Here is a 56,320-nt window from a genome sequence, read left to right as displayed (position 1 = left end):
TCCACTAGATCCACAAGAACAAAAACCATATTCATCAATTCTAACATCACAAACTGCACATTTTTCACCATAATCTACTTCCCATGGTTCCTTTCCAAAAAGCTTAAAATGATCATCAATTTCTATTGGGATCTCCCTTTTCTTTTCCAATGATTTGTATAGTCATTTCAACTATACATACATTATCTGAGAATAATTATGAAAATTGAATGTGGGTGTCATTGTATAAAGTGCAAAAGTACAGATCTGGAATCAATCAGAATTGGAAAAATTGAGAAAGATGGATATTTTGACATGCATCATACGTGTAAACAATGCAATACACATTTTGATCATTTAGATGGTGAGATTTTTTCAAAGTGTGAAAAATGTAATTATCTCTCTAGTTAGTAACTAATGCATCTTGAACAAAATAGTGAGTCCGACTTTCTTCAGAGTTTTTCATTATTTCTTTGTTTGAAGCCATTTTAGCTAAAGCTTTTGAAACATCTAATGGGCTAGTTGCCCATCCATATTCTCTAAGTTGTTGTACAGTTTCAGTAACTGTTCGAGGTGAATCAAAAAAATTGCTTGTTTCTAAAATTCTTAATTTTGATTTAATTTCATGCGAAGCAATATACTTTGGTTCATTAAATTCAGGCTCATATGCTTCAGCATCATCTAGATATTCCAAACCGAACTGAGCTGGCTGCTCTACCTCAATAGGTGATGTAGTTTCTGTTTCATATACAATTTTAGCTTGATTTTCAGGTAAATGCTGAGAAATATTATCAATAATTTCACCTAATGTTTGATTATCAACATAGAAATCTCTAGAGTCGACTTCAATTTCGTTTTCTCCTAGTTTGAGTTTGATTCTAGCCACTATGACTACATCGTTTATTTTTCATTTATTCTGGTAGCTCTAAGGAGCTTTAAGATTAGATCAAAACTTTTACACAATTTATTGGGATTTTTTTCCTTTCAGGTTAAATGTAAATTTTCAAAAACTAGTCATGAAATCTTCTAAAAAAGCAGGCATAGTTGTTCTGTTTGTATTAGGCATGAGTATTTTTGGATACTCACAATATGCATCTGCTTTACAAATTGGAGTAAGCATAAGTCAGAGTGAATTATTAAATGAGAATGAAAAAGGCTCAAACTATAATGTTGAATTGCGGTTTGAGAATCCTTCATTATTGGTATTAACTGCAGGAGAGACAGAATTTTTTGTAATTTCAAATGATGAAATTATTGGAAAAGGTAACCTTCAATCATTTACTTTACAACCATTAGATAGCAGTTTTGTAAAGGGTACTTTTCATACAGATGCTAACTCAGGCGAATCACATTCAGTAAAGATTTCAGGTGTAACAAAATATGATTTGCTTGTTACATCAATAGATGTTCCTTTTGTATACTATCCTACAGAAGAACAAGCAAGGGAATTTATACATCAAAATTAATTTTCTATTAAATGCTTACTGTTTTTGGATCGACAGCATTAGATACAATTAGAACTCCAAAAAAAACATTAAAGAATGTTTTAGGAGGAGCAGCTACGTTTGCAGCAATCTCTGCAAGTAATTTTGTTGATACAGGTCTAATTGCAGTAGTCGGAAAAGATTTTCCTGAAACATATCATAAAATTTTATCAAAATATCTTGATTTGCAGGGATTGACTATTGAAAATGGAAAAACATTTCGTTATGATGGAAAATATGATAGTACACTTAGTACAAGATCAACATTAAAAACTGAATTGAATGTACTTGGAGATTTTAAAGCAACTGTACCTGAAGCATATAAAAAATCTCAATTTGTATATCTTGCAAATAATGATCCAGAACAAAATACTAATCTTATCAAAGAATTTGACAAAGTAAAATTTTCTATGTGTGATACCATAGACTTTTGGATTTCTACAAAACGTGATGCAGTAATTAAAATGATCAAAGCAGTAGATGCTGTAGTAATTAATGATGAAGAGGCTAAACTTCTAACAAAAGAATTCAATTTGATAAAGTGTGCAAAGAAAATGATGGAATGGGGAGCGAAATATGTCATAATTAAGAAAGGTGAACATGGTTCTTTGATGTTTTATGACGATGTAATTTTTCCAACTGCAGGATTCTCTTTAGAAGATGTTGTAGATCCCACAGGCGCAGGTGATTCATTTGCAGGTGCAATGATAGGATATCTCGCAAGTAAAAATTCTACAAAAATATCAGATATCAAGAAAGCAGTAGTTTATGGAAATGTTTTAGGATCATTTGCTGTTGAAAAATATGGACTGGATGGATTATTAAAAATTAAAAACGGTGATATTACAAAACGCATCAAGACATATGAAAAAATGATTCGTTTCTAAAAAGACTTAAGTTCAATTATTTCTCAAATTAATTTATCATTGTCAGAAGAAAAAGATCGACTAGAGACAATATTCAAACTTCAAAAAGGACTATCAGATATGATGAAATTAGATAGATATCCAAAAGATTCTGAAGGAAGAATTTCTGCTTTATGTACAGCCATAATGCACGAAGCTGTAGAACTGCAAAGGACAACAAACTGGAAATGGTGGAAAACTCCTGTTGAATTTAACGAAGCGGAAGCAAGAGAGGAATTAATTGATATCTGGCATTTTGTGGTACAGGCATCAATAGAACTCAAACTTACACCAGAGGATATTTTAGATGAATATAAAAAGAAAAATGAAATAAATCGTGAAAGACAACTAAATGGTTATTAAAAAATCCTAGATATTGTTAAAAATTAATTCAAATTTAGTTTCGTTAATCAAATCAACAAGTTTTACATTATCTTGAAAATATTTTATTTCTGATTTTGAAACGGTAAGAAATGGATCTGGACTAGTAGAATTAATTATTTTGTTGTTTTGATCAGTTCCATTTTTGTGTAGTTGAAATAAAGAATGGCCAGATTTATGTCCCCAAACTTCTTTTCCACAAACTATTATTGTATCAATTTGATGATTTTTGTTTACATATTTAATTACTGAATCAATTCCTTTATTTTCAGAAAGTAGTCGTCCCACAATAGATATTTTGCTTAAAATTTCAGAATTTGCAATATTTTTGAGTAAATCTATACTTGAAAGAGTGCAAATTGCTATTTTAGAATCAGAATTTCCAAGGTAAAATTCTTCGTTAATCGGTAAAATGACTTTACAAAGTTCACCAATAGCCTCGCCTATCACATTCACAATATTTCACGCATTGTTTTAGCAATAAATTCAATATTTTTTTGAGTTACATTTGGATGAATTGGTAAAGACAGTACATGTGAAGCTGCCCAATCAGTAACAGGAAGTTTCATTTTGAGTTTGTAAAATGGAGTTTTATGAACAGGTGTAGGATAATAAGATGCAGCACCGATTCCTTTATCGTTTAATTTTTTCAAAATATTATTACGTTTATCAGTTGAAATTGTATAAAGATACCAATTTACATTTTCATTTTTTCTTTCCGTAGGAAGTATAATTTTAAGATCAGACATTAATTTTGATAAATATTGAGCATTATTTTTTCTAGATTTTAAAAATTTAGGAAGTTTTTTCATTTGTACAGTTGCTATTGCTGCATTGATTTCAGGTAACCGTAAATTCAAACCAAATATTCTAGTATCATATCCATGAACCATTCCATGATTTCTAATCATTAACAGTTTATCTCTGAGATTTTTATCATTGGTTACAATAAAACCTCCTTCACCAGCAGTCATTACTTTTGCAGGATACATGCTATAACATCCCATTTCAAAGAAAGTTCCAGTGTGTTTTCCTTTGTAAGTAGAGCCTAAAGATTGTGCAGAATCTTCGATGATAGGAATATTATATTTTTTAGATATTTCAGAAAGTCTTTCAATGATTGCAACATTTCCATAAAGATGAACTGGGATTATTGCTCGAGTTTTTTTAGTAATTTTTTTTTCTAAATCATCAGGATCTATTGTATAATTTTCTTTTAAAATATCAACAAAAACAGGTTTTGCTCCAGTTGCAATAACAGCATTGGCAGTTGCTACAAATGTAAATGAAGGAAGTAAAACTTCATCTCCTTTTTTAATATATAATGCATAAAGTGCTGCCTGTAATGCAGCAGTACCAGAATTTACTGCAATAGCATATTTTGATTGCACAAAAGATGCAGCGGATTTTTCAAATTCCTGAACATGTTTTCCACCTAAATTAGCAGCAGATGTTAAGGCTCCATTTTTCAAAATTGATGTGACTACAGCAATCTCTTCTTTACCAATAATAGGAACATTGATTGCAATTTTCATCATAATTTCTGATTATAACTAGTCTATAAATCTCAGTAGAAAAACATGAATTTTTATATTTCAAAATTAGGCAAACGGCATCATGGAGCCACGTTATCTTGAAAAATCAGATTCAGGCTACAAAGTCTATCTGTATGTTTTCTATATTTGTGGATTCATTATGGCATCATCATTAATTTTTGGAGTATATGTTACCATGATAGAATGGATGGAAAATGGAACATATGTTATGGGAGAGGCAATTCACAATACAACTATTCCATTTGAAAATTTTGCTAGAGTGACTACTTGGATATTTTTTTCTACAATAATTGGATGGTATTGTGTTACAAGAATTGGATGGAGAAGAACTGCAGGTGATAAAATTGTTGGCACAAAAATGGCATTACTTCAATTGATGTTGCTTGGATTTTCAATTATTTCTCTCTATGAAGTATTATACAATTTTACAGTGTTAAATGCGCAAATAACTGCAGGCGTTATCAATGGAATGGTTCCAGACATTGATAAATTATCAGTTGCCTATCCAGATCCTGATAGACCTTGGAATTTAGTCTTTGCAACCAAAGTATTTCTTGCATCATTTATCATCAGTACTCATGGATTTTATCTTAGTATAAAACCTAGAAAAAGCTTAGACGAATCAAAAATTGAATAGATTTTTTGTAAGGAAAAATTAGTAAAAAAACTATTTCTACTATGAAGGACAAATTTGTACATGGGATTATTTGGTTCTAACAAAAATGAATTAAAATGTAAAAAATGTGGAACAGTTCTTCCTGATTCTGATAAATTAAAGAAACATCAAGAAAAAGCTCATAATAAGAAAAAAGAAAAATGCAGGGTGTGTGGAACTGAATTTGATACTTCAGATGATTTAAGAAAACACAAGAAGAACTGCAAATAGAATTTATTCTGATAATCCAGATTCATATTTTGGTTGTCTTTTTAGAGCTTTTTCTATAGCTTCCAAATTTTTAATTTCATTTTTAGAATTCATTGATAAAGTGTTGATCATTTCTGAGCCTAGTTGAACTGATTGTTCAGGTAATGTTTCAATAAATTTTTCAAGAGCTTTCTTGTAATTTGAAATTAATTCTAAACCTTCTTCAAGAGTCATAAACAGTATGAAAATATCTTCTATTCAAACCTTCTAAATTCAAACTCAATTTTGAATAACTTTATACGTTAACTTCTCAAAAGTTGTTTTGATTTGGATATTACAGAGAAAGTAGATTTGATTCAAAGGCCACCAACTGAAGAAATTGTAACACAAGAAGAATTAATTGAATTATTCAAAACTAATTCATCTCCCAACCATTACATCGGTTTAGAAATTTCAGGTTTCTTGCATCTTGGCAGTCTGATTAGTACAGGTTTCAAAATTAATGATTTTGTAAAAGCTGGTGTAAAATGTAAGATTTTCCTAGCTGATTGGCACACTCTGATTAATGATAAGCTTGGAGGAGATTGGGAAACGATTGAAAAAGTTTCAAAATATTATCAAGATGCTTTCAAGTTAGTTTGTCCAGATGCAGAAATAATTTTGGGATCTAAACTGTATGAAGAAAAAACAGAATATTGGTCAGAGCTCATAAAATTTACAAAACACATGACAATTGCAAGAACAATGAGAACTTTGACTATTATGGGCAGATCAGAAGATGATAAAAAAATTGATGTAGCAAAATTACTTTATCCAGCAATGCAAGCAGTAGATATTCATTCTTTAGATGTAGATATTGCACATGCAGGAATGGATCAAAGAAAAATCCACATGTTAGTAAGAGAAATATTTCCAAAAATGAAATGGAAAGTACCTGTTGCTGTTCATCACAAACTATTACCAGGACTTTCAAAACCTGCAGATTCAAGTAATGACAAAATTTTAGGAAAAATGAGTAAATCAGATCCAAATTCAGGAGTGTTTATTCACAATTCTGACGATGAAATAAGGAAGAAAATAAGCAAAGCATGGTGTGAAGAAGCAAATATTGAAAATAATCCATTATTAGAAATTTCAAGATCTGTAATCTTTCATGAATTCAATGAAATGAGAGTAGAAAGACCTGAAAAATTTGGTGGAAATGTATCATATACTAATTACAACCAACTGGAAAAAGACTTTGCAGAAAAGAAATTACATCCTGGAGATTTGAAACAAACAGTAGGAAATTATTTGGTTAAAGTGGTTTCACCAATTAGAGAAAAATTGAATCTTAGTGAAGAATTGAATGGTGCAATTAAGAAAAGCTTTTAGACTTTAAGATCGGGATTTGTCTGTTCTTCCAAATTATATTTTGATTTGTAACCTCTTGGATTAATCATTAAATCTTTGTAAGTATATGTTGATGAATTTCCAATAATCACAGTAGTAGTCATGCCTAATTGTTCTGAATGATTTGGCAAATTTTCCAAATCTGTCATGACAACAGTTTCAGATTCTCTAAATGCACCTTTGATAATTGCAACTGGTGTTGTAGGTTTTCTATATTTTAAAAGAACTTTTCTTGTATCCTGTAATTGATGAATTCTTTTTTTACTAGCAGGATTATAAATTACAATTACAAAATCACCTTGTGCAGCTGCTTCAACTCTTTTAGAAATAATTTCCCATGGAACCAATAAATCACTCATACTTACTACTGCAAAATCAGTCATTAAAGGTGAACCAACAATTGATGCACATGAATTGAGTGCCGATACACCAGGAACAATTTCTACTTGAAGATCATCTTTTGGATTCCAACCAGATTCAGCAAGTGTTTCATAGATTAATCCTGCCATTCCATAAATTCCAGGATCACCACTTGAAACAAGTGAAACAATTTTTCCAGATTTAGCAAGATCAATGCACTGATGAGCTCTTTCCACTTCTTGCGTCATTGCATAACGATGAACAGTTTTACCTTCAATAAGATCTTGGACCAAATTTACATAAGTTTCATATCCAACAATTGTATCACTTTCACCAATCACTTCTTTTGCTCGAAATGTCATATGGTTATGATGCCCAGGTCCGACACCTACGATGTAGAGTTTGCCAGTCAATTTTAAAAGAAATTTTTTATCAAGTAATTTATCCCTTTAGTGGATTCTATTGAAATGGATCAATGAATGGGCAATTAACTATATGATCACTGTTAATTGGTCTAGCAAGACTTACTGACAGTTTGTTCTCTTCACTAAATGCATCAATATCCGACTTTGTTTCTAGAATTTTTGCAGATTTTGCATCATTCCATTCAACTAGATAAATTCTCCACATAGGACTATAATTTGCATCTCCAGGTGATGCACCAGCAATTCCTGCTTGAAATCCTAATGGGCCAGGACCAGCAATCCCGTTCTTAAATTGGAAGAGATCAACAGCTCCTGAATGAGCAATAAGATTTGCTGAACTTGGAGAAGAAACAACTCCCATTGTTTCAGCCGGTCCTGACGGTGTTGCATCAGTTACAATATAGTAAATAGTTCTTCCATCAGGTCCCCAACCCCTATGAGCAACAAAAGTTACAGTCATTTCTTCCTCATTAATTTCAGTTATTTGACCACCATTGTAAGGCATTTCATCAGAAATTTCTTTATCTGAACGAATTTTCATTTGTCCATCAGGCCAAATGATTTGAGGTGTATTAAGTACAACGCCTGTTTCATTAAATTCAATTCTACCTCCTTCTTCAGCTTTTATTATATCAGTTGCAGATTCAAATTCAATTTCTTTTTGACCAACTTTCCAAGTAACTTCAATTATAGAATTTAACGCACTGTATTTCAATTCTTGTGATGGAGTACTGGAGAATACTTCATCTTGAAATCCATAAATTCCATCACCTTTCACTCCATTTTTAAAAATGTATAATTTTTGCAGTGTTTTTTCTGGAACGTTTGCAAGTACTGAAGCAAGTTCTACATTCCATTTTTGTTTTTCTGATATAATTTTTGTATAATCTTCATCACTCCCATCAGTTATGATGTAACGAATTTGATTTCCTTCATAGATTCCTTTATGCATTGGAATAGTAGCCGGTACATTAGTTCTTGATAGTAATAATGATGGTTCTTCTTTTTCTAATTCAATTTTTTGCATTATTACTTCTGTAGGTTGACCTCGAATCCATCCATCTATACTAACAGTTGTGGTAAATTTTTTAGAATTTGAGGAATGTAATGCAAGAGCAGCCCCTGTAAACTCAAATGAACCTGAGTTTTTCTGTAAATCTATCAATGATAAACCATAGATTGTTTTTCCATCTACTGTCCATGTAGGTTGACCTTTCGATTCTTGTAAGCTAATTTCATGTAAAACTACAATCTGGACAGGCTCACTTGAGGTAAATGTCATCGAACCGTCATAGATTGTTCCCTCATTGGGAGACAAAACAAGTGCTAGTTGATGATTTTCATGTCCTTGACCTGGATCTTGAGATGATGTTATTGTTTCAGTAAAATGAATTTTTTTTCTAGAACCTGCGTCAACTAATTGATCAGTTGATGAAGTTACAAAAATTATACCAACTGCAAAAATTCCAATTATTAACAAAGATTGAATCTTATTCAATAACTATTCTTTGAATTATTCACTTAAATGATTTGTCTTAATTGATTTTATCTAATGCAAATTCATCGTGTAAGGCTTTAACAGCTGCATTTGTATCAGAGTTTTTTACAACAAATGCAAGATTAAGCTCAGATGATCCCTGAGTAATCATGGATACGTTGACTTTGTTTTTCTCAATTGCACCAAAAACTTTTGAAGCGACTCCAACGGTTCCTCGCATTCCTGAACCAATTAACGCAATTATTGCAACATTTGTAGTAATTTCTAATTTTTTGATAATTTTTCCTAATAATTCCATCTCTAATGCACTAACTGCCTTGTCAAGATCTGCATTTTTTACTACAATGGTAATACTTGATTCAGAGGGATTTTGTGAGATCATCATTACATTAATTCCAGCTTTTGCTAATGTTGCAAATATCTTAGCAGCGGTTCCGGGTGTTCCAACCATACTTCCACCCCTAACATCAATCAATCCATTATTTCTGACATTACTTACACATTTTACAGTGTTTTTAACATCTGGGGAAGTATTTGCAGATACTAAAGTCCCTTCATTTTTTGTATTGAAAGAATTTCTAATTTTCATAGGAATTTTCTTAGCTAATAGAGGCTCAAATGTTCGTGGATGTATCTGCTTTGCACCAAACAATGCCATTTCAATTGCTTCTACGTAAGAGACTTCTTTGAGTAGTTTAGCATTCTTTACAATTTTTGGATCTGCAGTCATTAAACCATCTACATCGCTCATTAACCAAATTTCATCTGCTTTAATGCATGAACCAATAATTGTAGCTGAATAATCAGAGCCACCTCTACCAAATGTAGTTACATGTCCATGCTGATCTGCTCCTGCAAATCCCCCAATAACAGGAATTGTTTTCTTTAACAATAATGCATCAATAGTTTTTGAAACTCTTAATCTGGTTGTATCAATCAATGGTTTTGACGCACCAAAATTAGAATCAGTAACAATTCCAGCTTCTTTTCCAGTTAGAGGTATTGATTTAACTCCCGAATCATTAACTGCAGCAGAAACTAATTTTATTGATAATCTTTCACCAAATGAAATCAGATAATCCATTGTTCTTGATGTAACTTCTCCTAACAGCACCATTCCATCAATTAGAGCAAGAAGCTCAGCAAAATCTTCATCAAGTTTTGCAAGTAATTTTTTACGTACGTCAGATTTTTTGATTGTTTCTTTTGCTAATTGTTTATGTCTGTTGGTAATTTTTGATGCAAGTTGCTCAGCTTTAGATTTATTTTCTTTTTTTATAGATTCTGATATTTCTATCAAATCATCAGTAGTTCCACTTATAGCAGAACAAACAACAACAATTTGATTTTTCTTTGATAATTCATTAAGATGAGTAGCTACAGCTTGAATATCTTTTGCAGCAGAAATAGATGTTCCACCATATTTTATTACGAGTCTCAATTCAAAATACCTGAACTAGTTAATCTTTAAATGCTTTAACTTTCTACGCGTGGAGCCAAGTAAAAGTGAATTCTACCAATATTTGCTACTTTAAATTCAATTCTAAGAGGTTTTGCGCTTGAAAATTCACATGTAATTGAGCCTACGTTAGAACCTACTGCTTTTACTACAGGATTTAGGTATTCAAGGCTGTAAGTACCAACGCTATCTTCTTTTGAAGAAATTTCTTCAATTTCTTTATCGTCTTTGTCTAGTTCAATTACAACCTCACCAGAATCGCCTTTTCCAGAAAAGTCTCCTTTTGAGTCAGATGTATGTATTGTAAGATAATCGGATACAACTTGAACATCGCCGAGAATTTTGTCAAACTTTGAAGAAGTCAAAATAATTTTTGAGTCATAAGGAATTTTTGGTAATGGTGTATCAGTTGCAGAACTTTCGATTAAACGCATCTTGTATTTTTTATTTTTTCCAACTGTTACAAGCAACATGTTTTGTTCAGAGATACTAATTTCTATACTATCATTTTTATCTGCTCTTTTGATAAGTTTGGAGAATTCATCAATTCTTACTCCAAATTTAATATCACTATCACACTCATATTTTTCAAATGCGGAGTTAGGCCATGAAATATCAATAAGAGCTACGTGTGATGGATCCATTCCTCTAAAAGTAATTCCTTCTGCTGTTGCAACAAATGTTGCTTCTTCAACAAGTGTTGAAATTGCAGAAATGATAGCCTTTAGATCGTCTGATCCGCTTGTTTTTGCTTCAAAAGTCAAATCAATTTTCTTGTCTTTATGTTCCAGTTAAACCTTATGTGTAATCACGCCAAGTGTGTTTACATTTTTGACAACGATAAAATCTTGTTGTAGGTTCATCCGCACTTCTAGTTTGAAACATCCAGCCAACTGCCTCATTATGTCCACATTTTTCACATATTATTTCGACTGTTGGATTAGATTCTTCCCCTTCATTTCCTTCAAAAGCTAAAAGTGAAAAGTCTGGTTCTTCTTCGGCGGTAATTTTTTTTGTTGTTTTTGTTTCTCCACCTTCACTGTAACCACATTTTGTGCATTGGAGGCCTGAACCGCTATTTTTTAACTTGACCTCACATTTGGGGCAAAACTTCAAATCTAATTTACCTTAATTTGAGAATGGAATAGTTGATTGTATTCTTGAGCCATTTTAGCTGCTGATTCTGTTGCTTTTTTAATTTCACCGAGTGGTTTTGAATTTGAATTAACTCTCATCCAACATTCATTGGTAAGAGGATGCTTTACAATAACACCTGCAAAATCGATATTTGATGCTTTTAGTAGTTCATGTTGAATTATGTATAAAATTCCTATATCAGTTTCAGTGATTGAAAGGCTGATCTCTTTAGGCTCAGAACTGATTACTTCTGCATTCATGTATTCAGAAAAAGCACTTATTGCGGATATAAATCATTATGAGCGGTAACAATGGGAGAAAGCAAGATTTCTGCAATAGAATTAACAAAATCAAAGGATGCATACTCATCTGATGAAAATATCGAGATAAATGTTCAATTTTCAGTCGAAGGAGACATTAGAAATGCCTTCAATGAGGCAAATTGGACTAAAGCCTATAACAATAACGATGTTTCATTCAAAATGAAATATGGCATAAAATTGACTTCAGGCGGATTAAGAAAGAAGGAACTGGGACGTACTATTGATACTTACAGAAAGGCATCAATATTTTGGACTAGAAATCCAAAACTAGTCAATCCAATGAAAGATAGACGAATTTGGGTGCAGGTAGCCAAAAACTTTGAACCATTTATCAGACTGTCAGAGGAAGAAGTCAGACAGGAACTATTTGACTTTAATGAGAAATTTGTATTCAAAGCATCAGATTTAGGAAAAGGTAAACATAAGATTGGAGCAGAATCTTTTGCATCTTGGCAAAAACATGACTTTACAGAAACTGGAAGTATTAAAAACAGCTCCAATGAAATTGAAATTACAATCAATTAGGGATATAAGGAACTTTTTTGGGTAATAATTAATGGCAAAATACGATGGTCTGTTAGGACAACCAATACTTGAAGTTGAAGAACCTGATAAAGAAGATGGAATCACATTTATCTTCAAAGACAACAGGTTTCTATTCATAAAAGCAGTTGATGGTAAAATTGAAACCGTATCAATTCCAGAATAGGTGATATGAATGGAAAAATTTGACCCAATCAAAATGTTAGAACTTGTTAAAGTAGAAGATCCTGATGCAGATGGTGGATTAACTTTAATTTTTCAAGAAAACAAAACTTTGAAAATAAAAGTTGTAGATGGAAAATTAGTTTCAGAATTTGTTTAGACTAATTTCTTACATGTTTTTCATAAAATCCAATAGCTAATTCTTGTACTTCAGATTGAATTGATCCTGGTCTTTGATCTCGAATTTTTTTAATTGCATCATCGGCTGAAAATTTTTTGTATTTTATAAAATAACATGCAAGTATTGTTCCAGCTCTTCCCATTCCAGCTGCACAATGGACCATTACGGCTTGATTATTTTTAATTTGTTCATCTATGAAATCCACTGCTGAATCTATTCTATCCATGTCAGGAGCAGTCAAATCAGGAGTTGGAACATGAAGGTATCCTATATTTTCAACCCACTCGTCTGGTAATGCTTGCTCAGTCATAGTAACAATTGATTTTACACCTTGATCCAAAAGCCAATCAAATTCGTCAAAACTTGTTGGAATACCTGAACCTGCCAATTTTTCTTCAATTAACCAAGAAAAGTTCGTTGGTTTTTTAGTAATTTTACCATGAACCTTTCGCCAAATATTTCCAGGTTTACTCATGTTGAATTTAAGATTGCTCTGTATTTTTAGTATTCCGAAAATACGTAACTATGACGCTACTGCACGAACAGGGGAACCCGTAGCATCCTTTAGCTTTAATGGAAGAATGGTAAAATTAAATTCCAAAGATTGTATTTTATTCATATTTGTCAAATTTTCTACTATCAAAATATTGTTTTTTGATAAAACATGATGTACAGTAAATGATTCATCTTTTCCAAGATCTATACTTGGGGAATCAATACCAACTAAATTGATTTTTTTAGAGGATAGATATTTTGCAGATGATGCATCTAGTCCGGGATTTTCAGTAAAATAATTATTATTTTTCAGATTTTTTTGCCAATCTGTAAAGAAAAAGATTGAAGAATGGTTTGGGATTTTACCATTCTTTTTTTCAAATAATGTGATATCTAATTTTGTAATGGGAGTATTCTTTGGTTTTTTGAGTTTAATTAGAATGGCTTTTCCAAAGAGTCTATCAAGGGGAATTTGATGAATTTTTAAACCATTTTTGACAAAATGGTATGGAGCATCAAGATGTGTTCCTGTATGTGAACTTAGGAACAAAAGTTCAAGATTATACCCGTCATGTTCTATATCAGACCAATCAATGAATTGTGGTGTTGGAGATCCAGGAAAGCTTGGGATTGACTCAGATATTGTAAGTGACAAATCTATTGGTTTCACATCATCAAAATGTATTGCTGATTAATCAATTTTGAACAATGAAAGGTTAAATACGGTCTTATGAAAAACTCACTTGTGCCTACAGCATATGTCCTATTGAATTCTGATTTAGGATCAGACGAATCAATCATCAACGAAGTAAAACAAATTCTTGCAGAAGAGGATGTCCAATTTGAAGTTCAAGGTGTATACGGAGTGTATGATATTGTCTTAAAGTTAACCTCTAATGATGCTGAAAAATTACGTGCAATTATTACCAACAAAGTTAGAAGAATTAGTAAGGTTCAATCTACACTAACAATGATGGTAATAGAAGAACAAGAAAACCTATAATTTTTTTATCGCATCAACTACATTAAAAATCTGAGATTCAGTATTGAAAAAGTGAGGAGACGCTCGTACAATCTTTTTGTCCATTATTTCCCTTACTGCTAAAATTATATTTTGTTTTTCAAGTTTATCAACAACTTGTTGTGAATCAAATCCTTTGATGTTAAAAGAAACAATACTTGTTCTGATATTTGGATCCTCAGGTCCATATAGAATAATATTTGGAATTTTTGATAATTCTTCTCTTAAAATATTAGACAGAGATTTGTTTTTTTCACGGATGTTATTCATTCCAAATTTTAATAAATAATTTGCAGATGACTCTAACCCAACTATTCCTACATAATTTCTAAATCCTGTTTGAAATTTATCTGGTAATTCTTTGTATGCTAACTTTGAATCATCATAAATAATTGCAGATTCACCACCAATGGTTTTAGGTTCTAATAACACACTAGAATTTCTTTTACAATAAAATAATCCCGTGCCCATAGGACCACAAAGCCATTTAGACCCATTAAAGGACATAAAATCACATTTAATTTTTGAGACATCGATATCTCCAATACAACCTATACTTTGTGCACTGTCAATAAAAAATGGAACCTTACCTTCAAGAATTTTTCCTATTTCTTCTACAGGTATGATTGCACCAGTATTATACAACACATGGCTAAGTGCAACTAGTTTTGTATTATTATTAACAAGAGATTCTAAATCATCTAATTTAAAAAAACCATTATCATCAATAGGTAAATTTTGTACAGAGATTTTTTCTTGTAATTTAATCCATGGGTAAAAATTTGCATGATGTTCGTGTGTCATTCCTCGAATTATCATATTCGAATTATCATCAAAAGACAATCCATTTGCTACAAAATTGATTCCATCAGTGGTGCTTTGAGTTAAAACAACTTCATCAGGTTGGCAAGAAATGATTTTTGCCATACTTTTTCGTACATTTTGTAGTTTATCATTAACAAAAGACTCAGACTCTTTTGAATCAGGACCAATGGAATTGTATGTAATTAAAAATTCTTTCATAGCCTCAATACTTTGAGTGGGCATTAAAGAAACAGATGCGTTATTTAGATAGATTTTCTCTGAGGTTGGGAAATCATCTGAAATGTCTTTTGATTCTAAATTCATTATTATATCTGTAGAATGCTAATGTGGTGTTGGATAAAAATCCTGAGCAAATCATAGATAATGATTTAACACAAATTCAAATTAAATTTGAACAAAATAATCCAAATATCATTTTATGTTCAAAGCCATTCCATAAAATGGAATTTCTGAATAGATTAATCAATTCAACAGAGGATCCGATAATTTTCATCGACATGGATTTGCTTTATACTGGATATGTAGAATCAAGAATGATTCAAAAAAAAGAAGATTTAACAATTTTTTGCCCAAATAAAATAAACTGGGAAAAAAAATTATCAGAAATTATCTCCCAAGTATCAAAAGATAGATTTTTGGTAATTATTGACTCGTTTAATGGGATATACAATTTGTTTGATGAATTAGAATCTGCCAGATTCATTAATTCGTGTGTCATGTTACTCTCATCAATAGGTAATCATGCTAAATCATCAGTTGTAATAACTGGAATGGTACGAAAAAAAGAAAATGGAGATTGGGTTCTATCACCAGGAGGAAAACACATCATTAAATCAGAAAAAACAGGCGTATATTTTCTCAAAAAAACAGAAAATGATTTGATTATAGATTCTTTGAATCAAACAAATGGTAACATGAAATGATAAAAGAAGATCTAAAATAGCGATCAGAATTATAACACCGTTGTAAAATATCAAACGCCGTTATAAGACGATGTTTCTAGGCAAATTATATTAATGCCAAATCAAGAAATAATTTTGTTATGCCAGTAGGAATTATTCCAGACATCAGCGAACAAATGTGTATCGGATGCGCACTATGTGTAGAAATCTGTACCACACTTGGACCAGATGTCCTTAGAGTAAAACCAGTTGAAGGCTGGAAGAGAGGTAAAGCATTTGTCTTCTACCCAGAAAGATGTATTTCAGATGGTGCATGCATTGGTGTATGCCCAACAAAAGCAATCTTTTGGATGCGACCAATGGACTTTACTGTTGGACAACCAGTTCCACTCTACAAGAACTCAGTCTTCATCAAAGGTTGGACTGAATTAATCGATTAGATTAGTTCGTCAAATTTTAATTTCTTTTTATTATTTTAAATTTTAACAGCACCTGGCGTTTCATCTTTGATTTTAGGTTTTTTCTTTAACCATAGAAATGCAATAATGAACATCACACCTGGAATAAGAATAATGAACAGCATTAATTCGTAATAGGTTGTTAGTCTTTGAGCTGGTTTTATATGATATGTTTCATGAGATATTTTTTCAGGGTTATCATAAACTGCAGTGGTAAAATCAACAGAACGTTGTTCACTACTTTTGACATCACCAAATACGGTAACACTTTCTTCAGCAAAAACTGAAGGGGAATGAATTCCTTCTATCCTTATTATAACAGATCCAGAATCACTAAAAACAAAATTTCTATAATCGCCTCCAATTTGACTTAGTCCTTCATCTCTAAAGATTTCTTGTCCGTTTTGAAAAATTATAAAATTATATTTCATTTGTGCTAAGTTGGAATTTGTTTGTGGATCATAGAATTGATAAACAAATTGAATTTTTTCATGAGTTTTAATGACTTGAGGATCCCATGATAGATTTACTTCTATGCGTTCATCTGGAGTATATTGTAATAAAGGAAATTCCAATTTTTTACCAGTGGCATCATGTGGATAATCAGGAATTTGTTTTTCAACAATTAAAATTCCTTCCATCCATGGATGAATTGTACAGTAATAAGAAAATGTTCCAGAATCTTCAAATTTGTATGACCATGATTCTCCTGGCATAAATCTACCACTATCAAAAATATTATTTGGTGTTCCAAAGTTATCACTCATCCAGCCAAATCTTCCTGAACCCTCTCCACTTGTAACAGTATGACCTTCTTTGTCATCATTATACCAAGTAACAGTATCACCTACAGTTACAAACATCTGTGGAGGATCATACCAGACTTCTGCAGGAGTATTTAATTCAGGATTATATGCACCAAATGGAATATCAATGATATATTCTTCAGCGTATGCAAAAGAAGTAAAAGCTAAAAGTGTAAAAATCATAGATAATACTAAAAAATTCATATTCTAAGTACGCAATTTAGTCAATTAAATACTTGATGTTATTTTCATCTTTGCAAGTATAGAATCAATTCAAATAATCTGATTTGGGCATAAAATTTAGAATATCTTATAGTAAGAATAGAAATTATCTTCTTCTCTTAACTTCAAAAATACTATAGCCATATTTTTGCTTGATTTCAATAGAACAAAATTGTGTAAATTCGTATTCTTCATAACTTTTTAGGTTTTCATACATGTTGATGCCAACTACTATGCTATTTTTTGGACAAAATGAATTGATCTTAAAACATCGATTAACTGTAGGCCCAAAAATATCTGAAATTTTAGAAGTAGTGCTTTCAGCTACTTTTACAGGCCCATACGTTATACTAATTTTATAATCTAATTCATCTATATTTTCTGCATTAAGTTCCTTTTTCAGTTCGTCATGGGATTCAATCATAGTTAAACAACATTCTAAAACATTTTTTATTGCTGCAGTATCTGTAGAATCAATATTTGCAAATCTAAACATCAAAGCATCGCCAATATTCTTTACAACTTCTCCATTATATTCAAGAATAATTTTCGCCATAAAATTAAGAAAAATTTCATACATTTTACTAACATCATCATCTGATAGTTTAGATGATATTCGAGTAGAATCAGTCATATCAATTACACCGACACAATCATTTTCTTCATGTTGAGAAAATTTTAGTAGCATACCGCCTTCAAGTTGTTTGATAACTTTTTCTTTCTCTTGAATCTCAATTAATGATTCTTGAAGTCTTTGTGCCATTGAATCAAACGCATGAGATAATTCTCCAATTTCATCACCTGTTGTGATGTTTGTTCTTACATCAAACTTACCATTTGCAATTTTGTTTGCAGCATTTTTGAGGGCTTTTAATGGATGTGATATTGATTCTGCAGCAAAGTATGCAACCAATCCCATCAACATTGTAATGACTAAACTTGTCAATAGGATTCTAGTTTGTAAAATTTTTATCGGTTCAACAAGTTCTTTTTCATCCATTTCTGCAAGTAGCACAATTCCAAAATCTGATGCACAGTAAGATGATCCATATATTGGAATTTCTCTATAATCAGGATAAAATCCAGTATAATCCTTCTCTTCATTAAAACATTTTTGTACAGCAATAGTATCTACTCGCTGTTGAAATACTGCATCTTCAAAAAATCTAGATTCAGACAACATTAAAAAATCATCATTTACAATGTAAACCTCCCCTGTTTCACCTAGTCCACTTCGATTAAGCAAAATATTATCAATTGATGCAGTTCTCATTTTTGAAATAATTACTCCAATTGGCTCATCTCCTTTTTTACTGTCATCTGCAAATATTGGAGAAACAACAACTAGTTTTTTGCCCGATTCTGTTGATTCAAATTCAATAAAAGATCCTTCTAATCCTCTTTGAAAAAATTCATGTTTGGTAAAATCTTGATCCACATTGCCACTAAGAGAAAAGAAAACTTTTCCATTACTGCCAATTATTTTTGTGTCTTCAAATCCTATTGAAAATCCAATTAATTCCTGAAATGCTTGAACTTGAATTAAAAAATCTCTACGGTTACTTTCTTGGAATTCTTTTAATTTATCATTTGAAACTTGGTTCATTTGTAAAACTAATGATTGAACCATAGGATCGTTTGCAAGGATATTATTTTGTTCAACTCTTGATTCAAAAGATGATCTCAAAGATTCTCCTCTAATGGAAGATTCTCCGATTAATAATTCCCCTCCTCTTTCTTTTAGAGTTTCAGAAGCATAATCAATGCTCATGTAAGATGTAACTCCTAATGCAGTTATGGTTACAAGCATTACAAGTAAAACAAGTTTTTTTCCAAGATTGAAGGATATTGGCATTTTTATTCTATGTTTTCTTTATTGAATATCAACTCTTCTGAGCATGTTATGCCTGTAGTAATTCTAGTTTTAAGAAGCAAGTGCTGAATGAACAAAATCAATAATTTTCAAATAATCTGCTCTTGGCTCTGTACTAATCATAAACAAATCATTTGAATTAATTGGAATACTAATCATTGTGACTTTTTCATATTCAGTTATTGACGACAGTTCTGAACCAATTTTATATGCTAAATTTGTATAAAGATCTCTTTTTTGTAATGCATAATGAATCGACATCTTAACATTATCACCCTCTAAAATTTTTTCAACATTATCATTATGTCCACCAGCAATCATCTCACCTTTACTATTTGCAACACCTGCAAACCTAACTTTAGTATCTAAATCAAGGACTTGTTTTGATAATTCATCATAACTAACAGTCATTGTTTCTTGCCAGGGTATTTCTTTTTGAACAAGATTTCATTTTTATCCTGTAACTCATCTGTATAATCATCCATATTCAACATAAACTCTTCTTCATCAGAATAAGCAGATTCTGCATGTTCACTAATATCTAAACCAATATCTTCTACTTCAGGTGAAACTCTAATCCCAATTAGATGTTTAATTATTTGTAAAATTATCCAAGTTCCACCAAAACCCATTACACCTGCAACACCAACACCTACAGCCTGAATCCATAATTGATCAGGATTTCCAAAGAGTAATCCGTCAGGTCCTCCTGGATTAATTGCAGTACTTGCAAATATACCAATTGCTAGTGCACCAACAATTCCTGCAACTCCGTGAACAGAGCTAACATCAAGTGCATCGTCAATCTTTAATTTTTCTTTGAACAGTACTACGCCGGAGTATGAGATTACACCTATTGCTATACCGATTACAAAAGCATGCTCAACGCTCACATATCCTGATGCAGGTGTGATTCCTGCAAGACCTGCAATTGCACCGTTAATTGTTGCAACAACGGATGGTTTTCCAGTTCTTATCCAAGAAAGACCAGCCCAAATTAATGCAGAAATTGAAGATGCCATGTGAGTTACAATTACAGTATTTCCTGCAACTCCACCAGAAGCAGAAAGTGCACTTCCTGCATTAAATCCAAACCAACCTAACCACAATAAGGAAGAACCAAGTACAGCCAGTGGAATGCTATGAGGAATCATTATGGCAGGACCGTAATTTCTTCTCTTACCAAGTACTAGTGCTGCAGCTAACGCTGCCATTCCCACACTAGTGTGAATTACAATACCACCAGCAAAGTCAGCTACACCAAGTTGTGCCAACCAACCGCCACCCCAAACCCAGTGGACAAGAGGATAGTAAATTAGCATAGACCATGCTGCAATAAATATAACAAAGGAACTAAACTTCATTCTTTCAGCAATTGTTCCTGTAAGTAATAGAGGAGTAATTGCTGCAAACATTAATTGGAATTTTACAAATAACATACCAGGAATTGTTGGGGCATATTGTTCTAATGGTGCATCAGATGGAATTCCTTTAAGGAAAACCCAATCTAGATTTCCAACTAATCCCATAGTAGAGTCACCAAAAGATAAACTAAATCCAAAGATAAACCACATGACACTCAACATTGCCAAACCAAAGAAAATTTGCATGAAAATTGATGCAGCGTTCTTTTTCCTTAACAAGCCAGATTCAAACAACCCTAATGCAGGAATCATAAGTAATACAAGACTTCCAGCAACAAGCATCCATGCTGTATCTCCAGAATCAAGTACCATTGAAAAAAAAAGTTAATTTAGAATTAATAACAATGTCTAAATTTGATATACAAATGATTATCATTTAGTAATCAAAATCAGAAATTATATTTGTGTAATTGAAATTACACTAACTAAATGCTCAAAATAGAAGTAATACTTGGCGAAAATGACGTCATGGCAATCAGTGAAGGATTGAAAGACATAGGCATAGGTGGCCTTACAGTTTCCAAAGTCAGAGGAAGAGGAAAGAGACCAGGTCCAGAAATTCACGCATCAAAAGGAAGTGAGATTTTTGTGCCACAATTCAACGATAAATATCAATTAGAAGTTATAATTTCAGATACAAGAGAGGATGAAGTCATAGGAATTATTAAAGAAAATGGAAGGGTTGGCAAAATTTTTGTTTCACAAATTTTGCGTGCAATAGACATTGCAACAGGTGATGAAGGGGAAAAAACAATCTAAGCAACATCATGAATCTACGTAAAAGTAAGTTATTTCATAGAGAGAAGATGCAACCACTGCACGGTAAAGATTATCTCAAAGTTGCAGTGATAATTGGAGTTATTGTAGGGCCCATCATTTTTGGTTTATCCATATGAAAATATCTAAAATCATGATTGCAAAGTTAGTACTTGCAGCAGTTGGTATGACTTTGGTAGGATTAGCATTGTTTAATGGGTATTATTAATAATCGGCAAAATTATTTTCATACATAATTGTAGGATTCTTTAGTTGTTTTTCTAAGGTTGGTAGTGATTTCATAATACAATAATTTACAAAATCACTAAAAGATTTAATTCTATAATCATTTCGAAGTGTTTCTTTGTTCTCTTCATAAATTACTTGCAATTTATGTAAAGTGAATTTTTGTAATGGGACAAACCGACTTCTTTTTGGTAATGGCTTTGATTCTGATTTTTCATCTGAAAATGTTTCAAGATCTTGTTGTGCGTCAAGAGTTTCCATATCTACGACCTCTTCCATTTCAGAAACAAAGATTTTTCCTCCATGGTCTGAAGATAAACCAGAGTTTTTTGAGATCATTTCAACTACTTTTCTTGCATCTTTATCTGGAACTACCATTTCGATTTTTGCAAGTGGTATAGATTTTAGATTGGTAGAGCCGACACGAGAGCCAGGACTTTCATCGTAAATGTTACTGTCATCTAAATTTCGTTTATCAATAATGTATGTCCCTACAATGTTCAAAGTGGTTTTAATTGTGGGAAAATTTTTTCTCCTAATTACAGCCTCTATCTTTTTCACAAATAATTTTCAAAATTAGCTATATTTATGAGGAATGGTCATTATCAGGTGTAAAAATTGATTATAACTTGATTATTTTTTAGAAAACCCAAATTTTGATGCCCAGCTTTGTTTTTTGGTAGATTTCAATGAGAGATTATCTAGCATTTCATATGTAATTGTAAAGCCATGGCCAACCATAGTAGCATCTTTGTGGTAATTCTCTTTGTTAGGTACAAATTCATCAGATAAATCTTTGATTTTTTTAGTTTTGAGATCAAATAATCGTATTTTTTTACCGTTTTCAAGTTTAATTATTGCATCACCGCTTAGACCCTGAATAGAAAAATTCTCAAAGAATCGTATTGATCCACCTTCTTTTAATTCGATAACTGAATCATAGGTAAGTTTTCCTCCGTAAAATAAAATTTCTCTTGCAGATAATATTACATCATCTTCAACATTAAGAACAATAATTGAATCAGCTTCAAGTAATACGGTATTTACTAGATTTTCTGCAATAATTTTTCCATTCAAAGCTGAAATGTGAGTTCTATGTTCTTGAATTTGAAATACTCCTACACGTATAGGATCTTCAACCTTAAATTTTCTCCCATAAACATTTCCAATAACTACATTGCCTTTATCTACAGTAATTTTTGCACCATTATCAATTTTGTATTTATTTTCTAATGGATTAATAAATTTAAAATCTCCATGTGTTAGATGAATATTTGTTTGATATTCTTGAGTCCATGATGGACTAGTAATGCTACCTTGCATTACTATATGGCCATCATAAGTGAAACTTCCTGCCATAAAATTTCCCTTAATGGATAAAGCACCAGTTGCTTTTCTTTCTAATTCAATTTCACCAAGAGTTTTTGATCCAAACAATCGTGATCCAGTAGAGTTTGATTTATTTAATGCTAGAGCCCATTCTTCAGCGGTTTTCATTTCTTTGAATAGCTCTTGACCTAAAATTTGATTTTTTCTTCTAACATCAGCCTCAGAATCACCTGAATAAACTTTAGAATTTTTTAATTTTTCATAATCTGTCTCAGGATATTTTTTACCAATCTTTAGATCGTCGTATGCTTGTTTAATTTTTATGAATTGTTGATTTTCTCCTCCACGATCAGAGTGGAATTGTAGTGCTAATCTTCTAAACGCATCTCTAATTTCTTTCTCTGTTGAATCCTCAATAATTCCTAAGATATCAAAATTACTTTCTACCATATCCTACACCGATGATATTTTTTCAAATTCCTATACTTGTAGGTTATTACATCAAATATCAATGATATGAAAAATATTATTTATTTTACTACCAATACTGGAACTTTTGTTTTATGCATAACATAGTTTGATGTGCTTCCAAGAAATGCTTCTTTTGCTCCACCTAGACCTCTTGCACCAACAACAATCATGTCAAATTTTCCTTTTTCTGCAAATTTAACAATTTCAGAGCCAGTATGTCCTCCACCAGTTTTGTATTTGAACGTGGCACCAGCTTTTTGAGTTCTATTCATTGCAGGACCAATAGCCTTGACAGCCTTTCTTTGTGCTTCATCTTTCATTTTTTGTGTATATTTTATTCCTGCAGCTACAGGTAAATGAAATACATAAAATCCGGTAATTTCAGCATTACCACCTTTTGCAATTTCAATAGCTCTATCCAATCCTCTAATAGAATTTGAAGATCCATCAAGTGGAACTAGAATTTTTTGAAACTTAACCATACTTCAAATAATAATTGTTAGAATATAAGAAGACCATTGATTCTCAAAATTGAAAAGCAAAGTACAATCAAAATTGAAAATTATAAATTCCATTTTTATATAAAAAAATTTCATATATGCCATTGTCAATAAACAATATTTCAAAAAAACCAATTACTATAATAAAAAACTCTACAATTTCAGATGCAATTAGGTCATTATTAGACACAAAAATTAGCAGATTAGTTGTTTCAGATCATGGAAAACATGTTGGAATAATCACTGAAAAAGATATTGGGTTATTTTTATTTTCAGAGACTACACATCAGAGCCTTGATAACATTCCTATAACTAAAATTATGAAACCAATTGAATTTGTAAATCAAGAACTCACACCTGAGAATTCAGCAAAAATTATGATTGAAAAAGGTATCAGTTCATTGGCTATCGGTGAAAAAGAAGAAGTAAAAACAATTTTTACAAAAAGTGATCTTGTAAGATATTATGCCGAAAATATTACCGATGGAAAAAAAGTTGTAGATTTTATGACTCATGATTATGAATTTACTCATACTGCTGCACCATTGTATAAGATTGTAAGAAAAATGTTGGAAAAGAAAATCTCTAGATTGATTGTTAAAAATCAGAATGAAGAAGCAGTAGGAATAATTTCATTTAGAGATTTATTCAGGGTTGCAATTGAGCTTGGAAGTGAAGAAGATGATTCAGGATTTACAATTTCTGATCTCAAAAATGGATTTCTTTCAGAGGAAGGATTTGGAAATATTTCATTAGCCAGAGATGTCATGACTGAGGGATTAATCACGATTAAATTCAATCAAAGTTTGTCTGATGCATGTAAACTGATTTTAGAAAACAATGTCAGTGGTTTAGTAGTATTAGATGGAAATGGATCAATTACAGGAATAATTAGCAAAACTGACATTACAAAGGCCATTGCAAAATAATATTTCTCAAAATACATTATAACCATGAATAAAAAATAATGATAATCTGATGAAAGTACACTTTGATGATTTTATTTATGGCTCTATAGATGGAGCAGTAACAACTTTTGCGATAGTTGCAGGAGTAATGGGAGCATCATTACCCACGACAATTATCTTAATTTTGGGATTTGCAAATTTGTTTGCAGATGGGTTTTCAATGGCTGCTGCAAATTATCAAGCGTCAAAGGCTAGAAATGAATTTGTTGAAATGAAGCGAAAGCAAGAGGAATGGGAAATTGATAATTTAGAAGAACAAGAAAGAGATGAAATTAGAGACATTTACAGAGAAAAAGGATTCAAAGATGAATTGCTTGATGATGTAGTTCGAACAATTACATCAAAAAGAAAAGTTTGGATAGATACAATGATGAAAGAAGAGTTAGGATTAATTGAGGATGAAAAAAATCCATTAGACAGTTCTATCAGCACATTTGTTGGTTTCAATCTTGTAGGATTAATTCCATTGATTCCGTTTATGATTTTCATGATTGTTGGAATTGAATTGAATTCTGAAGCTTTTGTTTATTCTATTGTATCTGTATGTTTTGCGTTCTTTCTTGTTGGAATGATAAAAGGAAAGATTGTAAAAAGATCAATGCTACGTGCTGGAATCAATACATTGATCATTGGTGGTGTTGCTGCAGTTGTTGCATATTTGATAGGATTTGGATTAAATTTCTTGGTTACAGGTTGATGGTATATGTCTGAATTAAAGCGCCACATAGGTCTTTTTCATCTTACCATGTATGGAGTGGGTTTGATTCTTGGTGCTGGAATTTATGTTCTAATTGGAGAGGCTGCAGGTTTTGCAGGAAATTCAATGTGGATTTCTTTTTTGCTAGGTGCGATAGTTGCAATATTTGCTGGGTTGAGTTACTCTGAACTTGCAGCATTATATCCAAAAGCAGCAGCAGAATATACTTTTGTTAAAAATGCATTCAAAAGTAATTTTTTTGGTTTTATAATTGGATGGTTAACTGCAATTACATCCATCATAGTTGCTGCAACTGTATCTTTAGGGTTTGGAGGTTATCTAATACAGTTTATTGAAATACCAATAACTGTCGGAGCAATTGTTCTAATTGTAATTTTATCCTTGGTAAATTTTATTGGTATTAAAGAGTCTGCATGGGCAAATACTATTTTTGCAATTATAACTGCTGGAGGATTAGCATTAATTATTTTTCTTGGATTTACTGTTGAGCCTGTAGAATCAATAGATTATTTTGAAGCACCAAATGGATTTTCAGGAATAATCCTTGCATTTGTTTTAATTTTCTTTGCATTTATTGGATTTGAAGATATGGCAAATGTTGCTGAAGAGGTCAGAAGACCTCACAAAACAATTCCTCGAGCTATTATGTTATCAATTCTTATTACTGGAGTAATTTATGTTCTAGTTTCATTATCGGTTGTAAAAATTTTAGATTGGCAGGAATTAGCAGTATCATCTGCCCCACTTGCTGATGTTGCACATAAGGTCTTAGGTACTAATGGTAGTGTTACATTATCAATAATTGCATTATTTGCTACAGCAAGTACTGTTTTAATCACACTTGTAGCAGGAGCAAGAATACTATATGGAATGGCAAAAAGTAATTCGTTACCACAGTTTTTGGGCAGAGTTCATCCTAAAACTAAGACACCATGGATTGCAGTAATTGTTATTTTGATCACTTCAGTAGGATTTTCATTTATAGGAGATATTGTAATTATAGCCAACATCGTAGTTTTTGCTATCGTCATAACATTTGCAGCAATTAATTTAGCAGTTATAGTTTTACGATATACAGAGCCTGTTTTAAAAAGACCATTTAGAGTTCCAATCAATATTGGGAAATTTCCAATTTTACCATTATTTGGATTTGGAACAACAGTTTACATGGCATTACAATTTCAAGCTGAAATAATTCTTGCAGGAATTACAATAATAGGAATTGGAGCAGTTTTCTACAAAATTTCAAAAAATTACAAGCCTAAATTTCAATAATGTATTCAAATTTGATTCTTGAAATTAGTTTTAATAATTCAGATTAAGCCTAATTTGTAATGGTAACAGAATTTGATGTAATTCCGACTTTAGTGGGAATTTTGATTTTGGTTATTCCTTCAATGATGTTAGGTAGGATTTGTAAACATTTTGGAGTTTCTGAAATAATTGGTTTTGTAATTGGTGGAATAATTCTAGGTCCATTTGCATTAGGTGGTTTGATATCATTCTTTGATAGACCATTAGTAGAACTAAGTGACTTGATGCTATCATTTTGGCAAATTGCCGGGATAATTATTTTATTTTCAGCTGGTCTTCATTTCACTTTTTCTAGTTTAAAACATACGGGGATTCAAGCTGTAATAATCGGTACGACGGGGGTAATTGTTCCACTAGGACTCGGATATGGGATTTCTATTTTATTTGGAATTGATTGGATGGTTGCAATGATTATTGGAGCAACACTTAGTGCAACAAGTATTGCAGCAGCTGTAACAATTTTGGGAGAATTAGGAAAGGAGAAAACAAAAGAAGGGAATATTTTGGTTAATGCTGCAGTGTTTGATGATGTACTGGGATTAGCCATTCTATCATCTATAATTTCTATTGTAATTGCACATTCTCTCCCATCGTTAGAGACAGTGTTGTATGAAGTATCAGAATCATTGATTCTATGGGTTATTCTACTTCTAAGTGCGGTATTTTTACTTCCAAAAATAGTTCATGCAGTAGCTGTAACAAGACCAACATCTCTTGAATCTCGTGGAACAAAACAAGGAACCGCATTGGGATCAGCGTTTGGTATGGCAGCTGTTGCTTCGATTATAGGTCTTAATCCCATTGTGGGGGCATTTGCCGCAGGAATGGGACTTGCAGGTTCAAGGTTAGCAAAACAAGTTAGAGAATTTGTTGGAGAGTTACAAATTATTTTTGCGCCATTTTTCTTTGCAATTATGGGCGCACATGTAGATATCTCAAATATTATGAATGTTGATTTGATTTTGTTCTTAGTAATTTTGATAATTGCAGTTTTTAGTAAGATTTTAGGTTCTGGAATTCCAGCAATTATTCTTCTTAAAAATAAAAACAAAGGTTTGAGGATAGGATACGGAATGATAGTTAGAGGTGAAATTGCATTTATTACTGCAGGACTAGGTTTGGCTTATGGAATTATTTCCGATAGCATTTTTTCAACATTAATCTTTGTAATTTTAGGTACGATATTCATTGGTCCAATATTATTGAAATATTCTTTTAAAAAAAATGATGAGATATCAAATAATTAATTCTTAGATTTTACAAGTGCAATTACTGCAATAACAATTCCAACAATTCCAACTCCAATACCAGCATATCCCAAATTGTTTGATTGTGTTTCTTCTAAAATATTTACAGATTCGTTAAGATCATTCAGATCTTCAATTAATGCAGTATGGCCATCAATCATTTGTGTTATTGTAATATCAGAAGGTTCAGGAAATTCAATGTATGATCGTTCATCAACTTTTGGTGGATGCATTGATAAACTAATTGGAGTGTCTACAATTGTTCCCAGAATATTTGCTTGATAAAATCCTGAGACAGTTGGATTAACAAATGCATAATATTTTCCTGGAATGTCATGATCAGGTGATAAAGGAAGTGTTATGCTTTCATCTTTGTAAATTAATTTTATTTTAATAGTTTTTCTTAAATCAGCAATTCCGTTCTGAAATTCTTGAGATTCTGCACATTTGGCTGCCTCAGGAATATCGGGACATGAAATTAGTGGACTAACATAAAATTCAATTGCGTTGGTTTCTCCTGAAACTACAGGCTCATTCATCCAACCAATTTCTACTCTATATTCACCTACAGCATCTACAGTATGCCCATAAGCAATTCCAGTCATACCAGAGATAAACAATAGAAATAGAATCAATAGTCTTGATTTCATATTAAGAAAACAATATTTCATTTTAAAAAGGTTCTATTAATTTTCATTAAATAATTGATGTTTGTACCAATTATGCATCTGCATACATTGAAACTTCCCAAGCTGTAGGAGTTTGTGCAAATGCAGAATATTCTTTGTATTTTAATTCAGAATACTGTTCAAGGAAATCTTTTGTGAAAACATCTTCTAAAAATTTAGAATCACTAGCCAAAGAATCAAGTGCGCCTTTTAATGATATAGGTAAAGCACCAATATTATATTCTCTTTTCTTTTCTGAAGAAAGCTTGTACACATTTTCTTCAATAGGATCTCCGGGATCAATTTTATTTTTTATTCCATCCAATCCTGCTAACAATAGTCCAGCCTCTAAAAGATAGATATTGGCAGTTGGATCAGGTACACGATATTCAATTCTTTTACTTTTTTCTTGATTTCTGTTATACATTGGAACTCTAATAGCAGTAGAACGGTTAGCTAACCCCCAACAAACATTGACTGGTGCTTCAAATCCAGGAACAAGGCGTTTGTAAGAATTTGTGGTAGGATTTGAAATTGCACATAATGCTGCGGCATGACTTAGAATTCCTCCAACATAATATCTTCCAGTTTGACTCATCTGTGCTAAATCATCATCTTTATCATACATTACATTCGTATTTTTATTCCATAAACTCTGATGAGTATGCATAGCAGATGCATTATCGCCAAAAATTGGTTTTGGCATAAATGTTGCAACTTTATTTTTTCTTTTTGCTTTAACTTTTACTAAATTTTTGACGGCAATTACATTATCTGCCATTGTAATCATTTCATCATAAACTAGATTAATTTCACATTGACCAGAGGTTGCCACTTCATGATGTTCAGCTTCAATTTTTATTCCAAAATAATTGTACAAATCATCGCATACATCTTTTCGAAATCCAGCAAGAGTATCTTTGGGTTGTGATGGATAATATCCTTCCTTGAAAGATATTGCAGTACTTACATTTCCTTTTGCCCATGGTGATTCCTTAGATTCAATTGAATAACCTGAGCCACCTCCAGCATGAGTTGCAGCATAAGGTGACGGATAAACATTGATGGCATCAAAAACAAAGAATTCTATTTCAGGGCCCCAATTAGTATGAGTCAATCCAAATTCCTGAAGTTTTTCTGATGATTTACGTGCAATTCCTCTCGAGTCCCGATTATATCGAGATTCTTTATTTGTACTACCGTCGTAAAGATCACAAAATATTCTTGCATTTTTACGAGTTCCAGGATCATATTCTTGTGGAAGAATTCTAAATGACGACGGATCAGGTAATAGAATCATATCAGAATTATTCACAGATTTGAAACCAACAATAGAACTTGCATCTAATTTTTCAAGACCGTTTACAAAACTATTTTTATCAATTGCATATTTTGGCATTCCAACACTATGAAGTTCACCAAAAATATCTACAAACCAAAAATCTATGAATGATATATTTTCATCTTTAATAGTTTGTAATACTTGATCTATGTTCAATTTGATAATTTTTACAGGTTATTTTACTAATGTTATCTTGTAAGTTAGAGTTGGCAAGTTAGTCAGGTTAATTCTAAGATTCAGGATAATCTTCAATCGGATGTGTTGCTTTGAAATTTTTCATTTCGTCATCAAAGAAAAACTTGTCAGTTAATGCAGGTTTTAGATCATCTAACCAAATTGCATTTTCATCATATTTTGCAAAGAATGGCACTTGTACCCAATCAGGATTTCTACCCTGTAAAAATCGCAAAACAATTACTTTTTGATCATTTAGATTTGCAGTTCCAATTACATGCACTTTTCCTGGAGTAGCAGACATACTTGGTCCACGAACAGTTCTAGCTAATCCACTAACTGAAGAATACGCTTTTTTGAAAATTTGATAAGCCTTTACCAGAGGAATTCCAAAGTAATGTTGAGCCCCAGTATCTCTAACTACAAACATGTAATACGGAATACATCCCAACTGAACCTGTTTGGTCCACATTTTAGCCCACATTTCTGCATCATCGTTGATATGTGCCAATAGAGGAGATTGGGTTCTGATCTGTGCTCCTGTTTTTCTTACTTCTTTAATTGCATTTATCACTGCATCAGTTGATAATTCGTTCAAATGGTTAAAGTGGGCCATAAATGCAAGATGTAATCCGCTATCAGTAATCTTTCTAAAAATATCTAACATTTCTTGTGAATCAGAATCTGTCAAAAACTTGTATGGCCAATACGCTAATGCCTTTGTTCCAATTCTAATTGTTTTAAGATTTGGAAGTTTAGCATCAATTAAAGCATCAACATATTTTGAAAAAATTTTTGCTTTCATTATCATTGGATCGCCACCGGTAAAAAGCACATCAGAAATTTCTGGATGTTCTCTTACATATTGAACCAGTTGTTCACCTTCCTGCATAGCAAATTTCATTTCATCCATGCCAACAAATTGTGGCCATCTAAAACAAAAACTACAATATGCATGACATGTTTGACTTTGACTAGGAAAGAAGAGACAGGTTTCTTTGTATTTGTGTTGCATTCCAAATAACTTGGTTCCATCTTTCAATGTTGGAACATTTAGTTCCATTTGACCTGCAGGATGTGGATTTAGTTGTAAACGAATTTCATTTGCAATTGCAGTAATTTCTTTTTTATCAAGGTTATTTTTTAAGGCAGTTGCCATTTTTTCATAATGTTCTGGTTTTAGCATTCCTTTTTGAGGAAATGTTAAGACAAAGATTGGATCATTTGGAATATTATTCCAATCAATTAGTTGTTCAACGACATAATTATTTGCTTTAAAAGGTAAAACGTTTCCTACAACCTCCATCTCAAATTGTGTTTCTTCACCTAGTTTTTGAATTTGTGGAAGAGTTCGAAAATTTGATAATGTGTATGATTTCAGAGATGGTGAATCACCCCATGCTGTTTCTTGATAGGTCATTTTGTAATTAATGCTCTTACCCTTGTTAAACCTTACAAGATTTTTACGCATAAAAATTATTGATTTTATTAAAAATTAATTAGAAATGATAATAGAGGTTACCTTTGTATTCTAGAACATGAATTTGATTAAAATGGTGCTTATACATGGCTGAGGAAGATTTGGCACAAATTCCAGTTGGAGAGTTTGAAACAGTTTCACAGCTTTTAGCATTAAATGAATCGCTTCAAATTGCATTTTCTATAATGATTATAGGAATAATTGGAATAGTTATTGGATATAGTAAATTTTCTACTTGGGTTGGTTCTCAAAAAATCTATTATGAAAGACCACATTTTTCTCGATTTGTACGTAGAGCAGTTCTACCATTTTTTGCAATTGCATTGATCACTACAATTAATGTACACATACAAACTGGAGTTTTGTTTGGAGAGAATTTATCAATAGTTGAAGGTGAAGATACATCACCTGTAGAAATATTTGTAAAAATTCTTAATACATTCAACATTTTGGTAATAGGTTATACGGTTTCTCACCTTATACCAATTGTTTTAAACAAACGTGAAAAATCTAGATTAGAAAAAGAGGATTTTGATATTTGGTTTGAAATGAGAGGGTTTGCTGATGACGATGGGGATTTATTTCATAGATTGTACAAATGGGTTCCACCAAATGTAACTCCGGAAGAAATTGAAGAAGCTAAGTTCAAAGAAATGATGCAAACAAAAGAAGGTATGTTAGAGTTGGAACAATTTCGAACAACAAAAGGAAATCCAATTGGTGGATATGAAAAATTAGTTGGCAAGCCATTTGAAGAATGGAAAAAATCTGAGCGTTTGAAATATAAAAAATATTATCATAATTGTATTAGTGGTAACAATCAATCTGGAAGAAAGCTAAAGCCAGGTGCAAAACCAGATGAGATTTTTCCAATTGATGTATGGAGAGAAGAAAAAAGAGAGAATGAATTTGAACCGATAATTCCAAGCTCTCGTCCTCCAGGATATTCAAAAAAGAAACAAGAAGGCATTCCAAAATCAGCAAAACAAATTCTTCCAGTTGGAATTTTTATTATAACAATTTTAGGGGTTGTGGCTTGGTGGGGCGTTGATTTGTTTGTTCTTGCTACAGCAACAGGAGGGATGGCAATTGGTATAGGTTTAGCATTACAAGAAACTATGCAAAATTATTTTGCATATTTTCTCATTAGAAAAGATAAGATATTTGTTGAAGGTGAGCGTATAAAACTTGATACAGGATATAACGGCTATGTGCATAAAATTACACCTAGAGTAACCTATCTCAGAGATGCATTAAATGAGTCTATTGCAATAATTCCAACAAGACAATTAGTCAATGCACAAGTAATTAATTATACTCAGGGAATAAAGATGGTTCCAGCAATTGTAAATGTGGGTGTTTCTTATCTTAATGATCCTAAACAAGTTTCAGCAGTTCTTGTAAAAGTTGGAAAACGTGCTATGAAAGAAGTTGTTGATAGTAAAGGCAAACATCTTATCAGACAAATTCGATGTCCATATTTAGAAAATAACCAACCAAGTTGTGGTTGTGATAAAGATATTCATGTAGATATTAATCAACCAATTGTAAGATTTAATCAGTTTAATGATTCTGCATTAGATTTTTCATTATGGGTTTATGTTAGAGATTATGGTGCACAATTCAAAACTAAAACAGACATGAGAATAATCATGTATGAAGAGTTTAAAAAATATGATATCAGAATTCCATGGCCAATTAGAACAGTATATCAAGGTGATGAAAAGCGTGAACAAGAAGAGATCGATAAACTGACGGATAAGAGAAATGAGGTTATTGACAAATATGGTATTGGGGATATTGGTCACGGTAGTGGCGAAAGTGAGTAATCTTCTCAAAACTTAAGAATCCCATTAATTCACATTTTCTTGTTGAATAAATTATCAGTAATTGCAGGCAAATCTTCCGAAGATCTAGCAAAAAAGCTATCTAAAAGAATAAAGGCAGATTTTGTAAAATCAGAAATTAGAATTTTTGCCGATGGTGAGAGTAAAATAACACTCAATGGAAAAATATCTAAAAAAAAATCTATTGTCGTGCAATCAATTTACCCTCCAGTTGATACAAATCTAATTCAGGCATTATCACTTATTTCAAAAGCTAGAGAGATATCATCTGAAGTAGTTGCCGTAATTCCGTATATGGGATATGCAAGACAAGATCGAGAATTTTTACCAGGAGAAATTGTTACTATGAAAGTACTTGGAAAATTATTCAAAGGTGCTGGTGCATCAACAATTATAGCTGTTGATATTCACAGCATGATTGGTTTCAAGCATTTTACAATAAAAACAAAAAATGTATCTGCAATTCCAGAATTGGTACAATATATCAAGAAATTGAGCCTGAAAAATCCTTTAGTAGTCTCCCCAGATCAAGGAGGAAAAGATAGAGCAAAAGAATTTGCAAAAGAATTAGGCTCAGAATACATTGCTTTAGAAAAAATAAGAGACAGAAAAACAGGTAAAGTTCAGATTAAAACAAAAAACTTAGATGAAGTTGCAAACAGAGATTTGATTTTAGTTGATGATATGATTAGTACTGGAGGTAGTATTGTGAAAGCTACTCAATTTCTTAAAAAACAAAAATGCAAAAAAATCTATGTTGCATGTACACATGCACTTTTAATGAATGGTGCTGAAAAAGAAATCAAAAAAGCAGGTGTTACAAAAATTATTAGTTCAAATACAATTCCAGGTAAAACATCTATTGTAGATATTTCTGACACTATTGCAAAGGCAATTTAATTATGCCAGAAAGTTTTTTTGTTTTATCTAAAGATTATCTGGAACTTGCAACGGATGAAATTACAGCTATAGCAAAAATGTATGATAGGTTTTCTAAAATCACAGTAATTTCCAATTTGGTAATCGTTCAATCTAAAACAAATGTAAATGAAATAGCAAAACGTGCTACATTTGTAAAAACCTCGGGACAAATTTTAAGAAAAATGTCGGGGCTATTTTTAGATGAAGAAAATGTCGGAGTTTTAAAAAATGCAAAAAGTTTTGTTTGCAGAGTGATTAATTTGTCATCAAATCAATTCAATGTTCCAGAATTAGAGAGTTCTATGGGAGACATGATATCAAAATTTTCTCATGCAAAAGTAAACTTAGAAAATCCAGACATTACAGTATATCTGATTTTTACAAATAATGAAAACTTTTTTGGGTTCTCAAAACGATCTAAAGAACAAATAAGACCAAAAAAGATCAAAAAATACCCTCATGAATTAGATTGGAAATTAACCAGAGTAATGATAAATTTGATTGGAATGAAAAAAGGAGAGACTGTATGCGATCCATTTTGTGGAACAGGTACTACACTACTTGAAGCAGAGTCAATGGGAATTCATGGAATTGGATTAGATTTTGATGAAAAAATGTGTGAAATTGCTAAAAAAAATCTCAAGGTAAATAATTATCATTCAGAAGTTTTGAATTCTGAATTTCATGGATTAACAAAAATATCTGATAAATTTGATGGAATTGTAACGGATTTACCATATGGAACGGCATCCAAAACATCAGAAAAACCTCAAGAAATATTGAAGAAATTTTTCTCAATGCTACCTAAACGAAAAAAAGTGGCAATTATGTACAAAAAAGAAATGGATTTCAACTCAAAATTAAATGGATTAAAAAAATACCATATCTATAGGCATAAAAGCTTGACAAGAACAATTCTGATAAAATGAAACTTGTATTCTTGGGTACTTCTGCGGCCCAACCCACTGAAAATAGAGGATTGTCATGTATTTGCCTAGAAAGAAATGGTGAGATCTTAATGTTTGATGCAGGTGAAGCTGCCCAAATATCATTTATGAAATCAGGTTTAGGTTGGAATAAAAAAATGAAGTTGTTTGTTACACATATGCATGGAGATCATTGTATAGGAATTTTAGGATTATTACAAACCATGTCAATGCAAAATAGGACTGAAACTTTAGAAATTTTTGGTCCAAATGGAATTGAAGAATTTATTGCAGCAAATATCAAAGTTCTAAATTTTGGATTATCTTTTCCTGTTTTAATAACTAGAATCAAAGAAGGAAAAGTGTTTGAGAATGAAAAATTTTCCATTCATGTGTGTAAAGCAAATCATTCAGTGATTGCTTTCTCATATTTGTTTGAAGAAAAAGACAAACCTGGACGATTTAATCTAGATAAAGCTAAACAATTAGGAATTCCTGAAGGAAAACTATGGAGTGATTTGCAAAAAGGCAAAGATATTACAATTAACAATAGAACAATAAAACCGAATCAAGTGTTAGGAGAAAAACGTCCAGGCAAAAAAATTGGAATTTCTGGTGATACAATGCCAACTTTAGAATTAGAAAAATTTTTTGAAAATTGTGATTATCTAGTATTTGATTCAACATTTTTAGATGAAGAAAAAGATAGAGCACAGGATACATGTCATTCTACTGCAAAACAAGCTGCAACATTAGGAAAAAATGCTAAAGTGAAAAATTTAGTTTTGACACATTTTTCAGCTAGATACAAAGATGAAGAAGGACATTTGAAAGAAGCTAAAGAAATTCATGATTCGGTAATTACTGCAAAAGATCTCCTAGAGATAGAAATTAAATGAAATGTTTGAATCAATTAGTGGGCAAATAAAAAATTATAAAAAAATTGTTTTTGTAACGGGAGCTGGAATTTCACAAGAAAGTGGAATTCCAACATTTAGAGGAAATGATGGATTATGGAGAAATTATGATTCAATGAAACTCGCCACTATTGATGCATTTTATGAGAATCCTAAACTGGTGTGGGAGTGGTATAATGAGAGAAGGAAAAATATTTTCCAGGCACAAGCAAATTTAGGTCATAAGGCAATTGCAGAACTTGAAAAATATGCTCAAGTTACGGTTCTGACACAAAATATTGACGGATTACACAAGAAAGCTGGAAGTTCAAATGTTTTAGAATTGCATGGAAGTATTGTAAAGATCAGATGTTCAGTTTGTGATTACAATGAAGAAATTTTGACTGAAATTTCTGTTTTTCCACCTCTTTGTAAATGTGGGAATATACTAAGGCCAGATGTAGTATGGTTTGGAGAATTATTACCGCAAGATGTATGGCAAAACGCTATTGAATTTGCAAGTCAATGTGATTTAATGATAATAGTAGGAACATCACTTGTAGTTTCACCAGCAAATACACTTCCACTATATGCAAAACAAAATAATGCAATATTGATTGAAATTAATCCAGAAAAAACTGAAATGTCAGAAGAAATGGATGAAAATATTAGAAATACAAGTGTAGAAACTCTACCAAAATTAATTTCATTATTTAAAAATTAAACTATGGTTGTGAAAAGATACCGTTAATTTTAGTATCTGAATAATCTCCTGGATTGAAAACTGATGAAGTAACTGTTCCATAATCTTCATGTTCTACAATCATATCTACATAATATGGAACTCCTGTTGCATCATTTACATTGGTATCAAATTTTGAAGTAAAGAAAGTTCCAGAAAAAATTTCCTTGTCAGCAGTTCTAATTATTACATTAACACTTTTTGTTTTTCCACTTGTATCAACATATTGAAGTAGAATATTATCATCTGATTGTTGTTTAGTAGACAAAGAAAGTGTATCAGATGGAATTTGAACAGTATTTTGTGTTGAAACATTGTTAATTGATGATTGACTAGTTAATGATTGACTAGAATCAGAATTTGAACTATCAGTGAAAATATTTTGGATTGATTCTATTGGATTAAAATTTAAAATTTCCTCTTTGATAGTTTTTTGAGATGATTCTTTTACATCAGAGATTTCATCTGATATTTTATCCCCAGCATCAGTTATTCCATCAGATATAGATTCGCCTGTTTTATCTACGATTTTGTCTATGGATGAATCGATCCTTTGTTCTACTGAATCAGAAGCCTTAGAACCAAAAATACCAATATCATTTTTTAGAGAATCAAGTACAGTTGCTGAAGTTGTAGGAAATAGATTATCAATTTCATTTGAAAATATCATCCCTCCCAAGATTATAATTCCTGCAATTATGCCTAGCTTGATGAGCATCATAGAGTAATTCTAAAAAAAAGATTTTAGATTCAAACTGAAAAAAATAGTCAAAAATGAGTGAATTTTCTTAGCTAATTTTCAACTATTTTAGTAAGAAATCCAATCAATTATTCCATCAATGTTTGATGAATTCAGGATTACCTTAATTGGTCCAAGAGGGGATTCTTCTGCTTCATCACATATTGCAACTTGATCTACAAAAGCTGCTTGTTTATTTAGAAAAAACCAAGTAATGTTTCCTTCTAAATTATTTTCTAAATTGCGTGTATAGCTTTTTTGAGATTGTGTGGATATAATTGATTCATAAATTTTTTCTAAAGATCTTAATTCATTTGATTGTGCTTTAATTGAAAAATTTTCATTTTTAATAGATGAATATGGAAATATATTAGAAATTGCTTGTATAATTTTATCAGGATCTTCCGATAAGTTTACTGGACAAATCATTTCAATTTTACAATTAATGTTTGGAATTTTCATTCTAACCATTTTTGAATAATTTTAAAAGTTTCTTCAATTAATTCTTCTTTTGTTTTCCCAACATTGGATATTGCATTATCAGAAAGTGCAATAGAGTTACTCACACCAACTCCCAATTCACGGTTATCTCTCTCCTCAAAATGTTGTTTTGTCTGAGGATCATCTGATCTTCCCCTTTTTTGTAAAAAATCAAATCTAGTATCGGTAGAAGCATGAACTGCTAATAATTTCACTATACCATATTTTTTTAGTACTTGAATTTCATCATTAGATCTAACTCCATCAATCAAAATTACATTTGAAGTCGAAGATTCAATTTGTGGTTTAACTAACTCAGCTATAGCACCGGGACCATTTTTTTCTCTTAACTCAAGCATTAATTTTCCTAAATTTTCTCTAGTGGATTCTAAATTTCTTTTTTTAGCTTCTTCTCTGACAGTATTTCCCATATTGATTATTTCATAGCCTTTGGATTGTAATCCTTCTGCAATGGTAGACTTGCCCGCTCCAGGCATTCCAGTTAAACATACAATTAGTTTTGTCAACATATATCAAAAAAAAGGCTCGTCTATGAAGCTACCGGAAATTATTATAAACATACTTCAAAAAATATTATGATGCGTGCTTTTGTAGCTATTGAAATTACAAATAATGACATAATTAATTCAATTAAAAAATTTCAAAAAGAAATCAATATTGATGCTAAACCTGTAGAATTGGCAAATATGCATTTTACTTTACAATTTTTGGGGGAAATTTCAGATGAAATTGCTCAGAAAGTTAGTCAGTCTCTTAAAACAATCGAATTTTCAAGTTTTGATGTTAATTTAAAGGAAATTGGAGCATTTCCTAAACCTAAGTTTCCAAGAGTAGTTTGGATTGGAACAGATGAAATTGGAGGAAATATGTTAATTCAACTATCCAAAAAAGTGGAAAAAGTATTAGAGCCACTAGGATTTTTTTTAGATAAACCATTCAAACCTCATATCACAGTATTTAGAATTAAAAAGAAGATTGGAGATATATCAGGAGAATTGAAAAATTATAAAATGACAAATTTTGGAATTCAAAAGATATCAAATATTAAATTGAAAAAAAGCGTGCTTACTACGAGTGGACCAATTTATTCAGATTTGGTGGAGGTTAATGCAAAAAAATGAATCCAATAATTTCCAAAATCTCTAAAACTGCAATACCTTCAAAAATAATAGAAAAATCAAAGAAGCAAATTGCAGAAACAGCTTTTAGCTTAGTTGAAAAAGAAATTGAAAAATATTCAGAAGTTGTAGGATTAGAATTTGGAGGATCATTTGCTAAAGGAACTTGGTTAAGTAAGGATGCAGATGTGGACATATTCATTAAATTTAAAAAAAATGTATCTGAAGAAAAATTTGAAAATATTTCTAAAAAAATTGGATTTGATTCATTGAAAAAATATTCTCCCTATGTTAGATATTCTCAACATCCATATGTTGAGGCTAAAATCAAAAATACCAAGATCAATGTAGTACCGTGTTATGATGTAAAGATCAGAGAATGGAAAAGTGCTGCAGATAGATCACCATTTCATACAAAATTTATGGAAAAATCATTAACACCAAAAATGAGAAACGAAGTACGAGTTTTGAAAATATTTTTAAAATCAAATGGAATTTATGGCGCAGAAATAGCAAAACAAGGATTCAGTGGGTATATTTCAGAAGTTTTAATTTTAGAATTTGGAAGTTTTGAAAATCTAATAAAATCAATTTCAAAAATTAATGAAAATCAAATTATTGGAAAAACAACTAAAAAATTTGATACATCAATTGTAGTAATTGATCCTATAGACAGTAATCGAAATCTAGCTGCTGCTATCTCTAATGAAAACATTGGAAAATTTATTCTTATTTCAAGAGCATTTAAAGAAAAACCAAGTTTAGGATTTTTTAAGATTAGAAAATCAAAACCAACAAATAAATTTTGGAATAATTTATTGGTTGTAAAATTTAATTTCAGAGCCAGAAGTCCAGATATGATCTGGGGGCAAATTAAAAGAGCAACTTCAACATTGTCCACTCAGTTAGAATTAGGAGGTTTTAATGTACTGAGAAGCAAATCTCATACAGATCAACAAAAAGAAGCCTATCTTTTGTTCTTTTTAGAGTCTATCAAAATTAATGAAATCTATTCTAAAAATGGACCTGAATTTTTTAGAGAAGATAGCACTCATAGTTTCATTGCTAAAAATCTTAAAAATGCAGAATTACTATGGGTGGGAAATAATAAAAAAATAATTTCCTTAGAGAAAAGAAATCATACTGATGCAGTGAATTTTATGAAAGAATTTTTAAAGAAAAATCTTCAAGTAGGCATACCAAAAGGTCTTCAAAGTGATTTTAAACAAGGATTCAAGATATTTGTAGGAAACAAAAATCTAAGCAAATCAATTAAAGAGGAAGCAGCTGAATTGATTTCGATAGATGGCACACTCCTTCATTTCAATTAAGAAATTTTTAGAAGAACCATATTCAAACATTATAGGATATCCAAATGCAACCAATCGTCAAATTAAATCAAGAATAAATGAATTAGAAAAATTAAAAATTAAATCAATTTCTTTGACAGGTCCTACTACACTTGGAAATTTAGCAATTTTGGGAAAAGGATACACTGGTGTTGTAGTAATTGCAAAAAAAGGCAACATAGAAGTTGCCTTAAAAATTAGAAGAACTGATTCTCCAAGAAAGGATATGAAAAATGAAGCAGTGTTGTTGAAATTAGTCAATTCAGTTAAAGTAGGCCCAAAAATGATTGATGTTAGTAAAAATTTCTTAATTATGGAATATCTTGAAGGAGAAAAATTCAGTAATTGGATTGAGATGTTAAAGGGAGTTGGAAGTGCAAAAAAATTAAAATTAACAATAAAAAGTGTATTAGAAGATTGTTATAGATTAGATCAATTGGGATTTGATCATGGTGAATTAAGTAATATTTCAAAACATGTTATCGTAGGAAAAATAAAATCTTCACTAATAGATTTTGAAAGTTCAAGTACAAAGAGAAGACCATCTAATGTTACATCAATTACTCAAGCCTTTTTCATTGGATCTGGAATTTCCAAAAAGGTTCAAAAAATTTATAAAAATTCATCCAAAGAAAAAATTATTGGAGCACTAAAATCATACAAACAAGAAAAATCACAAGAAAATTTTGAAAAATTACTCAAAATTTTAAAATTATAATGGGACCGGCAGGATTTGAACCTGCGACCACTAGTCCCCCAGACTAGTATCATACCAAGCTAGACTACGATCCCTCGCATCATAGGCACAAAATGAAATTATTAAATCGTCCTATTGGTAAACAGAATTAATGAAACTTTGTAATATTTGTCATAAAATTTCTGCTACAGATCAAGATCATCTTGATTGTGTTCAAAGAAGAAGCATAGAAACAGAAGCTGAGGATTTTAAAAATAACATTCCAGAAAAACTCAATCTCTCAAAAAATACTCAAGAAATTGATGTGGGAGTTAAAGCAATTTTAGAACATCTTTCAAAAAATAAAGATTTAGATGAATAAACTAAAACCATTTTGATAGTCTTTCTTTTTCAAATTCTATTTTTTTAGAAAGATTGTCAGAAGTTGACTCTGTAAGATTTGTCAAAGGTTTAGATTGTGAAAACATGTCAACCTCAATTACAGATGCAGTGTCTCTTCCAGATTCAATAAAACATCCACCTTTTCCATCAAATAGTGCAGATTCTTCTTTAGATTGAATTTTTGCAATAATATTTTGTGCTACTGTAATACCTTCTCCTTCTGCAAAAATTCCGGCTTTTGGAACTGTCATTTTTTCTACAACTGTTAAACTAGTCACATCACCTACTGCAAAGACATTTTCAATTGGCGTTTTACAATCTCTATCTATTGGGATAAATCCAGATTCTTTAGCTAATCCAGAATCATAAATAATTTGGGGAGCAATATGTGGTGGAATGGCTAAAAGTAAATCAAAATCAGCTACACTATCTTCAAAAATTAATTTTTTAGATTCAACAGATTTTATTTTACATGAATTATGAAAAACAATTTGTTCAGAATTTACTAGTTCAAGAATTTGTTTACTAACTTCAGGTCCAGCAGCTGGTAAAGTAATAGGAGCAGGACTATAGAAATCGATTTGCACAGAATCACGCACTCCCCTTTTTCTTAGCATGGAATCTATCAATAGACTAGCCTCAAATGGTGCTGGAGGACATTTGTAAGGCATTCCCATTATAGATATTGCAATTTTTCCAGACTCTATACTCTCAAGTTTTTCATGGATTTTTAAAAGTTGATTATGATCATAAAGATTAAATCCGTTTTGTTCTAATCCAGGAATTTTTTGAGGAGCTAATACTGCACCCATTGAAATAATTAGAAAATCAAATGAAATTTCTTTAGTTTTTGTTTTTACATTTTTGTCTTCAAAATTAATTGATAAAATTTCATCTTTGATGAAATCAATATCTTTTTTTTGTAATTCATTTAGTGATCCAGTTGAATTTTCAAAAGTTCGAGTTCCATTCATGATCCATAATTTTGCAAATCCTACCATAAACCAGTCTTTTTTATCAATTACAGTGATTTTTACTTGAGATGAGGACAATGTGTTTCTTAATTCATTTGCAGCTGAGAGTCCACCAAATCCTCCTCCCAAAATTACAACATGTGGAATGTCTGTCAACTTAAAGTGCTTGAGTTGTAGGTCGTATTAAAATCTCATTTACATTTACGTGTGATGGAGAATCGACTGCATACAAAATTGCATTTGCAATATCTTCTGCTTGTAAAGATTCCATCTTCTTTACATTTTCAACAAATCCTTGTAAGGATTCATCTGTAATTGTATCAGTAAGTTCTGTTGCAACAACTCCTGGTTCAATACTAGTTACTCTAATGTTAGAACGAACGCTAAATTCTTGTCTTAATCCTTCACTAAATGCTGCAACTGCATATTTTGTTGCACAATAAACACTACCGCCTGCAAAAACAACTCTTCCTGCCACAGATGAAAGATTAACTATATGTCCCGATTTTTTTTCTTTCATATGTGAAATTACGGCGCCTGTAGAATACAATACGCCTTTAATATTCACATCAATCATTTTATCCCATTCATCAACTTTGAGGCTTTTGAATAAACTCAAAGGCATCAACCCTGCATTATTTACAAGAATATCAATAGAGCCCCATTTTTCTAAAACTGCTTTAGCAAAATTTTCACATTCAGATCTTTGTGTTACGTCTAATTTTTGATAAAATACTTCTCCACCATCAGATGTAATTTTTTTTGCAAGTTCTTCTAATCTGTCAACTCTTCTAGCACCTATGGCAACTTTTGCACCTGCTTTTGACAAAGCTAAAGCAGTAGCAAATCCTATCCCACTGCTAGCTCCAGTAATTATTGCAACTTTGTCTTTAATCATTTAATCTTCAAGCAAGCTATGATTGAACATCGTAAAAATGTTTAGGCATTGAGAAATTTCAAGAGAAGTTTTAACACCTTTATTAAAAGAAAAATAGTATTACAAATTATGCAGTCAGAAAAATGTGCTTATTGTGGAGATTTAACCGATTTACCATTTCAATGCAATTATTGTAAAGATCCTTTTTGTGCAGAACACAGACTTCCTGAAGAACATAGATGTGTTAAACTTAGTCTGATTAGAGCTAAAAGATTTGGGGAGAGAAAAGTTATTCGTGATGGTGGACGTAATAAACCAAATATTTTGAAACGAATTTTTAAAAGATTTTAAAATTAATACGGACTTTTATCAGGAGAAATTTTTGCTCTTCTTCCTTGATAAATTAATGCAATAGCAAGTGCAAACATCACCATTGCAGTCAATGGAAAATTTTGCGGTGCTGGTAAAATGAACCAATAATAAACTCCAAAACCAATAGACACGATTGCTTGTGTCCATAATTTTATCCATTTTGGTATTTTTACTAATCTACTGATAACTTCTACTAGAAAAATTCCAATTACAGGATAAATTGTGTAAAAAAGAAAATCAACCACATCAACACCTGTATGAGACATGTTTTATGATCATAAAAGGTATAATTTCTATCTAGTCTTCCAAATGAACCTTAGTTGCTATGTTTTTAGCAATTAAAGCCTGAGCATTCTCATATGGAATTGTAGCTATATCTTCAGTCTTAAAAGGGCCATATCTCTCAAGATCCGCACCTACAATTTCATCCACTTCATGAAGAAATCGAATTACAATTTTTTTTGTTTTATGGTTTTGAGCCAATGATTCTAGAAATTTTGATTTTCCATTGATTGTTGCAGATACAATCATTTCTGTTCTTTCTTTCTGATCCTCCTGTGAATCAAGAATAAATTTTTCTTCATCTAGCAGATGGCTTATTTCTAAATCAGAAGATTTTGAAATTTTATCTAGTCTGATTTCTATTAATAATGACGTTAATTCTGTAACCATTTCTACCATAGTATTTTTTATTTTATTTTCTACACCATCAAATTCTTGTTTTTGTAAATTTCCAATAAAACCAGCTAGGTTTCTGTAAAAGTTTGGATCAATTTCGGAAATTGAGTCATTTTCAATTTCATGTAAAACTGTATGATGTAAAGAATTGATATCAATTGGATTTGATTCTGACATTTCTTACCTAATCCTTAAATGACTGATGTATTTGTGTTTGATTGAAGAAGATATTGCCATATAAAGTCAGCCACGGTAAAGCCATCCAAGTAACATATTCACCTGATGAAGTTTTTGCAAGAATTCAGCACGAAGGTATTCAATTTATCGATCTTCAATTTACAGGTCTTACAGGTCATTTTCATCATACTACAATTTCTGCAAATACCTTTACTCCAGAACAAATGAGAGACGGATTACCAAAATTAGATGGTTCATCAATTGTTGGATTTACTACAATAGATGATTCTGATTTACTTTTAAAACCTGATCCAAATACATTTGCAATTATTCCTTGGATGACTGAAAACAAAACAGCTAGAATGCTATGTGATGTTTATTGGGGAGAAGATAGAGGACGATTATCAAGAGATCCGAGAGGAATTTCTCAAAAAGCTGAAGAATATCTCAAAACTCAGGGTTTCGATAACAGTGCTTGGGGTCCAGAAGTTGAATTCTTTGTATTTGATAAAGTACATTGGGATGTCTTAACACCATACAAAGGTCAATCCTATTCAATAGAATCTAAGGAAGCTCCATGGAGTCAATCAGGTGATGGATATCCTATGGGATTACAAGAAGGATACTATCCTAGTACTCCATCAGATACTCTAACACCATATAGAAATGAATGTGTAAATATTCTCAATAATAATTTTGGAATCTTATGTGATAACCATCATCACGAAGTAGCAACAGCAGGGCAATGTGAAATCGATATCAAATATGATTACATGACAAATGCTGCAGATGCTGCACAATCTTACAAATATGTAATTAAAAATGTCGCGCAAAAATATGGAAAAGTGGCAACAATGATGCCAAAACCAATTGCTATGGATTCAGGTTCTGGTATGCATGTTAACGTTAGTTTATGGAAAGGAAAAGAAAATGTATTTTATGATCCAGATGACGAAATAGAATTAAGTCAACTTGGAAGATACTTTTGTGGCGGCATAATTAATCATGCAAAAGCACTTTCTGCAATTTGTAATCCTACAACTAACTCATATCATAGATTAGTTCCAGGATATGAAGCTCCTGCATATATTGCATGGAGTTCTGGAAATCGTTCTGCCATCGTAAGGGTTCCAAAACATCTCAAGGGAAAAAAATATTCATATCTAAAAAGACTGGAATTTAGAGCTCCAGATCCTTCTTCAAACCCTTATCTAGTATTTGCAGCTGTTACAGCAGCTGGAATGGATGGAATTAAGAAAAAAATGGATCCTGGAGAACAAGTTCGTGACGATATATTCAAAATGACAAAATCAGATAGAGCTAAAAGAGGAATTGGCGTTCTTCCAAAAAGCCTCGGTGAAGCATTAGATGAGCTAGAAAGTGATAGAAAATTCCTCAATCCTATTTACACTAATGACGTTGTTGACAAGATTATAGAATTAGAAAGAAGAGATCAACGTGAAATAGCAATTAGACCACACCCACATGAATTTTATCTATATTTTGATGTTTAAGCTCTTCCAGTAAATTGAAAAATATAGTACAATGAAATAGCCATTAAAGCAAATCCACTTCCTAGAAATATTGTTCTTTTACTTTCAGATGTTGCAGCTCTATATAGTAAAACTCCACCTGCAAGACCTACAAACAATACTAACACCCCACTAATCACTCCATCAAAACTACTGTTAGTGATAAGTGGATGAAAAAGTCCTGCAAGTAATGCAAAAAATGCAACTAAGTAAATGTATTTGAATCCGGTAAGCGCTTTAGATGTTGTTTTATTCAATATTTTTCGTAAATAGATTTAGCAATTAAAGGTTTGAAAAAATTTCAAAATAATTTACATCATTCCGCCCATATCAGGCATGCCGCCCATTCCAGGCATGCCGCCCATACCACCCATACCAGGTGGCATTCCACCTTCTCCACCAGGAGGTCCACCTGCAGATTTTTGAGTAGCAATAACATCATCGATTCTAAGAATCATACATGCGGCTTCTGCAGCTGCTGAAACAATTTGAAGTTTAACTGCAAGCGGTTCAATAATATCACTTGATTTCATATTTGCAATTTTTCCTTTCATTACATCAATTCCGGTCCATTTTTCTCCTTTCTGTTGTTTAGAACGTAAAACTGTAAGAGTGTCAATTGGATCCATTCCTGCATTTTCAGCAAGTGTGATTGGAATTTCTTCTAAAGCATCAGCAAATTTTTCTGCTGCAAGTTGTTCTCTTCCTTCTAAAGATTTAGACCAACTTCTAATTTTTGTTGCTGCATATGTTTCAGGGGCACCGCCACCTGCAACAATTTGAGGTTTTAAAATTACATCTTTTACAACCATTAATGCATCATGAACAGAACGCTCTACTTCATCTACTACTCTTTGTGAACCTGCACGAAGAAGTAATGTTACTGATTTTGGATGTTTGCATCCTTCAACAAATACCCATTTGTCATCTTCAATTTTTCTTTCTTCGACAATTTCAGCAGAACCAAGATCTTTTTCAAAAAGATCATCAAGATTTGTAACTATTCTAGCACCTGTTGCTTTTGCAAGTTTAGTAAGATCACTTTCTTTAATTCTTCTAACAGCAATAATTCCAGCTTTTGCAAGATAGTGTTGAGCCATGTCATCTAATCCTTTTTGACATAAGACTACATTTGCTCCTGAACCAATCACTTTGTCAACCATTGTTTTTAGCATTCTGTTTTCTTCATCTAAAAATGATTTTAGTTGTTGAGGATTTGAAATATTTATTTTAGAATCAGTTTCAGTTTTATTAATTTCTAATGCAGTGTTAATTAATGCAATTTTTGCATCAGTAATTGATCTAGGCATACCACCGTGAACAATTTCTTTATCAAGAACAATGCCTTGAATAATAGTTGAGTCTTTAATAGAACCGCCTGCTTTCTTTTCAACTTTAATGTCATCAATGTCAACTTCAAAAGATTCACCATCTTTTTCTGCAACAGCAAGAACAGATTTTACAATAATGTCTGCAAGTAGATCAGAATCTTTTCTAACTAGTTTAGTTTGCATTGAAGTTTTTGCAATTTTATTCAGAATAGTTTTATCATTTGCTGTAATTGTATCTGCAATTTCTTCAAGGTATTCTTTTGCTTTTCTTGCAGCCTTTCTATATCCATCTACAATGATTGTTGGATGAACATCTTGGTCAATTAGTGATTCAGCTTGTGAAAGTAAAGCGCCTGCCAATATAACAGCAGAAGTTGTACCGTCTCCAACTTCATTATCTGTGGTTTTTGAGATTTCAACTAGCATTTTTGCTGCTGGATGTTGTACATCAATTTCTTTTAGAATGGTAGCACCATCATTTGTAATTGTAACGTCACCTAATGAGTCAACTAGCATTTTATCCATGCCTCTTGGTCCAAGGCTAGTATGAACAATTTCAGCGATAATTTTTGCTGCTGCAATGTTATTCTTTTGGGCTTCACGTCCTTTAGTTTCAGTGCCGCCTTCTTTTAGCAAAACAACTGGCATAGTGCCTTTTGAAGTTGCCTGCATTCCCATAGATGCCAAAACTCCTAATTCCCCTTTTATACCTTCCAGATCAAGATCGTTGATTTTGAAATGGCATCGGTGTTTTTAAATTGGGAAAATCAAGATGGAAAATATGGTAAAATCCCAGAATAAGGAAGCTTATGATAAAATTTTTACAAGTTTAAAAGAACATCATAAATGGTTTGAAAACTCAATTCCGTTAATTGCAAGTGAAAATATTCCTAGTCCAGCAGTCAGGGAAGCAATAATTTCTGATTTTGGAAATAGGTATGCAGAAGGATGGCCTGGGGAAAGAGTCTATGCTGGTTGTACCTACATTGACGAGGTAGAGTTTGAATGTATGAAATTAGCTAAAAAATTATACAAAGCAAAATTTGCTGATGTTAGACCAATTTCAGGAGTTGTTGCAAACTTGGCAATTTATTCTGCATTTACAAATCCTGGAGACATTATGTTGGCACCATCAATTCCAGCAGGTGGACATATCTCGCATGGTAAAAAAGAACATTCTGGAACCGCGGGATTAGTTCATGGATTGGAAATAGAATTCTATCCATTTGATGCCGAAGAGATGACAATTGATATAGATAAAACTAAACAAAAAGTTAAAGATCTTAAAAAAGAAAATCGTCTTCCAAAGATGGCAATGTTTGGTGGATCATTGTTCTTGTTTCCTCATCCTGTCAAAGAATTATCAGATTTTCTAAAAAGTCATGATATGCATATCAATTATGATGCAGCTCATGTTGCAGGATTAATTGCCGGTGGAAAATTCCAGGATCCTTTACGTGAAGGAGCAGATACAATGACTATGAGTACTCACAAGACTTTGTTTGGTCCTCAAGGAGGACTTGTACTAGGTTCAGAAGAACACGAAGAAGTTATCAAAAAAGCAACTTTCCCTGGTCTTACTAGTAGTCATCATATTCATCATATGGCTGGAAAAGCAGTTGCATTTGCTGAAGCCCTAGAGTTTGGAAAAGATTATGCAGTTCAAGTAATTAAAAATGCCAAAATATTTGCAGAAGCCCTGAATGATATGGGTTTCAAAGTATTAGGTGAAAAAAGAGGCTTTACTCAATCACATCAAATTGCAGTTAATGTTTTAGATTATTCTGATGGCGGAAAAGTAGAAGCTGATTTAGAAAAAGCAAACATCATAGTTAACAGACAACTAATTCCAGGTGACATCAAAGCTGGAAGAAACTATTTCCATCCTGGTGGAATAAGATTAGGAGTTTCTGAAATTACACGATTAGGAATGAAAAAGAATGAAATGCAAGAAATTGCTTCCTACATAAAACAAGTCGTAATCGATAAAAAAGATCCAAAGAAAATACTTTCAAAAGTCAAAACATTCAGAAAGAACTATCAAAAAGTTAAATTTTGTTTTGATAACAAACTGGGTGCTTACGAATACGTCAAATTAAGATAGATTTGCTAATAATCTGTAAGTAAAGATTGATCACCTCTACTCTTTCCAAATACCAATTCAATTTCATCTGACAAGGCATGGATTCTTCCTCTTTGATATTCACCAACATCGTATTTTTCAACAAGTCTTTTTGCAAGTTTTAGATATTTTTCTACAGAACCTCTTGTAATTGTAGCAATTAGCTTATGTCCACAAAGACAAGTCTGAATTAAAGGCATACGGCGAAATGATTTTCCACATGCTGTACATCTGAAACTTTGTCTTGCATAAGCTCTGAGATTTCCCATCAAATCTGGAACTAAATGTGTTGAAATTACATTTGAAACAATTTCTGATGTATTTACTGCGTCAATCAGTTCTGCATTTTTAACTTGCATATCAAATTTGTCAAGCATAGAACCAAGTGTAGAATACGCACTTCTTGATTTTGATGTAGTAAGAGATGATGTTGAATGTGTAAAGTAATAATCATAGAATTGTCTTTCAGTTTCGAGACGTGATTTGATAATTTCTATTGAAGATACATCTGATGCCTTAATTTGTTTGAATGTAGATTCAAAGAATTCCAGAGGAAAAATTTTTGTGACTTCAAGATTATGTGCTTGAGGTTGGGATTCATGAGGTAAAACGTGAGGTTGAATAAGTAATGGTGCGTCCATCAAGCCACCAATTCTATCAGAAAGAAATTGTCTGGAAAAATTTAGAAGACTATCCATTAGAAGCATTACTGAATCAGCATCCCCATCAGCATCTCTTCTTTTAGCAGAATGCCAATTTGGAGTTGCAAAACAAACATGAGTTTCAGTATATCCTATTATTCGTCCTACAATTCCTACAGAAGTGTGTGGAGCTAAACCAATGATTAGATGTCCAATTAATTCCTCAGAATTTTTTACATTATAAAATGAAGATTTACCGTAGAATTTTTCTAAAAGAACGTCGATGTATTTGCATGTAGAAACTAGATATTTTCCACTTTCATATGGAATTATTACATCTTGCATACGAATTTCAACAATTTGATCTACAGATTCAAGTGCCTTACCATCAATGTCATGAGAATATCCAAGAGATTTTAGTTTCTCAATGGATGTTCCAATCCACGATGGTTTGAATTGTGTTATTGGAGAATTTGTTGCATCAAACCTGATTGTTCCATCTTTGAAAGTTGTTAATCCAAAATTTTGCCTTGCAAGTCCCTTTTCAAGAGGTTCGGCAATTTTATCTTGATTGATTAATTCCTTTAATCCTTTGAATGGTTCTTTTGCTCGAATTCCCATCTTTTCTTGTGCTAAAAGTAATCTATTTTTTAGTGGAAATGCCTGGTGAGAATGAGCCGGAGCTTTGCGCTTACATTTTTCACAAAATGGTTCTTTGAGAGTATCTCTGCAATTAGAACATCTGTAAGTAATTGTGCTCTTTGTACCACAAATCGAGCATTTTATACTAATTGAGGGCTGGCTGCAAGTAAAACAAAATCTATTGTAAAGATTTGCAAAAAAATGCTCGGTTCTGGATGCTTTAAGAAGATCTCGTGTTGGTCCACCTTTCTCACCAATGGGAAATAACACATGGGTTGGTGGTTTCATTTGTCTAGGAGCTGCTTTTTCAGGTCTTCCTATTCTAACTCCAACACTTGTTGAAAATTTATTATTTATTTGAATTCCAGATGATTCTGTCAAAATTTTTGGTACAGATAAATCAGTAATTGTTGGTTTTTTTCTAAACAATAAATTAAAGAAAATTTTTGCCTCTTGATGTTCTAAGATTAATGTTTCATTTTCAACTTTATGAGGTGTTCCCAAGTTTTCAAGTATCTTCTTTACTTGAATTGAATATTCAATTGACGTTTCATTGATTTTTTTTGGTTCTAAAAGTTTGAGAAGATCTTCAGATGAAATTTTATCCCAGAAATACAAATAATGTGGATGAAATGGAATTTTAAAATCAAGGGAAATTTTTAGTGCTTCATCAATTGTAGGCATTCTGTTTAAAAATTGATTTAGATATTGATCATTTGGATCATATTTTTGAATTTTTTCTTTTAATTCTTCTATCCAAAATTCTTCGACATATGCAGAGGGTACTAGTTGAGCATTATTTTCAAGGAAATCTCCAAATGAAATTAAAATATCTCCAAGATGTAGAATTTTTTCTATTTCATTTTTAATTTCTAATCCATGTTTAACATCTCTAATTTTTACAACATTCCCATTATTCAGACGAACTGTTGGAGTATCAATTGAATCAACAAAGGCTACTGTTGCTCCTTTTCCAGGGATATCAATTTTGATTTGAGTTCCTACTGCTACTGTATGATCAAGAATTTCAGCAATAACTGGATGTATCCCTACTGCTGCAAAGCCTGTATTACATGCTCTTCCATATCTTAAACGAAATCCACCTAGTTTGTTAGGCATGGACAAAACGGATCTGCCAGTGATTACTTCACGCATCCTCTTAGCAGCTGCATCTTCTTGGTTATCGCCAGTTTGAACAGCTCCTTTCAGATCATTGAGCCATTCCCATCCATCTAGATTGTATAATTCAATTCTCTTGAGGAGTTTTTTTGATCTTCCAATCAGTCCATCATTTAAGACACGTAAAGCGCCTCCTCTGACTCGGTCAGTCTTGATTCTAACCATGCCTTTGTGGTTGACTACCTCGTATGGATCTGTATCAACTCCTGCTAATTCTACAGGAAGATTAGAAATGACATGTTCAATATCCTCATCTAAAATATGAAATTGAAAACTACTTGCTTCTCTTTCATAGATTCGCAATTCCTCAACAAATCTACCTGTTTCATCATCAAATGAATTGGCTTGAAATTTTGACAAACCTGCTATTTTTCTAACATGATCTGCAATTAACAAAGTAACTGCAGACTCTGTTCCCCCTGCTGAACGCATTGGTCCTGCAATTGAAACAGAAAGATATTCAGTGCCATCTTTGTTTTTCTTTATTTTTACTTCACTGATTCCTTGTAATGGTGCAATGGTAACCCCTTCAGTAATAATTGCCAATCCTACACGTACTGCAAGATCTAATTTATCCTCCAAAGTAGCATCCGGAAGACAATATTTGCCCAGAGCAATTTCTTTTGCTAAAATTAATGCTGAAAGTTCTTTTCCGTTAATTTTTAAAATTTCTCTTAAAGGATCAGCAATATCAATTTCGTGCATTTTTGCAACTCTATCTGCCAAGTCAAAAGCAATTTTTGGCTCAATAATGCCTGAAGAATCCACTAAAGTAGATTTTGCTAATGCCGCATGTTCAAATATTTTGTATGTCTCGTTTGAAAGGCCAGTATAGTAATCCAGATAATAATCTGGCATTTTGATACCACTAATTCGAGAGATTGCATCATTTTCAGACATAACAGTCTCTCTACTAGCTTCTTTGAATTGCTTTTGTTATTTCTTCGAGTTTTTTGATACTTCCACCTTTTTCAAGGAAGGTTCCAATAACTAAGGCGTCTGCTCCGGCTTTAGCCAAACTTTCAGCAGTTTTTACATCCTTAATGCCTCCACCTACTATCAAAAATCCATTAAATGCATGTCTGACAGTTTTTACCATTTCAGGAGTTACATGGGTTTTTGCACCAGATCCTGCCTCCAAGTAAACAAATCTCATACCTAGGAATTGAGCAGCAAGAGAGTATGCTGCAGCAATTTTTGGTTTTTCAAATGGAATTCCTCTTGCTGAACCGACAAACCACGCTGATGTTCCATCTCCTATGACCAAATAGGCAGTTGGGAGTGGTTCTAATCCAAATTTCAGAACACTTGGAGCACCTAAAGCTTGTGCCTGAGTGATAAAATATGGATTTTCAGAATTCATTAATGAACTAAATAATATTGCATCTGCATCAGGGACAACACCTGTAACATTACCTGGAAATAAAATAATTGGAATTTTTAGACCTTTTTTGATGCCTTTGACAACTTGAGACATTTCAATTTGATCAGTTGCTGATGAACCTCCAACTAGAATTGCTGAGGCTCCGATCTTTTCAACATCTTTTGCAAGTTTACTTGATGCCTCTAAATTGGATACTTCTGAATCAATTAACACGAATAGTAATGTATTTTTCTTTTTTAATTCTGATTTTAGGAATGATTCAACTTTGTTTCCAGCCATAGAATGGGTTCGTACATGTCTCTTTAAAGTTTAATTGGAATGGTGTATACAGATTTGTATAGCTATGGACAAGTTAGAAGAATCTAATTTTAACAATATTATCCGTAAAATTATCAAAAAATCACTGTTTACAGAGCGACAAGTTGAAATTATTTTAAATCAGAAAGATCTTCTTGAATCTAATTTTCATATAAGTAAAGGTGCGTATTACAGGCAAGTTGGGCAATCTAGAGACAAATTAATTGGATTATTCTACTCAATCATACTTTTTCGTGGTTTAGGCATACTTTTGCCTGATGATATAGATGTGATATCAAAGCTTTCAGAGCAAATTAGTGTGATTAATGATAGTGATATTTTTCCTGAAAGAGAAGATGAAGTGATAAGTGTGATAGATAGGCTCATTCGTCAGGCATGTAATATGTGATGTATGTGATTGCCTAAAAATACATCAAACTAAATTACATGTGATAATGTGTGTGAGATTGTTAATCTAAAGTGTGAAATAATATTGTTCAATCACGATAAATCACGTACTAGGCATAGAAGTTGTGATGTTAGTAGAAATTCCTGAACCTGAAGTGATTTTAAGTGTGATTTTAGCATTTATTGTTGGTATTCTTGGATTGTATGCCTATTTCAAAGTACGTCCATTTCTTAAAACTAAAAGTGATGTATTTGATGCCTCACAAGCTGAACGTTTAGAATATTATGAAAGACAGTTAATTGATATGAAAATACGCCTAGATGCTTTAGAAATTCAAGGGATTGAGCAAAAAGTAGAGGATCCTAACCTGGAATTAAAACAATTTTTAGAAAAATTAGCAAAGAATGAAGTCCAAGAAAGACCAATTGAAGTTGTTGCTAAGGCTGAAATTGTACCTGAAAAGATAGATCCTACACCAATTATTCAAAATATTACGCCTACAAATCCAATTGATTATGTGTTGCATCTAATCACAACTAAAGCTATGACATCACGTGACATACAAATCACATTAAAGAAAAGTAGAGAGCATACTTCACGCCTGATGAAAAAGTTGTTTGAAGAAGGATATGTTCAAAGAAATACTGAATCAAAACCCTATACTTATTCAATTACCGAAAAAGGAATTGCAAAAGTAGAACAAAGTAATGATAACCTCTTAGTACAATAAGACATTTTTAGATTTTTTCAATAGTAATTTTATTGAATTTTTAATTAATTTAGACGTAAATGATTATGTTTTATAATAAAATTAAAATTAGATAATTTAATAAATTATATATATTATTAAATTATAGTAGTAATATGTCAGTTCAAGATAATGAGGTTTTAGTAAAAATTACTTCTGCTGGAACAATATCAATTCCAAAACAGTTTAGAAAGTATATGGATATTCAAAAAGGTGAATATGTTAAGGTAATTCTTGGAAAAGATAGATTATTGGTAAGAAAAGTAACTATTTCTTAATTGGTTATTGTTGTTTTTGTGCTATTTTGATGGATTGATATGTCCATTCTCGGCCTGTTCTGGTCCTATTTACCCTACCTTTTGTAGCAAATCGTGACAAGTATGTCGAAATAATACTAAGTTTCACAGGTTCGTTATATTCATCCTCATATTTTTCAAGAATATTTGTTGAGGTAAATTTGCCCACTGGGAAGAATTTATCAACAATATTCCAAATTTTGGAACCTATTGAATCCATGTTTGTTGGTTCTTGTTCTTCTTCAATATTCATCAAGTCCATCATTTCAAATATTTTGAGAATTTTATCTCTGGTAACATTACCTTCTAATTTGATGTCATATCGTGCACCATCAGAGTCTTCCATATCTATTCGAATACGTTTTTTAGCCATCTTTGAGATCTAATTGATCAGATGTTAACAGTTCAAATGATCCCAGAATATTTGTTAACTAAGTGGTTTGTTAACATTGACTGCCTAGCCTGTGCCTAGCCTGTTTTTTGTTATTAACAATAAATTTTCAAATTATACCATAAATTGGAATATTTCATGCCTGGAGTGGAAATAAAGGGGTAGATTTGAGATATTTACAATGTTAACATCCATCTTAACGCCTGGAATGGAAATAAAGGGGTTAAAATGGGCTTTTTTAGAGATTTCTTAACATCAAATTAA

69 protein-coding genes and 1 tRNA gene (2 of these 70 running past the window's edge) are annotated in these 56,320 nt (G+C 31.8%); 33 read left to right on the top strand and 37 right to left on the bottom strand.

Going from position 1 to position 56,320, the window contains the following annotated elements:
• On the top strand, positions 1-8 hold the end of the coding sequence (locus ACW9XH_RS03365; protein WP_457759229.1) for a hypothetical protein. The gene continues 889 nt to the left of window position 1, outside the view; only the last 8 of its 897 coding nucleotides appear in the window; its start codon lies beyond the left edge, outside the window; the stop codon is at positions 6-8.
• Here the strand turns inward: ACW9XH_RS03365 and ACW9XH_RS03360 are convergent.
• Positions 1-150, bottom strand: the 5' portion of a protein-coding gene (locus tag ACW9XH_RS03360) for a hypothetical protein (protein ID WP_457759228.1). 6 nt of this gene lie to the left of the window's left edge; the window shows 150 of its 156 coding nt (coding positions 1-150); its start codon is at positions 148-150; its stop codon lies off the left edge, out of view. The two genes, ACW9XH_RS03365 and ACW9XH_RS03360, sit on opposite strands and share 14 nt — an antisense overlap.
• Positions 151-382: 232 nt before the next feature.
• The gene (locus ACW9XH_RS03355) at positions 383-865 is read right to left on the bottom strand and encodes a hypothetical protein (RefSeq protein WP_457759227.1); all 483 of its coding nucleotides are present in this window, start codon (positions 863-865) and stop codon (positions 383-385) included.
• Between the two features lie 130 nt (positions 866-995).
• On the opposite strand from ACW9XH_RS03355, the gene ACW9XH_RS03350 reads away from it, so the two are divergent.
• Genes ACW9XH_RS03350 through ACW9XH_RS03340 form a run of 3 tightly spaced genes read left to right on the top strand, consistent with a single transcriptional unit; the run spans position 996 to position 2,731 of the window.
• Positions 996-1,445, top strand: coding sequence for a hypothetical protein (locus ACW9XH_RS03350; protein ID WP_457759226.1), 450 nt, complete (start codon positions 996-998; stop codon positions 1,443-1,445).
• Positions 1,446-1,456: 11 nt separating this feature from the next.
• The gene (locus tag ACW9XH_RS03345) at positions 1,457-2,350 is read left to right on the top strand and encodes a PfkB family carbohydrate kinase (RefSeq protein WP_457759225.1); all 894 of its coding nucleotides are present in this window, start codon (positions 1,457-1,459) and stop codon (positions 2,348-2,350) included.
• Between the two features lie 39 nt (positions 2,351-2,389).
• Positions 2,390-2,731 (top strand): dUTPase, encoded by a 342-nt coding sequence (locus ACW9XH_RS03340; protein ID WP_457759224.1) that lies wholly within the window; start codon positions 2,390-2,392, stop codon positions 2,729-2,731.
• A gap of 6 nt (positions 2,732-2,737) precedes the next feature.
• On the opposite strand, the gene ACW9XH_RS03335 is transcribed toward ACW9XH_RS03340, so the two are convergent.
• Both ACW9XH_RS03335 and ACW9XH_RS03330 read right to left on the bottom strand, forming a co-directional pair.
• Positions 2,738-3,205 carry a tetrahydromethanopterin S-methyltransferase subunit A gene (locus tag ACW9XH_RS03335; RefSeq protein ID WP_457759223.1) on the bottom strand — a complete coding sequence of 156 codons (468 nt, stop codon included), beginning with the start codon at positions 3,203-3,205 and terminating at the stop codon, positions 2,738-2,740.
• Positions 3,202-4,284 (bottom strand): DegT/DnrJ/EryC1/StrS family aminotransferase, encoded by a 1,083-nt coding sequence (locus tag ACW9XH_RS03330; protein ID WP_457759309.1) that lies wholly within the window; start codon positions 4,282-4,284, stop codon positions 3,202-3,204. The genes ACW9XH_RS03335 and ACW9XH_RS03330 overlap by 4 nt, the downstream gene beginning before the upstream one ends.
• Positions 4,285-4,366: 82 nt before the next feature.
• Between ACW9XH_RS03330 and ACW9XH_RS03325 the strand changes: the two genes are divergently transcribed.
• Both ACW9XH_RS03325 and ACW9XH_RS03320 read left to right on the top strand, forming a co-directional pair.
• A complete protein-coding gene (locus ACW9XH_RS03325) occupies positions 4,367-4,942 on the top strand; it encodes a hypothetical protein (protein ID WP_457759222.1) in 576 nt (191 codons plus the stop codon).
• A gap of 60 nt (positions 4,943-5,002) precedes the next feature.
• Positions 5,003-5,191, top strand: coding sequence for a C2H2-type zinc finger protein (locus ACW9XH_RS03320; protein WP_457759221.1), 189 nt, complete (start codon positions 5,003-5,005; stop codon positions 5,189-5,191).
• A gap of 3 nt (positions 5,192-5,194) precedes the next feature.
• Here ACW9XH_RS03320 and ACW9XH_RS03315 read toward each other — a convergent pair whose 3' ends face one another.
• A complete protein-coding gene (locus ACW9XH_RS03315; RefSeq protein ID WP_457759220.1) occupies positions 5,195-5,404 on the bottom strand; it encodes a hypothetical protein in 210 nt (69 codons plus the stop codon).
• A gap of 93 nt (positions 5,405-5,497) precedes the next feature.
• On the opposite strand from ACW9XH_RS03315, the gene ACW9XH_RS03310 reads away from it, so the two are divergent.
• Positions 5,498-6,544: a tyrosine--tRNA ligase gene (locus tag ACW9XH_RS03310; protein ID WP_457759219.1), complete on the top strand. Its 1,047-nt coding sequence runs from the start codon at positions 5,498-5,500 to the stop codon at positions 6,542-6,544.
• On the opposite strand, the gene cobJ is transcribed toward ACW9XH_RS03310, so the two are convergent.
• Genes cobJ through ACW9XH_RS03280 form a run of 6 tightly spaced genes read right to left on the bottom strand, consistent with a single transcriptional unit; the run spans position 6,541 to position 11,701 of the window.
• Positions 6,541-7,335 carry a precorrin-3B C(17)-methyltransferase gene (cobJ, locus tag ACW9XH_RS03305; RefSeq protein WP_457759218.1) on the bottom strand — a complete coding sequence of 265 codons (795 nt, stop codon included), beginning with the start codon at positions 7,333-7,335 and terminating at the stop codon, positions 6,541-6,543. The genes ACW9XH_RS03310 and cobJ overlap by 4 nt on opposite strands.
• 46 nt (positions 7,336-7,381) lie before the next feature.
• Entirely contained in the window at positions 7,382-8,845 is a 1,464-nt protein-coding gene (locus ACW9XH_RS03300) for a DUF7482 domain-containing protein (RefSeq protein WP_457759217.1), read from the bottom strand.
• 37 nt (positions 8,846-8,882) lie between these two features.
• Positions 8,883-10,286, bottom strand: a complete 1,404-nt coding sequence (locus ACW9XH_RS03295; protein ID WP_457759216.1) for an aspartate kinase — start codon at positions 10,284-10,286, stop codon at positions 8,883-8,885.
• A gap of 35 nt (positions 10,287-10,321) precedes the next feature.
• A complete protein-coding gene (pcn, locus tag ACW9XH_RS03290) occupies positions 10,322-11,068 on the bottom strand; it encodes a proliferating cell nuclear antigen (pcna) (RefSeq protein WP_457759215.1) in 747 nt (248 codons plus the stop codon).
• Positions 11,069-11,102: 34 nt separating this feature from the next.
• Complete coding sequence (locus tag ACW9XH_RS03285; protein WP_457759214.1) at positions 11,103-11,420, bottom strand: transcription factor S; 318 nt, start codon at positions 11,418-11,420, stop codon at positions 11,103-11,105.
• 2 nt (positions 11,421-11,422) lie between these two features.
• Positions 11,423-11,701 carry an RpoL/Rpb11 RNA polymerase subunit family protein gene (locus tag ACW9XH_RS03280; protein WP_457759213.1) on the bottom strand — a complete coding sequence of 93 codons (279 nt, stop codon included), beginning with the start codon at positions 11,699-11,701 and terminating at the stop codon, positions 11,423-11,425.
• Positions 11,702-11,752: 51 nt separating this feature from the next.
• On the opposite strand from ACW9XH_RS03280, the gene ACW9XH_RS03275 reads away from it, so the two are divergent.
• From ACW9XH_RS03275 to ACW9XH_RS03265, 3 genes are read left to right on the top strand one after another with little or no spacing between them, the layout of a single operon-like run.
• Positions 11,753-12,289, top strand: a complete 537-nt coding sequence (locus ACW9XH_RS03275) for a hypothetical protein (protein ID WP_457759212.1) — start codon at positions 11,753-11,755, stop codon at positions 12,287-12,289.
• 31 nt (positions 12,290-12,320) lie between these two features.
• A complete protein-coding gene (locus ACW9XH_RS03270) occupies positions 12,321-12,473 on the top strand; it encodes a hypothetical protein (protein ID WP_297594252.1) in 153 nt (50 codons plus the stop codon).
• Between the two features lie 9 nt (positions 12,474-12,482).
• Positions 12,483-12,629 (top strand): hypothetical protein, encoded by a 147-nt coding sequence (locus ACW9XH_RS03265; protein ID WP_457759211.1) that lies wholly within the window; start codon positions 12,483-12,485, stop codon positions 12,627-12,629.
• A 1-nt stretch (position 12,630) separates the two neighbouring features.
• Here ACW9XH_RS03265 and ACW9XH_RS03260 read toward each other — a convergent pair whose 3' ends face one another.
• Both ACW9XH_RS03260 and ACW9XH_RS03255 read right to left on the bottom strand, forming a co-directional pair.
• Complete coding sequence (locus ACW9XH_RS03260) at positions 12,631-13,125, bottom strand: dual specificity protein phosphatase 23 (RefSeq protein WP_457759210.1); 495 nt, start codon at positions 13,123-13,125, stop codon at positions 12,631-12,633.
• Between the two features lie 48 nt (positions 13,126-13,173).
• Positions 13,174-13,815 carry a cyclase family protein gene (locus tag ACW9XH_RS03255; protein WP_457759209.1) on the bottom strand — a complete coding sequence of 214 codons (642 nt, stop codon included), beginning with the start codon at positions 13,813-13,815 and terminating at the stop codon, positions 13,174-13,176.
• 75 nt (positions 13,816-13,890) lie between these two features.
• On the opposite strand from ACW9XH_RS03255, the gene ACW9XH_RS03250 reads away from it, so the two are divergent.
• Positions 13,891-14,148 (top strand): Lrp/AsnC ligand binding domain-containing protein, encoded by a 258-nt coding sequence (locus ACW9XH_RS03250; RefSeq protein ID WP_457759208.1) that lies wholly within the window; start codon positions 13,891-13,893, stop codon positions 14,146-14,148.
• Here ACW9XH_RS03250 and ACW9XH_RS03245 read toward each other — a convergent pair.
• The gene (locus ACW9XH_RS03245; RefSeq protein WP_457759207.1) at positions 14,143-15,294 is read right to left on the bottom strand and encodes an aminotransferase class V-fold PLP-dependent enzyme; all 1,152 of its coding nucleotides are present in this window, start codon (positions 15,292-15,294) and stop codon (positions 14,143-14,145) included. The genes ACW9XH_RS03250 and ACW9XH_RS03245 overlap by 6 nt on opposite strands.
• 26 nt (positions 15,295-15,320) lie before the next feature.
• Between ACW9XH_RS03245 and ACW9XH_RS03240 the strand changes: the two genes are divergently transcribed.
• Both ACW9XH_RS03240 and ACW9XH_RS03235 read left to right on the top strand, forming a co-directional pair.
• A complete protein-coding gene (locus ACW9XH_RS03240; RefSeq protein WP_457759206.1) occupies positions 15,321-15,914 on the top strand; it encodes a hypothetical protein in 594 nt (197 codons plus the stop codon).
• Positions 15,915-16,033: 119 nt separating this feature from the next.
• Positions 16,034-16,333 (top strand): ATP-binding protein, encoded by a 300-nt coding sequence (locus ACW9XH_RS03235; protein WP_368057264.1) that lies wholly within the window; start codon positions 16,034-16,036, stop codon positions 16,331-16,333.
• A gap of 35 nt (positions 16,334-16,368) precedes the next feature.
• On the opposite strand, the gene ACW9XH_RS03230 is transcribed toward ACW9XH_RS03235, so the two are convergent.
• From ACW9XH_RS03230 to ACW9XH_RS03215, 4 genes are all read right to left on the bottom strand, one after another.
• The gene (locus ACW9XH_RS03230) at positions 16,369-17,361 is read right to left on the bottom strand and encodes a cupredoxin domain-containing protein (protein WP_457759205.1); all 993 of its coding nucleotides are present in this window, start codon (positions 17,359-17,361) and stop codon (positions 16,369-16,371) included.
• 124 nt (positions 17,362-17,485) lie between these two features.
• A complete protein-coding gene (locus ACW9XH_RS03225) occupies positions 17,486-19,234 on the bottom strand; it encodes a HAMP domain-containing protein (protein ID WP_457759204.1) in 1,749 nt (582 codons plus the stop codon).
• Between the two features lie 69 nt (positions 19,235-19,303).
• Positions 19,304-19,663 (bottom strand): DUF6659 family protein, encoded by a 360-nt coding sequence (locus ACW9XH_RS03220; protein WP_457759203.1) that lies wholly within the window; start codon positions 19,661-19,663, stop codon positions 19,304-19,306.
• Entirely contained in the window at positions 19,660-20,988 is a 1,329-nt protein-coding gene (locus ACW9XH_RS03215; protein WP_457759202.1) for an ammonium transporter, read from the bottom strand. Before ACW9XH_RS03215 ends, ACW9XH_RS03220 begins: the two co-directional genes overlap by 4 nt.
• Before the next feature lie 117 nt (positions 20,989-21,105).
• On the opposite strand from ACW9XH_RS03215, the gene ACW9XH_RS03210 reads away from it, so the two are divergent.
• Positions 21,106-21,435, top strand: coding sequence for a P-II family nitrogen regulator (locus ACW9XH_RS03210; RefSeq protein ID WP_457759201.1), 330 nt, complete (start codon positions 21,106-21,108; stop codon positions 21,433-21,435).
• Between the two features lie 222 nt (positions 21,436-21,657).
• On the opposite strand, the gene ACW9XH_RS03205 is transcribed toward ACW9XH_RS03210, so the two are convergent.
• From ACW9XH_RS03205 to ACW9XH_RS03195, 3 genes are all read right to left on the bottom strand, one after another.
• Complete coding sequence (locus ACW9XH_RS03205) at positions 21,658-22,239, bottom strand: P-II family nitrogen regulator (protein ID WP_457759200.1); 582 nt, start codon at positions 22,237-22,239, stop codon at positions 21,658-21,660.
• A gap of 72 nt (positions 22,240-22,311) precedes the next feature.
• Positions 22,312-23,457 (bottom strand): DnaJ domain-containing protein, encoded by a 1,146-nt coding sequence (locus ACW9XH_RS03200; RefSeq protein ID WP_457759199.1) that lies wholly within the window; start codon positions 23,455-23,457, stop codon positions 22,312-22,314.
• An 80-nt stretch (positions 23,458-23,537) separates the two neighbouring features.
• Complete coding sequence (locus ACW9XH_RS03195) at positions 23,538-23,960, bottom strand: universal stress protein (protein ID WP_457759198.1); 423 nt, start codon at positions 23,958-23,960, stop codon at positions 23,538-23,540.
• Between the two features lie 122 nt (positions 23,961-24,082).
• On the opposite strand from ACW9XH_RS03195, the gene ACW9XH_RS03190 reads away from it, so the two are divergent.
• The 4 genes from ACW9XH_RS03190 to ACW9XH_RS03175 are packed head-to-tail and all read left to right on the top strand — an operon-like array spanning position 24,083 to position 28,225.
• Entirely contained in the window at positions 24,083-24,907 is an 825-nt protein-coding gene (locus ACW9XH_RS03190) for a CBS domain-containing protein (RefSeq protein ID WP_457759197.1), read from the top strand.
• A 49-nt stretch (positions 24,908-24,956) separates the two neighbouring features.
• Positions 24,957-25,643, top strand: a complete 687-nt coding sequence (locus ACW9XH_RS03185; RefSeq protein WP_457759196.1) for a VIT1/CCC1 transporter family protein — start codon at positions 24,957-24,959, stop codon at positions 25,641-25,643.
• A 6-nt stretch (positions 25,644-25,649) separates the two neighbouring features.
• Positions 25,650-26,939, top strand: a complete 1,290-nt coding sequence (locus tag ACW9XH_RS03180) for an APC family permease (protein WP_457759195.1) — start codon at positions 25,650-25,652, stop codon at positions 26,937-26,939.
• A gap of 59 nt (positions 26,940-26,998) precedes the next feature.
• Positions 26,999-28,225, top strand: a complete 1,227-nt coding sequence (locus ACW9XH_RS03175) for a cation:proton antiporter (protein WP_457759194.1) — start codon at positions 26,999-27,001, stop codon at positions 28,223-28,225.
• On the opposite strand, the gene ACW9XH_RS03170 is transcribed toward ACW9XH_RS03175, so the two are convergent.
• From ACW9XH_RS03170 to ACW9XH_RS03160, 3 genes are all read right to left on the bottom strand, one after another.
• Positions 28,222-28,875 carry a hypothetical protein gene (locus ACW9XH_RS03170; RefSeq protein WP_457759193.1) on the bottom strand — a complete coding sequence of 218 codons (654 nt, stop codon included), beginning with the start codon at positions 28,873-28,875 and terminating at the stop codon, positions 28,222-28,224. The two genes, ACW9XH_RS03175 and ACW9XH_RS03170, sit on opposite strands and share 4 nt — an antisense overlap.
• Positions 28,876-28,945: 70 nt before the next feature.
• Positions 28,946-30,391 (bottom strand): type I glutamate--ammonia ligase, encoded by a 1,446-nt coding sequence (gene glnA, locus ACW9XH_RS03165; protein WP_457759192.1) that lies wholly within the window; start codon positions 30,389-30,391, stop codon positions 28,946-28,948.
• Between the two features lie 73 nt (positions 30,392-30,464).
• Positions 30,465-31,829, bottom strand: coding sequence for a KamA family radical SAM protein (locus tag ACW9XH_RS03160; RefSeq protein ID WP_457759191.1), 1,365 nt, complete (start codon positions 31,827-31,829; stop codon positions 30,465-30,467).
• A 146-nt stretch (positions 31,830-31,975) separates the two neighbouring features.
• On the opposite strand from ACW9XH_RS03160, the gene ACW9XH_RS03155 reads away from it, so the two are divergent.
• Genes ACW9XH_RS03155 through ACW9XH_RS03135 form a run of 5 tightly spaced genes read left to right on the top strand, consistent with a single transcriptional unit; the run spans position 31,976 to position 37,203 of the window.
• Positions 31,976-33,718 carry a mechanosensitive ion channel family protein gene (locus ACW9XH_RS03155; protein ID WP_457759190.1) on the top strand — a complete coding sequence of 581 codons (1,743 nt, stop codon included), beginning with the start codon at positions 31,976-31,978 and terminating at the stop codon, positions 33,716-33,718.
• A gap of 42 nt (positions 33,719-33,760) precedes the next feature.
• On the top strand, positions 33,761-34,636 hold the full coding sequence (locus ACW9XH_RS03150; RefSeq protein WP_457759189.1) for a ribose-phosphate diphosphokinase: 876 nt from the start codon (positions 33,761-33,763) through the stop codon (positions 34,634-34,636).
• A 2-nt stretch (positions 34,637-34,638) separates the two neighbouring features.
• Positions 34,639-35,586 (top strand): TRM11 family SAM-dependent methyltransferase, encoded by a 948-nt coding sequence (locus ACW9XH_RS03145; protein WP_457759188.1) that lies wholly within the window; start codon positions 34,639-34,641, stop codon positions 35,584-35,586.
• Entirely contained in the window at positions 35,583-36,482 is a 900-nt protein-coding gene (gene rnz, locus ACW9XH_RS03140; RefSeq protein ID WP_457759187.1) for a ribonuclease Z, read from the top strand. Before ACW9XH_RS03145 ends, rnz begins: the two co-directional genes overlap by 4 nt.
• 1 nt (position 36,483) lies before the next feature.
• Positions 36,484-37,203 (top strand): SIR2 family NAD-dependent protein deacylase, encoded by a 720-nt coding sequence (locus ACW9XH_RS03135; protein WP_457759186.1) that lies wholly within the window; start codon positions 36,484-36,486, stop codon positions 37,201-37,203.
• 1 nt (position 37,204) lies between these two features.
• Here the strand turns inward: ACW9XH_RS03135 and ACW9XH_RS03130 are convergent, their stop codons facing one another.
• From ACW9XH_RS03130 to ACW9XH_RS03120, 3 genes are all read right to left on the bottom strand, one after another.
• A complete protein-coding gene (locus tag ACW9XH_RS03130; RefSeq protein ID WP_457759308.1) occupies positions 37,205-37,939 on the bottom strand; it encodes a hypothetical protein in 735 nt (244 codons plus the stop codon).
• A gap of 90 nt (positions 37,940-38,029) precedes the next feature.
• The gene (locus ACW9XH_RS03125) at positions 38,030-38,422 is read right to left on the bottom strand and encodes an RNA-binding domain-containing protein (RefSeq protein ID WP_457759307.1); all 393 of its coding nucleotides are present in this window, start codon (positions 38,420-38,422) and stop codon (positions 38,030-38,032) included.
• A complete protein-coding gene (locus tag ACW9XH_RS03120; protein WP_457759185.1) occupies positions 38,419-38,970 on the bottom strand; it encodes an AAA family ATPase in 552 nt (183 codons plus the stop codon). The genes ACW9XH_RS03125 and ACW9XH_RS03120 overlap by 4 nt, the downstream gene beginning before the upstream one ends.
• 69 nt (positions 38,971-39,039) lie before the next feature.
• Between ACW9XH_RS03120 and thpR the strand changes: the two genes are divergently transcribed.
• From thpR to ACW9XH_RS03105, 3 genes are read left to right on the top strand one after another with little or no spacing between them, the layout of a single operon-like run.
• Complete coding sequence (thpR, locus tag ACW9XH_RS03115; RefSeq protein ID WP_457759306.1) at positions 39,040-39,582, top strand: RNA 2',3'-cyclic phosphodiesterase; 543 nt, start codon at positions 39,040-39,042, stop codon at positions 39,580-39,582.
• Positions 39,579-40,910 carry a CCA tRNA nucleotidyltransferase gene (gene cca, locus ACW9XH_RS03110; RefSeq protein WP_457759184.1) on the top strand — a complete coding sequence of 444 codons (1,332 nt, stop codon included), beginning with the start codon at positions 39,579-39,581 and terminating at the stop codon, positions 40,908-40,910. Before thpR ends, cca begins: the two co-directional genes overlap by 4 nt.
• On the top strand, positions 40,885-41,646 hold the full coding sequence (locus ACW9XH_RS03105; protein WP_457759183.1) for a serine/threonine protein kinase: 762 nt from the start codon (positions 40,885-40,887) through the stop codon (positions 41,644-41,646). The genes cca and ACW9XH_RS03105 overlap by 26 nt, the downstream gene beginning before the upstream one ends.
• On the opposite strand, the gene ACW9XH_RS03100 is transcribed toward ACW9XH_RS03105, so the two are convergent.
• Positions 41,647-41,720: transfer RNA gene (locus ACW9XH_RS03100), tRNA-Pro, on the bottom strand. It lies immediately after the preceding gene.
• Between the two features lie 56 nt (positions 41,721-41,776).
• Here ACW9XH_RS03100 and ACW9XH_RS03095 point away from each other — a divergent pair.
• A complete protein-coding gene (locus tag ACW9XH_RS03095) occupies positions 41,777-41,986 on the top strand; it encodes a hypothetical protein (RefSeq protein WP_457759182.1) in 210 nt (69 codons plus the stop codon).
• A 1-nt stretch (position 41,987) separates the two neighbouring features.
• Here the strand turns inward: ACW9XH_RS03095 and ACW9XH_RS03090 are convergent, their stop codons facing one another.
• On the bottom strand, positions 41,988-43,136 hold the full coding sequence (locus ACW9XH_RS03090; RefSeq protein ID WP_457759181.1) for an NAD(P)/FAD-dependent oxidoreductase: 1,149 nt from the start codon (positions 43,134-43,136) through the stop codon (positions 41,988-41,990).
• Position 43,137: 1 nt separating this feature from the next.
• Complete coding sequence (locus ACW9XH_RS03085; RefSeq protein WP_457759180.1) at positions 43,138-43,878, bottom strand: SDR family oxidoreductase; 741 nt, start codon at positions 43,876-43,878, stop codon at positions 43,138-43,140.
• A 108-nt stretch (positions 43,879-43,986) separates the two neighbouring features.
• Between ACW9XH_RS03085 and ACW9XH_RS03080 the strand changes: the two genes are divergently transcribed.
• Positions 43,987-44,208: an AN1-type zinc finger domain-containing protein gene (locus ACW9XH_RS03080; RefSeq protein ID WP_457759179.1), complete on the top strand. Its 222-nt coding sequence runs from the start codon at positions 43,987-43,989 to the stop codon at positions 44,206-44,208.
• Between the two features lie 2 nt (positions 44,209-44,210).
• Here ACW9XH_RS03080 and ACW9XH_RS03075 read toward each other — a convergent pair whose 3' ends face one another.
• Both ACW9XH_RS03075 and ACW9XH_RS03070 read right to left on the bottom strand, forming a co-directional pair.
• On the bottom strand, positions 44,211-44,495 hold the full coding sequence (locus tag ACW9XH_RS03075) for a hypothetical protein (protein ID WP_457759178.1): 285 nt from the start codon (positions 44,493-44,495) through the stop codon (positions 44,211-44,213).
• Between the two features lie 31 nt (positions 44,496-44,526).
• On the bottom strand, positions 44,527-45,084 hold the full coding sequence (locus tag ACW9XH_RS03070) for a DNA replication complex subunit Gins51 (protein WP_457759177.1): 558 nt from the start codon (positions 45,082-45,084) through the stop codon (positions 44,527-44,529).
• 53 nt (positions 45,085-45,137) lie between these two features.
• Between ACW9XH_RS03070 and glnA (ACW9XH_RS03065) the strand changes: the two genes are divergently transcribed.
• A complete protein-coding gene (gene glnA / locus ACW9XH_RS03065) occupies positions 45,138-46,598 on the top strand; it encodes a type I glutamate--ammonia ligase (RefSeq protein WP_457759176.1) in 1,461 nt (486 codons plus the stop codon).
• Here the strand turns inward: glnA (ACW9XH_RS03065) and ACW9XH_RS03060 are convergent.
• Both ACW9XH_RS03060 and thsB read right to left on the bottom strand, forming a co-directional pair.
• On the bottom strand, positions 46,595-46,873 hold the full coding sequence (locus ACW9XH_RS03060) for a hypothetical protein (RefSeq protein WP_457759175.1): 279 nt from the start codon (positions 46,871-46,873) through the stop codon (positions 46,595-46,597). The genes glnA (ACW9XH_RS03065) and ACW9XH_RS03060 overlap by 4 nt on opposite strands.
• A 54-nt stretch (positions 46,874-46,927) precedes the next feature.
• Positions 46,928-48,625 carry a thermosome subunit beta gene (gene thsB / locus ACW9XH_RS03055; protein ID WP_457759174.1) on the bottom strand — a complete coding sequence of 566 codons (1,698 nt, stop codon included), beginning with the start codon at positions 48,623-48,625 and terminating at the stop codon, positions 46,928-46,930.
• 103 nt (positions 48,626-48,728) lie between these two features.
• Here thsB and ACW9XH_RS03050 point away from each other — a divergent pair, with 103 nt between their 5' ends.
• A complete protein-coding gene (locus ACW9XH_RS03050) occupies positions 48,729-50,051 on the top strand; it encodes a serine hydroxymethyltransferase (RefSeq protein ID WP_457759173.1) in 1,323 nt (440 codons plus the stop codon).
• A 5-nt stretch (positions 50,052-50,056) separates the two neighbouring features.
• On the opposite strand, the gene ACW9XH_RS03045 is transcribed toward ACW9XH_RS03050, so the two are convergent.
• Positions 50,057-53,431: a DNA polymerase II large subunit gene (locus tag ACW9XH_RS03045; RefSeq protein WP_457759172.1), complete on the bottom strand. Its 3,375-nt coding sequence runs from the start codon at positions 53,429-53,431 to the stop codon at positions 50,057-50,059.
• A 13-nt stretch (positions 53,432-53,444) separates the two neighbouring features.
• Entirely contained in the window at positions 53,445-54,194 is a 750-nt protein-coding gene (locus ACW9XH_RS03040; RefSeq protein ID WP_457759171.1) for a phosphoglycerol geranylgeranyltransferase, read from the bottom strand.
• A 64-nt stretch (positions 54,195-54,258) separates the two neighbouring features.
• On the opposite strand from ACW9XH_RS03040, the gene ACW9XH_RS03035 reads away from it, so the two are divergent.
• From ACW9XH_RS03035 to ACW9XH_RS03025, 3 genes are all read left to right on the top strand, one after another.
• Entirely contained in the window at positions 54,259-54,621 is a 363-nt protein-coding gene (locus ACW9XH_RS03035) for a hypothetical protein (protein ID WP_457759170.1), read from the top strand.
• Between the two features lie 127 nt (positions 54,622-54,748).
• Positions 54,749-55,351 (top strand): winged helix DNA-binding protein, encoded by a 603-nt coding sequence (locus ACW9XH_RS03030; RefSeq protein ID WP_457759169.1) that lies wholly within the window; start codon positions 54,749-54,751, stop codon positions 55,349-55,351.
• 134 nt (positions 55,352-55,485) lie between these two features.
• On the top strand, positions 55,486-55,647 hold the full coding sequence (locus ACW9XH_RS03025) for an AbrB/MazE/SpoVT family DNA-binding domain-containing protein (protein WP_014966078.1): 162 nt from the start codon (positions 55,486-55,488) through the stop codon (positions 55,645-55,647).
• A gap of 4 nt (positions 55,648-55,651) precedes the next feature.
• On the opposite strand, the gene ACW9XH_RS03020 is transcribed toward ACW9XH_RS03025, so the two are convergent.
• Positions 55,652-56,038, bottom strand: coding sequence for a hypothetical protein (locus ACW9XH_RS03020; protein ID WP_457759168.1), 387 nt, complete (start codon positions 56,036-56,038; stop codon positions 55,652-55,654).
• Positions 56,039-56,320: the final 282 nt, after the last annotated feature.

The organism is Candidatus Nitrosopumilus sp. bin_32a (assembly GCF_054095935.1).
The sequence above is the reverse complement of the archived record's forward strand: the minus strand, read 5'-3'. Positions and strand labels throughout refer to the sequence as shown.

Coding starts and splice junctions, on each gene's coding strand:
- ACW9XH_RS03245 (WP_457759207.1), bottom strand. CDS start 15,294: ATGAATTTAGAATCAAAAGACATTTCAGATGATTTCCCAACCTCAGAG.
- ACW9XH_RS03275 (WP_457759212.1), top strand. CDS start 11,753: ATGGGAGAAAGCAAGATTTCTGCAATAGAATTAACAAAATCAAAGGAT.
- thpR (WP_457759306.1), top strand. CDS start 39,040: ATGCGTGCTTTTGTAGCTATTGAAATTACAAATAATGACATAATTAAT.
- ACW9XH_RS03325 (WP_457759222.1), top strand. CDS start 4,367: ATGGAGCCACGTTATCTTGAAAAATCAGATTCAGGCTACAAAGTCTAT.
- ACW9XH_RS03195 (WP_457759198.1), bottom strand. CDS start 23,960: ATGGTTAAGTTTCAAAAAATTCTAGTTCCACTTGATGGATCTTCAAAT.
- ACW9XH_RS03020 (WP_457759168.1), bottom strand. CDS start 56,038: ATGGCTAAAAAACGTATTCGAATAGATATGGAAGACTCTGATGGTGCA.
- ACW9XH_RS03265 (WP_457759211.1), top strand. CDS start 12,483: ATGGAAAAATTTGACCCAATCAAAATGTTAGAACTTGTTAAAGTAGAA.
- ACW9XH_RS03350 (WP_457759226.1), top strand. CDS start 996: ATGAAATCTTCTAAAAAAGCAGGCATAGTTGTTCTGTTTGTATTAGGC.
- ACW9XH_RS03105 (WP_457759183.1), top strand. CDS start 40,885: ATGGCACACTCCTTCATTTCAATTAAGAAATTTTTAGAAGAACCATAT.
- ACW9XH_RS03175 (WP_457759194.1), top strand. CDS start 26,999: ATGGTAACAGAATTTGATGTAATTCCGACTTTAGTGGGAATTTTGATT.
- ACW9XH_RS03225 (WP_457759204.1), bottom strand. CDS start 19,234: ATGCCAATATCCTTCAATCTTGGAAAAAAACTTGTTTTACTTGTAATG.
- ACW9XH_RS03160 (WP_457759191.1), bottom strand. CDS start 31,829: ATGACCTATCAAGAAACAGCATGGGGTGATTCACCATCTCTGAAATCA.
- ACW9XH_RS03230 (WP_457759205.1), bottom strand. CDS start 17,361: ATGAATTTTTTAGTATTATCTATGATTTTTACACTTTTAGCTTTTACT.
- ACW9XH_RS03145 (WP_457759188.1), top strand. CDS start 34,639: ATGCCAGAAAGTTTTTTTGTTTTATCTAAAGATTATCTGGAACTTGCA.
- ACW9XH_RS03260 (WP_457759210.1), bottom strand. CDS start 13,125: ATGAGTAAACCTGGAAATATTTGGCGAAAGGTTCATGGTAAAATTACT.
- ACW9XH_RS03135 (WP_457759186.1), top strand. CDS start 36,484: ATGTTTGAATCAATTAGTGGGCAAATAAAAAATTATAAAAAAATTGTT.
- ACW9XH_RS03270 (WP_297594252.1), top strand. CDS start 12,321: ATGGCAAAATACGATGGTCTGTTAGGACAACCAATACTTGAAGTTGAA.
- ACW9XH_RS03070 (WP_457759177.1), bottom strand. CDS start 45,084: ATGTCAGAATCAAATCCAATTGATATCAATTCTTTACATCATACAGTT.
- ACW9XH_RS03045 (WP_457759172.1), bottom strand. CDS start 53,431: ATGTCTGAAAATGATGCAATCTCTCGAATTAGTGGTATCAAAATGCCA.
- ACW9XH_RS03280 (WP_457759213.1), bottom strand. CDS start 11,701: ATGAATGCAGAAGTAATCAGTTCTGAGCCTAAAGAGATCAGCCTTTCA.
- ACW9XH_RS03130 (WP_457759308.1), bottom strand. CDS start 37,939: ATGCTCATCAAGCTAGGCATAATTGCAGGAATTATAATCTTGGGAGGG.
- ACW9XH_RS03200 (WP_457759199.1), bottom strand. CDS start 23,457: ATGGTAGAAAGTAATTTTGATATCTTAGGAATTATTGAGGATTCAACA.
- ACW9XH_RS03085 (WP_457759180.1), bottom strand. CDS start 43,878: ATGATTAAAGACAAAGTTGCAATAATTACTGGAGCTAGCAGTGGGATA.
- ACW9XH_RS03210 (WP_457759201.1), top strand. CDS start 21,106: ATGCTCAAAATAGAAGTAATACTTGGCGAAAATGACGTCATGGCAATC.
- ACW9XH_RS03320 (WP_457759221.1), top strand. CDS start 5,003: ATGGGATTATTTGGTTCTAACAAAAATGAATTAAAATGTAAAAAATGT.
- ACW9XH_RS03185 (WP_457759196.1), top strand. CDS start 24,957: ATGAAAGTACACTTTGATGATTTTATTTATGGCTCTATAGATGGAGCA.
- ACW9XH_RS03220 (WP_457759203.1), bottom strand. CDS start 19,663: ATGACTGTTAGTTATGATGAATTATCAAAACAAGTCCTTGATTTAGAT.
- ACW9XH_RS03120 (WP_457759185.1), bottom strand. CDS start 38,970: ATGTTGACAAAACTAATTGTATGTTTAACTGGAATGCCTGGAGCGGGC.
- ACW9XH_RS03025 (WP_014966078.1), top strand. CDS start 55,486: ATGTCAGTTCAAGATAATGAGGTTTTAGTAAAAATTACTTCTGCTGGA.
- thsB (WP_457759174.1), bottom strand. CDS start 48,625: ATGGGAATGCAGGCAACTTCAAAAGGCACTATGCCAGTTGTTTTGCTA.
- ACW9XH_RS03035 (WP_457759170.1), top strand. CDS start 54,259: ATGGACAAGTTAGAAGAATCTAATTTTAACAATATTATCCGTAAAATT.
- ACW9XH_RS03330 (WP_457759309.1), bottom strand. CDS start 4,284: ATGAAAATTGCAATCAATGTTCCTATTATTGGTAAAGAAGAGATTGCT.
- ACW9XH_RS03030 (WP_457759169.1), top strand. CDS start 54,749: ATGTTAGTAGAAATTCCTGAACCTGAAGTGATTTTAAGTGTGATTTTA.
- ACW9XH_RS03125 (WP_457759307.1), bottom strand. CDS start 38,422: ATGAAAATTCCAAACATTAATTGTAAAATTGAAATGATTTGTCCAGTA.
- ACW9XH_RS03235 (WP_368057264.1), top strand. CDS start 16,034: ATGCCAGTAGGAATTATTCCAGACATCAGCGAACAAATGTGTATCGGA.
- cca (WP_457759184.1), top strand. CDS start 39,579: ATGAATCCAATAATTTCCAAAATCTCTAAAACTGCAATACCTTCAAAA.
- ACW9XH_RS03080 (WP_457759179.1), top strand. CDS start 43,987: ATGCAGTCAGAAAAATGTGCTTATTGTGGAGATTTAACCGATTTACCA.
- ACW9XH_RS03050 (WP_457759173.1), top strand. CDS start 48,729: ATGGTAAAATCCCAGAATAAGGAAGCTTATGATAAAATTTTTACAAGT.
- ACW9XH_RS03345 (WP_457759225.1), top strand. CDS start 1,457: ATGCTTACTGTTTTTGGATCGACAGCATTAGATACAATTAGAACTCCA.
- ACW9XH_RS03075 (WP_457759178.1), bottom strand. CDS start 44,495: ATGTCTCATACAGGTGTTGATGTGGTTGATTTTCTTTTTTACACAATT.
- ACW9XH_RS03215 (WP_457759202.1), bottom strand. CDS start 20,988: ATGGTACTTGATTCTGGAGATACAGCATGGATGCTTGTTGCTGGAAGT.
- ACW9XH_RS03095 (WP_457759182.1), top strand. CDS start 41,777: ATGAAACTTTGTAATATTTGTCATAAAATTTCTGCTACAGATCAAGAT.
- ACW9XH_RS03170 (WP_457759193.1), bottom strand. CDS start 28,875: ATGAAATCAAGACTATTGATTCTATTTCTATTGTTTATCTCTGGTATG.
- ACW9XH_RS03180 (WP_457759195.1), top strand. CDS start 25,650: ATGTCTGAATTAAAGCGCCACATAGGTCTTTTTCATCTTACCATGTAT.
- ACW9XH_RS03155 (WP_457759190.1), top strand. CDS start 31,976: ATGGCTGAGGAAGATTTGGCACAAATTCCAGTTGGAGAGTTTGAAACA.
- ACW9XH_RS03315 (WP_457759220.1), bottom strand. CDS start 5,404: ATGACTCTTGAAGAAGGTTTAGAATTAATTTCAAATTACAAGAAAGCT.
- ACW9XH_RS03040 (WP_457759171.1), bottom strand. CDS start 54,194: ATGGCTGGAAACAAAGTTGAATCATTCCTAAAATCAGAATTAAAAAAG.
- rnz (WP_457759187.1), top strand. CDS start 35,583: ATGAAACTTGTATTCTTGGGTACTTCTGCGGCCCAACCCACTGAAAAT.